56 protein-coding genes (1 of these 56 only partly in view) are annotated in these 44,380 nt (G+C 54.5%); 27 read left to right on the top strand and 29 right to left on the bottom strand.

What is annotated here, in order from left to right:
* The 15 genes from FHW04_RS16750 to FHW04_RS16680 form a co-directional block, all read right to left on the bottom strand.
* Positions 1–238: hypothetical protein (locus tag FHW04_RS16750; protein WP_429274153.1), on the bottom strand; the 238-nt coding region annotated here is incomplete at its 3' end.
* Between the two features lie 41 nt (positions 239–279).
* On the bottom strand, positions 280–1,494 hold the full coding sequence (locus tag FHW04_RS16745) for a phage major capsid protein (RefSeq protein WP_089561485.1): 1,215 nt from the start codon (positions 1,492–1,494) through the stop codon (positions 280–282).
* Between the two features lie 9 nt (positions 1,495–1,503).
* Entirely contained in the window at positions 1,504–2,352 is an 849-nt protein-coding gene (locus FHW04_RS16740) for a head maturation protease, ClpP-related (protein ID WP_069730026.1), read from the bottom strand.
* A gap of 11 nt (positions 2,353–2,363) precedes the next feature.
* Positions 2,364–3,668, bottom strand: a complete 1,305-nt coding sequence (locus FHW04_RS16735; protein ID WP_069730027.1) for a phage portal protein — start codon at positions 3,666–3,668, stop codon at positions 2,364–2,366.
* A complete protein-coding gene (locus tag FHW04_RS16730) occupies positions 3,668–5,413 on the bottom strand; it encodes a terminase large subunit (RefSeq protein ID WP_069730028.1) in 1,746 nt (581 codons plus the stop codon). The genes FHW04_RS16735 and FHW04_RS16730 overlap by 1 nt, the downstream gene beginning before the upstream one ends.
* Positions 5,367–5,831: a phage terminase small subunit P27 family gene (locus FHW04_RS16725; RefSeq protein WP_069730029.1), complete on the bottom strand. Its 465-nt coding sequence runs from the start codon at positions 5,829–5,831 to the stop codon at positions 5,367–5,369. The genes FHW04_RS16730 and FHW04_RS16725 overlap by 47 nt, the downstream gene beginning before the upstream one ends.
* 172 nt (positions 5,832–6,003) lie before the next feature.
* The gene (locus FHW04_RS16720) at positions 6,004–6,342 is read right to left on the bottom strand and encodes an HNH endonuclease (protein WP_089561484.1); all 339 of its coding nucleotides are present in this window, start codon (positions 6,340–6,342) and stop codon (positions 6,004–6,006) included.
* A 158-nt stretch (positions 6,343–6,500) separates the two neighbouring features.
* Entirely contained in the window at positions 6,501–6,710 is a 210-nt protein-coding gene (locus tag FHW04_RS16715) for a hypothetical protein (RefSeq protein ID WP_089561483.1), read from the bottom strand.
* A 110-nt stretch (positions 6,711–6,820) separates the two neighbouring features.
* Positions 6,821–7,036, bottom strand: a complete 216-nt coding sequence (locus FHW04_RS16710; RefSeq protein WP_089561482.1) for a hypothetical protein — start codon at positions 7,034–7,036, stop codon at positions 6,821–6,823.
* 8 nt (positions 7,037–7,044) lie between these two features.
* Complete coding sequence (lysC, locus tag FHW04_RS16705; RefSeq protein WP_429274152.1) at positions 7,045–7,275, bottom strand: Rz1-like lysis system protein LysC; 231 nt, start codon at positions 7,273–7,275, stop codon at positions 7,045–7,047.
* Positions 7,172–7,627: an Rz lytic protein gene (locus FHW04_RS16700; RefSeq protein ID WP_089561481.1), complete on the bottom strand. Its 456-nt coding sequence runs from the start codon at positions 7,625–7,627 to the stop codon at positions 7,172–7,174. The genes lysC and FHW04_RS16700 overlap by 104 nt, the downstream gene beginning before the upstream one ends.
* Positions 7,615–8,247: a glycoside hydrolase family 19 protein gene (locus FHW04_RS16695; protein ID WP_089561480.1), complete on the bottom strand. Its 633-nt coding sequence runs from the start codon at positions 8,245–8,247 to the stop codon at positions 7,615–7,617. The genes FHW04_RS16700 and FHW04_RS16695 overlap by 13 nt, the downstream gene beginning before the upstream one ends.
* Positions 8,231–8,584, bottom strand: a complete 354-nt coding sequence (locus FHW04_RS16690; protein WP_089561479.1) for a phage holin, lambda family — start codon at positions 8,582–8,584, stop codon at positions 8,231–8,233. Before FHW04_RS16690 ends, FHW04_RS16695 begins: the two co-directional genes overlap by 17 nt.
* A 182-nt stretch (positions 8,585–8,766) precedes the next feature.
* Complete coding sequence (locus FHW04_RS16685; protein ID WP_179420097.1) at positions 8,767–8,919, bottom strand: DUF3927 family protein; 153 nt, start codon at positions 8,917–8,919, stop codon at positions 8,767–8,769.
* Positions 8,919–9,350, bottom strand: coding sequence for a tellurite resistance TerB family protein (locus FHW04_RS16680; RefSeq protein ID WP_089561478.1), 432 nt, complete (start codon positions 9,348–9,350; stop codon positions 8,919–8,921). Before FHW04_RS16680 ends, FHW04_RS16685 begins: the two co-directional genes overlap by 1 nt.
* 228 nt (positions 9,351–9,578) lie before the next feature.
* On the opposite strand from FHW04_RS16680, the gene FHW04_RS16675 reads away from it, so the two are divergent.
* The gene (locus FHW04_RS16675) at positions 9,579–10,070 is read left to right on the top strand and encodes a hypothetical protein (RefSeq protein WP_089561477.1); all 492 of its coding nucleotides are present in this window, start codon (positions 9,579–9,581) and stop codon (positions 10,068–10,070) included.
* Between the two features lie 80 nt (positions 10,071–10,150).
* Here the strand turns inward: FHW04_RS16675 and FHW04_RS16670 are convergent, their stop codons facing one another.
* From FHW04_RS16670 to FHW04_RS16650, 5 genes are read right to left on the bottom strand one after another with little or no spacing between them, the layout of a single operon-like run.
* Positions 10,151–10,567, bottom strand: coding sequence for an antiterminator Q family protein (locus FHW04_RS16670; RefSeq protein WP_089561476.1), 417 nt, complete (start codon positions 10,565–10,567; stop codon positions 10,151–10,153).
* The gene (locus FHW04_RS16665; protein ID WP_089561475.1) at positions 10,567–11,940 is read right to left on the bottom strand and encodes a replicative DNA helicase; all 1,374 of its coding nucleotides are present in this window, start codon (positions 11,938–11,940) and stop codon (positions 10,567–10,569) included. Before FHW04_RS16665 ends, FHW04_RS16670 begins: the two co-directional genes overlap by 1 nt.
* Positions 11,937–12,818: an ATP-binding protein gene (locus FHW04_RS16660; RefSeq protein WP_089561474.1), complete on the bottom strand. Its 882-nt coding sequence runs from the start codon at positions 12,816–12,818 to the stop codon at positions 11,937–11,939. Before FHW04_RS16660 ends, FHW04_RS16665 begins: the two co-directional genes overlap by 4 nt.
* The gene (locus FHW04_RS16655; RefSeq protein ID WP_371600763.1) at positions 12,815–13,666 is read right to left on the bottom strand and encodes a helix-turn-helix domain-containing protein; all 852 of its coding nucleotides are present in this window, start codon (positions 13,664–13,666) and stop codon (positions 12,815–12,817) included. Before FHW04_RS16655 ends, FHW04_RS16660 begins: the two co-directional genes overlap by 4 nt.
* Positions 13,667–13,705: 39 nt before the next feature.
* Complete coding sequence (locus FHW04_RS16650) at positions 13,706–13,951, bottom strand: transcriptional regulator (protein ID WP_089561472.1); 246 nt, start codon at positions 13,949–13,951, stop codon at positions 13,706–13,708.
* 105 nt (positions 13,952–14,056) lie between these two features.
* Here FHW04_RS16650 and FHW04_RS16645 point away from each other — a divergent pair, with 105 nt between their 5' ends.
* From FHW04_RS16645 to FHW04_RS16575, 15 genes are all read left to right on the top strand, one after another.
* Entirely contained in the window at positions 14,057–14,722 is a 666-nt protein-coding gene (locus FHW04_RS16645) for a LexA family protein (protein ID WP_089561506.1), read from the top strand.
* Positions 14,723–14,877: 155 nt separating this feature from the next.
* The gene (locus tag FHW04_RS16640; RefSeq protein ID WP_089561471.1) at positions 14,878–15,138 is read left to right on the top strand and encodes a hypothetical protein; all 261 of its coding nucleotides are present in this window, start codon (positions 14,878–14,880) and stop codon (positions 15,136–15,138) included.
* A gap of 68 nt (positions 15,139–15,206) precedes the next feature.
* On the top strand, positions 15,207–15,464 hold the full coding sequence (locus FHW04_RS16635; RefSeq protein ID WP_179420096.1) for a hypothetical protein: 258 nt from the start codon (positions 15,207–15,209) through the stop codon (positions 15,462–15,464).
* Positions 15,465–15,573: 109 nt separating this feature from the next.
* Positions 15,574–15,792, top strand: coding sequence for a hypothetical protein (locus tag FHW04_RS16630; protein ID WP_089561469.1), 219 nt, complete (start codon positions 15,574–15,576; stop codon positions 15,790–15,792).
* Positions 15,776–16,120: a hypothetical protein gene (locus FHW04_RS16625; RefSeq protein ID WP_089561468.1), complete on the top strand. Its 345-nt coding sequence runs from the start codon at positions 15,776–15,778 to the stop codon at positions 16,118–16,120. The genes FHW04_RS16630 and FHW04_RS16625 overlap by 17 nt, the downstream gene beginning before the upstream one ends.
* Positions 16,117–16,338 carry a hypothetical protein gene (locus FHW04_RS16620; protein WP_089561467.1) on the top strand — a complete coding sequence of 74 codons (222 nt, stop codon included), beginning with the start codon at positions 16,117–16,119 and terminating at the stop codon, positions 16,336–16,338. Before FHW04_RS16625 ends, FHW04_RS16620 begins: the two co-directional genes overlap by 4 nt.
* The gene (locus FHW04_RS16615) at positions 16,335–16,727 is read left to right on the top strand and encodes a hypothetical protein (protein ID WP_089561466.1); all 393 of its coding nucleotides are present in this window, start codon (positions 16,335–16,337) and stop codon (positions 16,725–16,727) included. Before FHW04_RS16620 ends, FHW04_RS16615 begins: the two co-directional genes overlap by 4 nt.
* 11 nt (positions 16,728–16,738) lie before the next feature.
* A complete protein-coding gene (locus FHW04_RS16610; protein WP_179420095.1) occupies positions 16,739–17,500 on the top strand; it encodes an ORF6N domain-containing protein in 762 nt (253 codons plus the stop codon).
* Positions 17,500–18,087, top strand: a complete 588-nt coding sequence (locus FHW04_RS16605; protein WP_089561463.1) for a hypothetical protein — start codon at positions 17,500–17,502, stop codon at positions 18,085–18,087. Before FHW04_RS16610 ends, FHW04_RS16605 begins: the two co-directional genes overlap by 1 nt.
* Entirely contained in the window at positions 18,071–18,196 is a 126-nt protein-coding gene (locus tag FHW04_RS16600; protein ID WP_089561462.1) for a sodium:solute symporter, read from the top strand. The genes FHW04_RS16605 and FHW04_RS16600 overlap by 17 nt, the downstream gene beginning before the upstream one ends.
* The gene (locus tag FHW04_RS16595; RefSeq protein ID WP_089561461.1) at positions 18,193–18,414 is read left to right on the top strand and encodes a hypothetical protein; all 222 of its coding nucleotides are present in this window, start codon (positions 18,193–18,195) and stop codon (positions 18,412–18,414) included. Before FHW04_RS16600 ends, FHW04_RS16595 begins: the two co-directional genes overlap by 4 nt.
* Positions 18,411–18,743, top strand: coding sequence for a hypothetical protein (locus FHW04_RS16590; RefSeq protein WP_089561460.1), 333 nt, complete (start codon positions 18,411–18,413; stop codon positions 18,741–18,743). Before FHW04_RS16595 ends, FHW04_RS16590 begins: the two co-directional genes overlap by 4 nt.
* Positions 18,730–18,972 carry a hypothetical protein gene (locus FHW04_RS16585; protein WP_089561459.1) on the top strand — a complete coding sequence of 81 codons (243 nt, stop codon included), beginning with the start codon at positions 18,730–18,732 and terminating at the stop codon, positions 18,970–18,972. Before FHW04_RS16590 ends, FHW04_RS16585 begins: the two co-directional genes overlap by 14 nt.
* Entirely contained in the window at positions 18,972–19,307 is a 336-nt protein-coding gene (locus FHW04_RS16580) for a hypothetical protein (protein ID WP_089561458.1), read from the top strand. The genes FHW04_RS16585 and FHW04_RS16580 overlap by 1 nt, the downstream gene beginning before the upstream one ends.
* Positions 19,304–19,648 (top strand): phage protein NinX family protein, encoded by a 345-nt coding sequence (locus tag FHW04_RS16575; RefSeq protein WP_089561457.1) that lies wholly within the window; start codon positions 19,304–19,306, stop codon positions 19,646–19,648. The genes FHW04_RS16580 and FHW04_RS16575 overlap by 4 nt, the downstream gene beginning before the upstream one ends.
* A 185-nt stretch (positions 19,649–19,833) precedes the next feature.
* Here FHW04_RS16575 and FHW04_RS16570 read toward each other — a convergent pair whose 3' ends face one another.
* Positions 19,834–21,021: a tyrosine-type recombinase/integrase gene (locus FHW04_RS16570; RefSeq protein WP_089561505.1), complete on the bottom strand. Its 1,188-nt coding sequence runs from the start codon at positions 21,019–21,021 to the stop codon at positions 19,834–19,836.
* A gap of 175 nt (positions 21,022–21,196) precedes the next feature.
* On the opposite strand from FHW04_RS16570, the gene sapC reads away from it, so the two are divergent.
* The 5 genes from sapC to FHW04_RS16545 all read left to right on the top strand — a co-directional run bounded on the left by sapC (position 21,197) and on the right by FHW04_RS16545 (position 26,149).
* Entirely contained in the window at positions 21,197–22,087 is an 891-nt protein-coding gene (gene sapC / locus FHW04_RS16565; RefSeq protein ID WP_031377773.1) for a putrescine export ABC transporter permease SapC, read from the top strand.
* Positions 22,088–23,083 (top strand): putrescine export ABC transporter ATP-binding protein SapD, encoded by a 996-nt coding sequence (sapD, locus tag FHW04_RS16560; RefSeq protein WP_031377774.1) that lies wholly within the window; start codon positions 22,088–22,090, stop codon positions 23,081–23,083. It begins immediately after the preceding gene.
* Position 23,084: 1 nt separating this feature from the next.
* Positions 23,085–23,888: a putrescine export ABC transporter ATP-binding protein SapF gene (gene sapF, locus FHW04_RS16555; protein ID WP_031377775.1), complete on the top strand. Its 804-nt coding sequence runs from the start codon at positions 23,085–23,087 to the stop codon at positions 23,886–23,888.
* 142 nt (positions 23,889–24,030) lie between these two features.
* Entirely contained in the window at positions 24,031–24,819 is a 789-nt protein-coding gene (gene fabI, locus FHW04_RS16550) for an enoyl-ACP reductase FabI (protein ID WP_031377776.1), read from the top strand.
* Between the two features lie 217 nt (positions 24,820–25,036).
* Positions 25,037–26,149, top strand: a complete 1,113-nt coding sequence (locus FHW04_RS16545) for a CMD domain-containing protein (protein WP_089561455.1) — start codon at positions 25,037–25,039, stop codon at positions 26,147–26,149.
* 5 nt (positions 26,150–26,154) lie between these two features.
* Here FHW04_RS16545 and FHW04_RS16540 read toward each other — a convergent pair whose 3' ends face one another.
* From FHW04_RS16540 to FHW04_RS16525, 4 genes are all read right to left on the bottom strand, one after another.
* Complete coding sequence (locus FHW04_RS16540; protein ID WP_046288294.1) at positions 26,155–27,051, bottom strand: LysR family transcriptional regulator; 897 nt, start codon at positions 27,049–27,051, stop codon at positions 26,155–26,157.
* Between the two features lie 167 nt (positions 27,052–27,218).
* Positions 27,219–27,947, bottom strand: a complete 729-nt coding sequence (locus FHW04_RS16535) for a YoaK family protein (RefSeq protein ID WP_069728519.1) — start codon at positions 27,945–27,947, stop codon at positions 27,219–27,221.
* Positions 27,948–28,178: 231 nt separating this feature from the next.
* A complete protein-coding gene (locus FHW04_RS16530) occupies positions 28,179–29,723 on the bottom strand; it encodes a methyl-accepting chemotaxis protein (RefSeq protein ID WP_089561454.1) in 1,545 nt (514 codons plus the stop codon).
* Between the two features lie 176 nt (positions 29,724–29,899).
* On the bottom strand, positions 29,900–31,486 hold the full coding sequence (locus tag FHW04_RS16525) for a PTS transporter subunit EIIC (protein ID WP_046288290.1): 1,587 nt from the start codon (positions 31,484–31,486) through the stop codon (positions 29,900–29,902).
* A gap of 262 nt (positions 31,487–31,748) precedes the next feature.
* On the opposite strand from FHW04_RS16525, the gene FHW04_RS16520 reads away from it, so the two are divergent.
* The 5 genes from FHW04_RS16520 to pdeR all read left to right on the top strand — a co-directional run bounded on the left by FHW04_RS16520 (position 31,749) and on the right by pdeR (position 40,785).
* Positions 31,749–34,052 carry an FdhF/YdeP family oxidoreductase gene (locus FHW04_RS16520; protein WP_089561453.1) on the top strand — a complete coding sequence of 768 codons (2,304 nt, stop codon included), beginning with the start codon at positions 31,749–31,751 and terminating at the stop codon, positions 34,050–34,052.
* 114 nt (positions 34,053–34,166) lie between these two features.
* A complete protein-coding gene (locus FHW04_RS16515; protein WP_089561452.1) occupies positions 34,167–36,101 on the top strand; it encodes an exoribonuclease II in 1,935 nt (644 codons plus the stop codon).
* 186 nt (positions 36,102–36,287) lie between these two features.
* Positions 36,288–38,357 carry a carbon starvation CstA family protein gene (locus tag FHW04_RS16510; protein WP_089561451.1) on the top strand — a complete coding sequence of 690 codons (2,070 nt, stop codon included), beginning with the start codon at positions 36,288–36,290 and terminating at the stop codon, positions 38,355–38,357.
* Positions 38,350–38,640 (top strand): YbdD/YjiX family protein, encoded by a 291-nt coding sequence (locus FHW04_RS16505; RefSeq protein WP_089561450.1) that lies wholly within the window; start codon positions 38,350–38,352, stop codon positions 38,638–38,640. Before FHW04_RS16510 ends, FHW04_RS16505 begins: the two co-directional genes overlap by 8 nt.
* A 159-nt stretch (positions 38,641–38,799) precedes the next feature.
* On the top strand, positions 38,800–40,785 hold the full coding sequence (pdeR, locus tag FHW04_RS16500; protein WP_089561449.1) for a cyclic di-GMP phosphodiesterase: 1,986 nt from the start codon (positions 38,800–38,802) through the stop codon (positions 40,783–40,785).
* Positions 40,786–40,797: 12 nt separating this feature from the next.
* Here the strand turns inward: pdeR and FHW04_RS16495 are convergent, their stop codons facing one another.
* The 3 genes from FHW04_RS16495 to araD all read right to left on the bottom strand — a co-directional run bounded on the left by FHW04_RS16495 (position 40,798) and on the right by araD (position 43,708).
* Entirely contained in the window at positions 40,798–41,664 is an 867-nt protein-coding gene (locus FHW04_RS16495; RefSeq protein WP_031374543.1) for a crotonase/enoyl-CoA hydratase family protein, read from the bottom strand.
* Between the two features lie 144 nt (positions 41,665–41,808).
* Entirely contained in the window at positions 41,809–42,792 is a 984-nt protein-coding gene (kdgT, locus tag FHW04_RS16490) for a 2-keto-3-deoxygluconate transporter (RefSeq protein WP_031374544.1), read from the bottom strand.
* Positions 42,793–43,009: 217 nt separating this feature from the next.
* Positions 43,010–43,708 (bottom strand): L-ribulose-5-phosphate 4-epimerase, encoded by a 699-nt coding sequence (araD, locus tag FHW04_RS16485; protein ID WP_031374545.1) that lies wholly within the window; start codon positions 43,706–43,708, stop codon positions 43,010–43,012.
* 349 nt (positions 43,709–44,057) lie between these two features.
* Between araD and osmB the strand changes: the two genes are divergently transcribed.
* Entirely contained in the window at positions 44,058–44,273 is a 216-nt protein-coding gene (gene osmB, locus FHW04_RS16480) for an osmotically-inducible lipoprotein OsmB (RefSeq protein ID WP_031374546.1), read from the top strand.
* A gap of 79 nt (positions 44,274–44,352) precedes the next feature.
* Here osmB and yciH read toward each other — a convergent pair whose 3' ends face one another.
* Positions 44,353–44,380, bottom strand: the 3' portion of a protein-coding gene (gene yciH / locus FHW04_RS16475) for a stress response translation initiation inhibitor YciH (protein ID WP_031374547.1). Its footprint extends 296 nt past the window's final position; only the last 28 of its 324 coding nucleotides appear in the window; the start codon falls outside the window, past its right edge; it ends in the stop codon at positions 44,353–44,355.

Below are 44,380 nucleotides of genomic sequence, written 5' to 3'. Positions count from 1 at the left end.
CTGGCTCTGGCTCTGGCTCTGGCTCTGGCTCTGGCTCTGGCTCTGGCTCTGGCTCTGGCTCTGGCTCTGGCTCTGGCTCTGGCTCTGGCTCTGGCAGAGCAGCAGTACCGTCTTCAACCAGCTCTGCATAGCCTTTTTTAATCAACTCGCGGCCATGCTGCTCGTCGGTCTCAATGGTATTGCCTTCGGACACGACCGTGCCGCCGAAGTAATTCGGTTTAATCAAAAGCAGTTTCATAAGTAACTCCCGGAAAGGCGGCCCGGAGGCCGCCGTTGCTGTTACGCAGCTGCAGCAGGTGCGGTGAAGGAACCGTAAACGAACGCTTCAGGACGCTTAACGGCCAGCGCCAGACGTTCCTCACAGCGGATTGAGATCATGTTTTTCTCAAAGTCGTCGGCGTTTTCAGTGGAGATAACCACGTTGGCATCTTCGCGATCGAAAATCTGCGCACCGGCATTAAATGCGCCGGTCAGGAATTTACCCTGGAACGCAGCCGCTTCGGTCGCGACAACCGGCAGACCCCACAGGGTAGGACCAGTCAGCGCTGCCGGGTTCGCCAGAATGTAACGACCCAGCGAGTCCTTAGTCAGCTCGATCTTCGCCCAATCAATGAAGTGCAGAACATGGCCGGACGCCGGGAAGCGCGCCAGTTGCGCCTGCAGCATAGCCAGTCGCAGATCATCAATACCACTTTGATTCGCCACGCTGAAGGCAGCAGCATATGCAGATGCCTGCGGAACGATACCGTTCAGGTGCGTGCCGGTGCCGTCGCCGAACAGAATCTCCTGCTCTTCAACGTACTTCAGCCCGTAGCGCAGTTCGGCGTCAATCGTCGACTGCAGCTGCGGCATATCATCAAGAATCTGCTTGGCGGCCTTGAACAGGTGCGCGATAGTGCGGACCGGCGTGATTTTTTCCGCAAAAGTGATATCGCTGTACGGCTTCTTAGTGTTCTCAGCGACGGTCGCCGCATTGTTGGTAAATCCAGTCTGCTGAACCCAATAGATGGTATTGGACTCAGTACGGCCCGGTGCAATCAGGTCTCGGATAAACAGTCGCTGTTTTGGCTGCTGATCGATACCTGGCAGGCGGTCAGGTGCAACGATCTGGCCCGGCAAGTTGACCGACAGCAACGCAGCCTTAACCGGAATGCTCAGGCGCTTATTGCCTTCGATGCTGGCTGAAAAAGCTCTCAGCGCTTCGGAGGAAACAACCTGACCCCCAACGGTTTCGATAACGTTTTTCGCATTCGCCAGCGGCATCTGCGCAACGTGCTGTTCCAGGTCACCCAGCGCAGCCTTCAGCGTTTTTTCTGCTTCACGCATGGCGTTAAGCTCACTCGCCATTTTATCCACTGCCGCTTTTGTTTCCGCTGACAGTGAGGCTGATTTTTTCGCCTCGGTCAGCGCTTCTTCGGCCTTCGCGTTAAACTTGCCGCTGGCTTCGTTGATGCTGGCTGTAACCTGCTTCAGAACTTCATTTACTTCAGACATTGTTAATCCTTATTTGCCGAACGCGGCCAGCGCGTTTTTAAGTTGTGCAATATTTTCGGGGTTGATTTCGTCGGTAGCGCCCGGCATACCTTCAGGGATGGCAGCAGCGCCTGGCTTGCCGCCGGTTAAAGCTTTAAGAAGTTTTCGACGCTCGGAGCGCGGTGCGTCGGTTTTTGCCAGCATCGCGTCCAACTTGCGCAGCGCAGCTGCAGGGCTGTCGTCGCCATCTGCAATCTCATCTGCTGACAGCAGGCGATCTGCAAAACCTTTTTCAACCGCATCGCTACCGCCGATGTAGGTTTCGGCATCCATCATCGCGTCGATGGTGGCCGCATCCAGACCGGTTCGTGCGCCATAGATATCGTTCATCGCCTTATCAAAAGGCACCATGTCCGCTGCAATCTGCTGCAGGTCATGACGGTTGCCCATCGCATACACCCAGCAGTTATGGATCATCAGGAAAGCACCGCGACCGATCTGCACCTCATCACCGGCCATCGCGATAATCGACGCAGCAGAAGCAGCGAGGCCCAGCACCTTGACAGTGACCTTCCCTTCGTACTCACGCAGCAGGTTATAAATCGCCAGGCCTTCAAACATATCGCCGCCCGGCGAATTGATATTCACGGTCACATCAGCACCGCCGATTGAGCGGAGCGCGGCAGCAATGCGGCTGGCGGTAACACCATCGCCGTACCAGTCAGCGCCAATGACATCGAACACGGAAATGCTGTTGTCATCACTCTTTGCGGCTTTGATGCCGCCGTTCCAGCGATCCATTGCAGAAGACGGCAGATCGCGATTTTCGCGCGCAAAAGGCCGTCCCTCCGGTGCGGCCGGAAGACTTTTTACTGTCATTGGGGATGCTCCTAAGCCGCATGTTTAAGCGGTGATTGTTCGAAAGGAATGTCCGGGAAAACGGCGTTGTGAACTTCGCGCAACAGTGTGGCCCTTGCGGCGGTGCTGTTTTTGCGCAGGTCTTCAAGCGGTGTAAGGTTCAGCTGTACGGTGTAGATATCACCACCTTCAATCGGTGGCAGATTCTCCAGGCGGCGCACGTCATTACGGGACATCCAGCCGTTCTGCAGCGCGGTGGTGTAATAAGCGGAGCGCCCTGCGCTGTCGGCACGCAGCAGACCTTCAACGGAGAACTCAGCAAACAGGTCTTCATCACCGTTCAGCAGGCAACGTGATATCTCCTGTTCTATATTCACCAGCATCGGGCGAAGCGTATTAGTCAGGAACAGAAGGTTCATGCCTTCAACGCTCGACGCCCAGCTGCTCTGCTTATCAACGTGACCAACCATAAACGGCGGCACGCGGAACCAGCGGCAGATTTCCTCAATACTGAATGACCGTGACTCCAGCATCTGAGCATCTTCAGGGTTAAGGGTGATGCCCTGATAGGACATATCACCCTCAAGCACCATCACCTTGCCCGCGTTTTTTGAACCAACGAACCGGTTAAGGTTTTCGCGGTTTTTCTGTCGCTGCTCTTTGGTCAGCAGATTCTTTGAAAGAAAGAAGCCTGACGTCTGAATACCATTTTCAAAAATTTTTGCGGCTGACTCTTCGACCGCCATCGCTGCGCCAAACACGTCGCGACCAGTGCGCATCGGCATCATCCCGCAAACACCATCGAGACCAAACCCCCGAATGTGCATCATATTTTTAACCGGGATGATGCGCGGCACGCCCTTCTCTGTGTAGGTGTACTGCAGTTCGCCGCTGTCCAGCCGATCCACCTCCATACACTGAGGAAGCAGCGGCACCAGAGAGACCAGCTTGGTGCCAATCATCTTTTTCTCAACGTAGGCATTACCACGCAGGCAGATGCTGGCAACCACCATCAACATAAAGCGCGACGGCGTCATTTCGCTGTTTGGGCGACGGCATAACAACTGATATGCCGGATGATTAAGCGCAAGCTTGCGTGAGCCGTCAGCGGCCCGTTCGTAAACCTTCATCGGCAGGGTTGAAACTGACTCACTCAGCAGGCGAACACAGGCCCAGACGGCGGACAGATGCAGCGATTTCTCTGCTGTAACGACCTTCCCGCTGCTGCTTGTGCCGTACCACTCCTGCCAGAACGCGGCATCATTAAGTCCAATCGACTCACCGAGCCAGTTAACAATCGCGCTCTTGATGCGACCCGGCTGTTTTTTTTCCTTCATCAGATACCTACCATGATCGGGTCATCAAAAAAGTCATCAGGATCACCGCTATCTACCAGCACCGCATCCTCTGCTGCACCGATTGCCATAGCGGAAGCCACCACGCCATCAATACGGCCGGTGCTTTTCTTTTTGGCAAATATGCGGTTGTCCTTCTGGTCAGCCTCGAGCACCGCAGAGGCTGCATTCCAGCGCAAACAGGGATTAGGCCGGATGATGAGCGCCCGGTTATTCAGGTGCTCCTCAAACAGCTCAATAGAGCGCGGCATCCACAACCCGGACTCCTGCGCCTTGTAAAAGCCCTGACCATGCGGAACAAGGTCAACGCTCACAGACTCGCTTTCGAGCTCTGGCTCCAGATACTTGATGCGGTACTGGTCAAACGCGATGCACTTAATATCGTATCTGGCCGCCAGTTCACCGATACGCACCGCCACAAAACCGTAGTTGACCGCCTTACCCGGTGGTGCGTGAATAAAGCCGTTACGCAGCCAGGCATCATAGGGAACGTGGTCAGTTTTAGCGCGCTCAAGCAGAGAATCTTTCGGCGTCCAGAACTCAACTAAAAGCTTTTTGGATTTCGGAAAGTAAAGCGCAAGCGCCGTCAGGTCACGTGAACCGGACAGGTCCAGACCGCCATAACACTCTTCACCCGCTAAATCCTCCGGATTAAATTCCTGTTCGCAGTTCATCCAGGTGTCGCTGTCAATCCACGGATCGGACGCTTCCACCCACTGGCAGAAGTTCAGGCGTCGTACAATGCTCTCTTTTGATGGCATGCCGCGAGCCTGCGTCACCTGCTCCCGCAGGTATTTATCCGTGAAGGTCTGACCCAGAGACGGATTCGCTTTACCCCAGCATGCTTCATCTTTAAACGGGTCGTCGCCCTCATCCAGCGAACAGATGAAGCTGAAAAAGCTGTCATCGACCAAATCACCGGCCGCCACCTTGCGACCGTATTCATGATATTCGAAACAGACACTGGTTTTATCGTGGCCGCTGTTGGTGATGAGGAACATCAGCGCCTGACGGCGGCCCTTTGTACCGGCGCGCATCATCTCAACAACGGCGTTTGTTTTGTGCTCATGCACTTCGTCAATCAGTGCGCCGTGCGGGCGCGGGCCTGACTGACCATCATCGGAGCTGATCGGCTTAAAGAAAGAGCCTGTCTGCAGGAACGCAAGGTTCCACACGTTAAGCCCGGTGCCAGATTTGGTGATGCGCTGTGCCAGCGCGGGCGACTGATCGACCATCGTTACCGCATCGCGGAACAGGATCATTGCCTGGTCTTTTTTTGTGGCCGCCGCGTAGACTTCGGCGCGGGGTTCCTTGTCTGCCATCAGCAGGTAAAGACCGACGCCGCCCGCAAGCGGCGACTTGCCGGAACCCTTGCCGGACTCGATGTAACTCATGCGAAATCGGCGTGTGCCGTCTTCCGCCTTCCAGCCGAACAGGGAGCCAACAATGAAACATTGCCACGGCAGCAGGATGAAAGGCTTACCTTCATGCTCGCCGCCGTTGAGCTTCAGGACCTGAGCAAAGAAGTTAACAACACGCGTAACCGCTTCGACATCCCAGAACAGTCCACGTTTTGGCCCTTCTTCCAAATCCCGGATGTGGCGGGCGCATGCAGCGCGGATATCTGGCCCGGCAAGAACAGCCCCGCTGGTAACGTCCATTGCATACTGCGTCGCCGGATCAACCGAAGAACTGGTTGAGCGGGTCTTCTTCTTTTTTTCCACCATTCACGTTCACCTTTGACCGGGCAGCCGGTGTCAGGCCGAACTCTACCAGGTAGCTTTTGAAGCGCCGGTCTGCATCAGCCAGCATTGAAACAGCCGGGTTGGCCTTGATAAGAAATCCGCCTTCGGTCTGAACCGTGTATGTCCTTCCCTCTTCGGCAATAGTGATTCGCAGCTGAAGAATGTCGGCATAGATATCGCAGAGCCTTTCCAGCGCAAGAACATCGGCGACGGTCAGCACGCCCATTCCATCAAGCAGAACGGTCAGCTTTCCCCACGCAACCTTTCCCCAATCGGTGAGGTGTGACGGCGGGCTGGGGATTTCTCTCGCGGGTGCAGGCTCTTTGTCGTTAAGTTTTCGCTTGCCCGGATTGCCGGTAACGACCTTAAGGTGGGTCGGTTTTGGTCGTCTTCCGGCCATAAAAACCTCCCAGAAAAAAACTTTTCATTTCGCGGTTGTGCATAAAAAGGGGGGCGGGCGGTCAGGAGGTCGTTAGCCCCTGAACTCTGCACCCGCCCTCCCCGATGTTGATGATAATCGTTCTCATCTGTCCGAAACCCCTACCACCCTCAATGAGAAATGATATTCATTATCATTTACGCCAATGTGATGACGGGTCGAGTGGCATGCCGTTCTCATCGCACCCTATGACGTGTCCGCGCTTCTCTTCACGTTGCTTGGTCGAGTCGTGATGCTGCTTGCAGAGAGGCTGCCAGTTGGCCTTGTCCCAGAATAGCTTCTGAGCCTTTGCTATCTCGTCCTGTTTGCCACCGTTGATGGCCTCTTTCAGCCTGTGTGGCTTGATATGGTCAACGACAGCAGCGGCCACTGCTCTGCCCTGCCGGTGGCACATGACGCAGAGAGGGTGCGATTTGAGGAATGAGAGCCTGGCTTTATCCCAGCGGCTGTTATAGATGCGTGGCTCTGACATCAGAATTTCCTGCTGGATAGGTGCGATATATTCCCGGAAATGGTGAGACCACCAGCCGATGATTCGTTATGTTTATGCTGAAAAGTGAACTCAGTAAATGCAGTTTTCAGCATAAAATAAAAAAACCGCCCGAAGGCGGCTCTATTAGAATGATTTGATTATTCACCCCAAATAAAATCATCGGTTCCCAATTTGTGAGAGCCGTAATGGACCGAATAACCATCACCCATTTCTTCGGCTTTAGCGTTAGCATCCTCTTCGGTGCCGTACACCCCTGCTAAATGCCATACATTGCTTCTCACGACCCCCCAGGCTTTAACCATCCCTGGATTATCAGGGTCTTGAGGCAAAAAGTTTTCAACAAACATATATTCATCCTCTTTAAGTAGAAGTCAGCAGACCAGACTACAACTTAGGCTTAATCAGATGAAGTAATTTATGAGAACTGTTCCGTAACGCTTTGCAGCGTGACTTACCGCTATCCTTTGCCAATCTTTAGGTTACCTGAAATAACTTCAGGAGGAATAAAGCCGGTTATCAGCGTGTAACGATTACCCAGATAAATCACCACGTTCACTGATGAGTTGATGCTGGAGCGTTCCGGCCCCGGGTAGCTATTGAGATGAGCATCAATCTCTGCAGCCAGTGCTTCTGATCGCTCATGCCAATCTTTAACTTCTTGGCTGATGGTCATGTAATTACCTATCTGGTTGACTCAATTTTACGGATGGCGGCGCGGTCAATGTTGCACTGCCCCAGCACGCCATAAAGCTCAGCGTTTAACGCCACACTGTCACCGAACGTCATGAGCGCTGGCGGCTGCGGCGCTTCAATCTGGCTGGTCAGTTCTGCCGGCAGGTTTAACCGGGGCTGCTTTACTGTCCGGTACTCCACCAGCGGCTTTTGCTGCGTCCCGCAACCGGTCAGCAGCATCAGGGGGAACAGGAGCAACAGCACACTTGTCCGCCGCAAGGTAACGTTTGATTTCATTCTGTAGCTTCCGGTTCTGCTGTGCCGTCACTGCGCGTTGCTCGGTGACCTGTGTCATCACCGCATTCTGCTGGTTAACTGCTTTGACCAGGTCATTTACGCTGGCGGCCAGGTCATCGTTTTTGGAGCGCAGATCGTTTATCTGGCTGTCTTTGCTGTTTGCCAGCTGCTCCAGCCGGTCATTAGTGGCGCTCAGCTGTGAATTACGGGCGTTAAGCCCCCACAGGCAGACGCAGATAAGGCCGATGATGATGAGATGCGAATAATTTCGGATAAAGCCGATTACGTTGAACATAAAATCCTCTTAGCTTTGATTAAGCGGGATTTCCTGTCGTCCAGACCGTTTATGCCACCGTTGATGATTCTGGTGATGCGGGTAACATCATCAGAATCAGCCAGCTCGTTTAATCCGTGATTCTTCCACCATGCCGCCGCTGACATCGCTGCAAAGCGATACCCCAGCAACAAATCAGGGTCTGCCACTACATCAGCGCCAAGCTGCTTTACCAGTGCCGCATAGTTGGCTTTGCCCGTTATCTGAATCAGACCCCGACCGCGATATCGATAACCATCACCTGAATCAACATTCCCATTACCGTTACGGTTTGAGTAAATAATGCTGGCGATCATCTTCTGATTGGCCGTGTGCATTGCGTTACGCCCGTATGCTCGGGCTTGCTCAGGGGTAATGCGTTTGCCGAACATCGCGGTTAGAGCGTTCTCACTGTAATTCAGCCCCTCTTCAACCTTCAGGAACCCGGCGGATTCATGCCCTGTCTGCGCCAGAAAGTGAGCCTGTCTGAGCGGTGTAGTAATGCTGAACGCTGCCATGCTCGACGCTATATGCGGGAACCATGCGTCGCGAACAGCATTCGAAACACCGGTTGCACGCTGAAAATCACTGGGTGTCAGCATTGCTATCCCCCAAGCGCTTATCAATCAGCCTGCGCAGCTTCGATGAAAGCCAGTCCACACCGAGAAAGCCAAGGAACACCGCAACTACACGCGTGGTGTCGTCGCTGAAGTTCCAGTTAAAGACCGAGCCAATTACCTGCAGTGTCGGCTGGAGAAAAAAGGCAAAGACGCTGCACATCGCTGCATCGAGCAGCCGACGGGGCCATGTGTCTTTGCCGATATAAGTCGCGCGAAGGATCGCCATCACGCCAGCCAGCCCGGCATAACCGGATTCATTTTTGTGGGCATAAAGCCAGGCAAGTAGGCTTGCCCAGAAGCCCGGATCTTTTTCTGGCATGCGTTTCATCCTCACCTCCCAATGGGTCGGTGCCGTTCGTAGTCAAAGAAAAGTGGCGAACCTCCCCACACAGCCACGGGGAAATCACAAAGTTTTTGGGAGGACGCCAAAAGAGAGCCGGGAATTCCGGCTAATTAGAATTCTTTCTGTCAAAGGCACCCGTGGATGCCTTTTGCACAAAGCTATTTGGTGGCTTTAACCAGCGGCCAGAGAAGAGCAGTCACTACACAGATGATTGCGCCGTCAGCCAGCACAGACATCATTCGACTTGTGAAATCGATGGCGACAACCAGAAACAGCAGTACAGCTATCGCCAGCCAGCGCAGTCGGGCCATCAGAGATGATTTTCCAGACGCAGACCGAGAACATTGGCAATTTGCTCAAGAACCTTCTGTTCTTCCGGCTCCAGCTCGCCATCAGCCATTGCGATGGTTACTGCCACATCTAGTACATCTTCACATTCACGCTGATCGCCTTTTACATCTTCGATTTCACGCAAGGCAGCACGACGACCAATACGAATATCTGTGTCCAGCTGAGCAATGATGCGAGTGGAGATATCGTTGATTTCACCGCTGAATGCCGAAAGCGTCGGGTTTGAGCGCAATACCTGCTCAATCTTTGCTTTCTCAGACGGCTCACATTCACCATCGGCATAGGCCACCAGATAAGCAGCATTTACTACAGCCTGTGCGAGATCGCGCTTCTCAAACTTTTTGATATCGCTGACAGCACGACGGGCATTCTTTTTGAACATACCGAACATAGTGACTTTCCTTTTAGGGGGTGAGCCAGCGCTCAGAAATGGTCAGCCCACAGAGATAGTCACACCGACCATCACTCTGGCTCACCTTCTGAAAGGCTCTGTGGTTGAAGTGCGCCGAGCGTGGCGCTGAATTGCCGCCTAAGCGGTTTAAAACAGGTAGTTACTTAAGAAAAACTGTCGTATAAAAGATGTGCAGCAAACAGAATACAATCTAATCAGGAGAGCGTTATGTTTAAGAAGGAAGAGGCATTCATTATCAAGCCAGACGGCAGTCGATTAGGCCCATACAAGGCAACTTTTGCAGGCGGTACCGTTATTATTGATGACAAAATGGCTGACATTGACGATGGCGATCAGGTTATGCGCCTATTACCAAGCGGCAAAGAAGAGATAAAACACATTAACCAATGCAACTTTTATGACACAAGTATTGGCGGATATGGGCCTCATTACCAACTTAAGGTAAAACCGGTTCCGAGCACGGAGTCATATACAGTGAAGCACCAGACCATTAACGTCGGTAGCAATAGCAATGTTCAAATTGGAGACCATAACCGAATGGAATTCCGCGAGAACATTCAGAACTTGATTAACACAATTGAAAAGTCATCAGCTTCTGAACCCGAGAAAGAAGAAGCTAAAGGGCTACTCAAAAAATTCCTTGAGCACCCTCTCGTCACAACCATTGCCGGGTCTGCTGCTGGAGCATTTTTATCATAAAAAAATCCCCGCCATGTGCGGGGATTCATTCTATGTGTCTGTGCGTAGTGACAACTCATAGCAGAATAAAGCCGGTTTTGTCATGACGCAATACGCTTCTGCTTTTCTGGATACATATTTTCTTTAGTGCATTCCCTATCCATTTCCAGACGGATATTCAGGGCGCAAAGACAGCCATCAATAAAGCTTTCGGCCTTCTGAATTCTTACTGAGATGGTGTTGTAAGAAACCCCACACTTTTTCTCCAGCGAGCGCAGCGGAAGCCCGTCAATGTAATACCACTCAATGAGAGAGCAAAGGTGAGCATCATTTTTGCTGAGCCGGATCATGGCCTCATTAATCAGCATGCCATCATCATCGCAACAGGAAGGTCGTCCCTGCCTGCTGGCGGGAAGAAGTCTGGCGAGACCTGCGGCGGTTCGCGGGTATCCAATATTCGTTTCGCCGCTGGCCGCCCAAGCACCCCATCGGGCCATAACCATCTGAATGTCACGCATTATGCTGCCCCTCTTTTGGAATAACGTTTGTTGCTGTTGCTTACTTCTGGCCGTTCGATGCTTCTGGCCCTTGCTTCGTCCTGATCGATGTGGTGGAAATGCCCGTTCCAGAATCTGCGATAAACGGTACCCAATGGCCCATTACGGTTCTTGGTGATGTTGATTTCAGCAATTCCCGCAGCTGGCGACTCCGGGTTATAAACCTCATCCCGGTACAACATCATGATGATGTCAGCATCGGCTTCGATTTCGCCTGAGTCCTTAAGGTCAGCGTTTACCGGACGTTTGTTCGGGCGACTTTCCACGCTGCGTGAAAGCTGGCTTAGTGCCACTACGGGCACCCGGTTAGCCTTCGCCATTGATTTAAGACCCTTGGAAACCTCACCCACTGCCAGATCGTGACGGCTGGCGCTCTGCAGCTTAATCAGGCGCAGATAGTCGATAGCCACCAGCGCGGTCTCAGGATGCTGCTGAATGTGTCGGGTCGCGATATGCTGAATCTGGTCAACGGTCAGGTTATTGGCGTCCACAATCCAGATTTTGCGCCCGGTCATCTGCCCGATCCCGTTACTGATTCGCGCCCAGTCCTCATCCTTCAGTTTGTCTGGTGACTTAAGGCGTGAGGCTGAGATACCGCCCGCAGCGGCAACGTGACGCTCGGCGATCTGGATATCGCTCATTTCCATGCTGAAGAACAGCACCCCGGCACCGGTGGCAGTCAGGTTTTCGGTGATATCCAGAATCATTTCCGTTTTCCCCATCGATGGCCGCGCTGCCAGCAGGATCAGGTCGGTCTGGTCAAAGCCGCCCGTCACCTCATCCAGCTCCTCGATCCCGGTCATAACCGAACGTCCAGCGCTGCCGGATTCCATGCGCTCGTCAATCCTGTTGATGATGGTGGGAAGCAGCTCATCGATTGAAACGGGACGGATGGCATCAGATTCAGTCTGTATCGCCCCCACAGCTGCTTTCACCTCCTCCAGAATGCGAATCCCCGCATCGCTGTTAGGTGCTGCCTGGAGGCTGCTGAGGGCGACAGAGAGGGCATGGAAAGCATCACGAATAGCCGCGTTGCGAACCAGCTGCTGTGAGTAGGACTTTAGTGAAGACCTCGCCCACGCAATCCGTCCTGTCGCGTCGATAAGCGCCTGGTGCTGCGGAAGCTGCTCCCCCACCAGAATCGGGTCGATAACACCTTTGCCACGCGCCTGTGCAGCGACAGCCCGGTAGATTTCCCGGTACTGCTGGAAGTTAAACGCCGTGTCCGGCAGCGAGGAAATGATCTCCATCACCTCAGCCTCAGCGCCGCGCAGGAACATCGCCCCCAGCACGGCCGCCTCCATGTCCTGGTCCCGCCACAGTGCATCACTCATACAGCCGGCGCTCCCTTCTGGCTGCGATAGCTTGGCCAGTCGAACACCAGCGTTGCCCCGCCACCCTCAACCATTCGATCTGTCAGGCGGTCACTGATGACCTGAGAAATCTGAGGCAGCGACAGGTTGCTGATGAGTACTGTTGGCAGCATGCGTTCATAGCGGGTGTTCATGATGTCGAACAGGATGATCATCTCGGACTCAGAACCGTACTGGATGCCAATCTCATCGATAATCAGCAGGTCCACGCCGGTGTAATGGGCAATAACTTCCTCTTCGCTGCGTTCGCTGCCCTTCTCCCAGGTGCGGCGAACGGCGCGGATGATGCGCATCACGGAGGTCAGCAACACTGTTGCCTGATGGTGCTCGATAATGCTTTTCGCCAGCGCCACCGCCAGATGGTTTTTACCGGTGCCTGGCCTGCCTGTCAGAATGAGGCTGGTACCGGCTTCGAGCATCTGCGGCCACGCGCTGGCGTAGTCGCGAAGGATCGACAGATTGTTTTGAGCGGATTTGTTCACGGCCTGATAGTTTTCGAAGCTGCAGGCCGCGAACCGCTCAGGGATGTTCGCACGCTCGGTCAGCATTTCGGTCTGGATAGCACGCAATTTGTTCTGTGCGGCTTCCAGCTCTGAGGCAATGCATTTCGGGCAGCGGGAAAACTTTTCAGCCACGCGACCACTGTATTCAGTCCAGATGCGCTGCTGCTGAAAATTACCGTGCGTCTCACAGATGCCGGCAACAGTTTCCTGTCGGTCAAAGCAGCGGTCCAGCATAGAGACCTTGCCACCAGCAAAGCTCAATTCTTCCTGAAGCGCTGAGATAGTGGTTTTCAGTGACTGAATATTTGCGCCGCGCTGTGTAGGTACATAGCTCATTCTGCTGCTCCTTTTGCCCAGGATGGTTTGGTGGTGGTGCCGTAGTCGCGCTCTGAGAATCCGCTATGGCGGCTCTGTGCTGGCGAATTGCGCTGCGAGCTGGCGGGTGCAACCCAGCTTTCAGCAAAGTGGTGATCAGGACCAAAGAACGTCGCTGCCTGCTTCACGTACTCGCTATTTGCTTTGCCTGTTGCAGTGATGTAGGCCGCATATCGCTGTACGCCTGCCAGCATGTCAGCGGGTTTAACGCCTTCACGGATGCGGGCAGACCAGCTCTTCCATGCTGAAGGCTTAGGATTGCCACCAGCACGCTTCGGATATGCCTGCCAGGCTTCTTCAAATTCAGATGAGTAATCCTGCTTAGCATTACGTGACGGCTCAGCGGCTTTAGCCGATGTGCCAATAGATTTAGATTCATTGACTGGTTCAATGACTGGTTCTAAAGAGTGACTGATTCTGGGGTCAGCTCCTGCCCCACCCCCTAGGTCAGCTCCTGCCCCACCCTCGGTCAGCTCCTGCCCCACCTCAGTCACCTGCTGACCTAGGTCAGCTCCTGCCCCACCCTTTGAAGGCTGCTTGTGTTCTTTTTCATCAAGGCGCAAATGAAATAAATTGGACTGATTCAGCTCGCCCTTGCGACGATATTCCCGGCGTAGCATCCCCATTTCTTCCAGTGCACGAACATGACCTTTAACAGTCGATCTTCCGATTTCACACTGGTCAGCGATGTGCTGATATGACGGCCAGCATTCACCCTGGTCGTTAGCGTTATCGGCCAGTTTCAGAAGAACCAGTTTGCGTAGCGGATTGCCGACTTTCAGCTTCATGGCTTTTACCATCAATTCCATACTCATTCTGAAACCCTCCGAAGAAGCTGATGCAATGATTTACTGGGCTGCACGGTCGGACACCTCAAGCTCAGGCCAAATCTTGCTCCAGTTGGACGGGCGTAGTGACTTTCGGGTTACTTGTCCGCCGCTGTGAACCTCAATCTGCGCACACAGCTCAGGCCCGATCGGCTTTCCGGTGCTCATGACCTTGCGGAGATAATTGATGGTTGTTCCACACTTGATTGCGAATTGCTTTTTTTCTTCTGGCGAAAGCTCAGACATAAAGGCGTTTAAGGTTTTCATGATGCCCCCTGTATAAATATCAGCATTGATATTACCCATAGGTAACAGGATAATCAATACCCACAGGGCATTTACCGACAGGTAACAAAGATTAAAATGGCAGGCATGGACAAATACGAAAAACGTCGTTTACGACTCATCCAGTTGCGGGATGACTTTTGCAATGGCAACGCATCAGAACTCGCTCGTAAAATCGATCGAGAACCTTCTTATGTATCAAGAATGTTATGGCCGGAGGGTAAGTCAGGCAGAAAAAGAATTGCTGACGATATGATGGAAGTTATTGAAAAGTCTTTCAAACTTCCTAGAGGCTGGATGGATGGGATTGCATCAGAGAATTCTAATGTTGAACTAATGCAGCAACCAATTTTAAGGAAGAAATATCCCGTGATTAGTTGGGTTAGCGCAGGAGCATGGGCTGAGGCATTAGAACCATATAGCCTTGATGACGTTGAAGAATGGTGTGAATCAGATGCACATGTAGAGGGTGAAGGCTTTTGGCTCAGGATTAAAGGCGACTCGATGACGTCACCGTCAGGGTTGAGCATTCCCGAAGGTATGATGGTGCTTTTTGATACAGGAAAAGAGTGGTGCCATGGTGCGCTGGTGCTAGCAAAGCTGGTAGATGCCAATGAGGCCACCTTCAAAAAGCTCATAGTTGATGGTGGCGATCATTACCTGAAACCCCTCAATCCATCCTATCCGCTACTCCCGATAGATGGGAACTGTAAGATTATCGGTGTAGCAGTTGAAGCTCGCATGAAACTCTGATTTCCCCCCAAATTATTTAACCCGCCTCGGCGGGTTTTTTTATACCTGCAATCAAAGACATAAAATAAAAACCAAAATATTTGTACCCATAGGTATTGACGAGACTTATTACCCACGGGTATTCTCAACTCATCGGCAAACATGGAGCCATAGAGATGAGTATCTTTTGCATTCACACCAAACTTAAAGAGCAGCAAAGCTCGATTACTTATTTATTCATCGCAAGTGACCGCGAGAGTGACGTTAAAAACAAGCTCATCACTTCATATGATCAAAATGACAATATGGAGCACGCGCTTTATAAGCGAGATGGCCAGTACTTTATCTTGGTTGACTTTTTTAAGGAAATTTCCGAAGCATGCCCGGAAGCCGTGAATATTATTAAGAACTCCCGATTCAGAAATCAATTCTTTTAATTTAATTGCAAATATACACAGCGCCCGCGCTGGATCTAAGCACATCCAGATAATCATTGAGGTGAATTATGAGTCAGGTAATAGCTTTATCAGATAGCAAGATTTCCACTACCAAAGAAGTTGCCGGAATTAGCATTTCTAACTCTTCTGACACCTCAAAGGCGGCGCTGATGTATGCCGAACAGCTACAGCGGGAATACCTGGAGTTGCTGCATAGCCCGCTGGCCCGCGTGGATGCCAGCGTTGCGGGTCGATTCCACTCTCTGATTCATGAATTGGCATTCATGGTCGAACGAACAGAAAAAAACGTAGAGGCGGGCCGCTAATGTCTCCTTCAATTAATAAACAAAAGTTTCGTCAGGCTTTGCTAATGCGAGACAGTGGCCAGTGGCATCTGGCTGTTTTATTCCTCAAGGCTGCTTATGGGGTGGTGTGATGAAGTCTGAAATGATTATTTGCGAAGCGTCTGAATTGTCGGGCCAGCTAACATCGTTGCTTGAGCTTTTATATGAAAAAGGAACCGGAACTGGTCTTCCAGTTAATGACAACGTAATTGGGCTTACTTACAGCATGGCAACAAGAGTCAGAATTTTCTTAATGGAAGAAGAGAAGAAACAGGATGAAGAGGAATTAAAAAATGCCAAGCCTCGTTGAAATTAACCGCACCCGCCTGGTGAATATTTATCTTGCAAATAAAGTCGCCAAAACAGGCGTGATGATGACGACCGCCAAATTACCGGACGGCTCAATCACTACCGTGCAGCTGGATGCCGAAATACTGAATAAGGCGCTTATTAAATTATTCGAAACCGCAGTGCGTAAAGTAACTCCTGCCGCAGCTGCTGACCGGGAAATAGCCGAGACGTATGGCGACTGCGTGAAGATTAAATCCGGGAAGCTCTCGCACATTGGTGAAGGGTTTATGGAGGCACTGGTTTCCAACCTGGTCGAACAGGCATTCAGTCAGCGGGGTGTGAAATGACGCTGACAGCGCTCCGCGCTCCTGAATGGGTGATCGGTCAGGCAACGCGGAGGCTGGCGCAGTACCGAAAGCGTCGCATCTTCCCTTGCCGCATCCATGGCACCGGCTATCTGAGCCTGAAGGTTAACCCGCGCTGGCGTCTGCTTTCGCAGAACGGCGGCAAAGACTGGCAGTTAATGACGCATGAGCGGTACAACGCCGCAAAGGATGGAAAATGAAACTCAGTGTAATTCGTGAAGACGCTCTGGATGAATCGTTCCACGTCGTGCAGTCCCCGGTATTTGTCGTGACACGCCACGGACGTAACCGGCGATTCCTTAGCCGAAGTGCTGCGATCAATAACCTGGTGCATTTCATGGTGACCGGCACCTTCGATAAAGCAGGAATTCCGACGCATAGCGAAACGCGCCAGGCATGGAACGAGAGTCTAGGCGCAATGGTTCACAAGCGGGGTGAACTGACCGAGCAGTACTGGAATGCGCATCACCGCACCTATCGCCGTCTTCAGAAGCTGATGGCCCGCCGCCGTGAAATCGCAAAGTGGCAGAAAAGCTATGACGCCGCCACCAGCAATATCGCTCAACTGCTAAGCCAGAAACCTTATTGAGGAAAGCAACGATGAAAACGGTCACCATTTATAATACTCAGCTTCCGGTAGTAGTCCTTCGCGGTCAGCGTGTCGTTTCAACTGAAACGCTTGCAGAGGGCTACGGTACCGAAGCGACAAACATCCGCACCAATCTTTCTGCACACAAACACCGCTTCGTTGAAGGTGAGCACTACTTCATCATTTCAGGTGAGGAACTCTCAGATTTGCGAGTCAGTAATCCTGACGCACAAATTTCACCCAAAGTTAGGAGCATGGCGTTTTATACAGAGCGTGGGGCTTCCCGCATGTCAAAAATTGTCGACACGGATGAAGCGTGGGATTTTTTCGGCAAGCTGGAGAATGCCTATTTCCACCCTGCTCAGATGCAGCCGAAAACCCAGAATGAAATTATTGCTGCTATGGCGCTCGCCAATGTCGAGCAGGAACGCCGGATCAACCACGTGGAAAGTAAGGTGGATGAGGTTGCTGAGACCGTAGAGAAAATCAAGCGCGGTTCAATTCCTGCTGGCTGGGCCGGATTCTCTGTGCTGCGAGTTAAATGCGGGATGACTGACGCCAAATGCCGGACGCTGGTTAAAAGCTACGACATTCCAACCGACACGATCACCATCATGACACCGGAAGGCCAACCCCGCCCGATGAAGATCGTTCTGGAGGCAGATTTCATGGCGACTTTTCGCGGAATGATGAGCGAAGCGGAACAGCGAAACACCAAATGGTTTCATCCGAATATGGGGCTGTTTCAGGTCATCGGCTGGGAGGCTAAATAATGTTCATTCATACCGATCTGCTCCGTGCCGCGCTGTGCTGCGTGGCTGACCAGAAAGAAGAACGCCGCTACCTGCAGGGCGTGAACATCACCAGCACGCACATTCAGGCAACCAACGGTCACGCCTTTGTATCGATGGAGCACGGTTGCATTGCCGACGCTGAGGGCGTGTTCATTCTCCGCGGAGAAATCCCTGATTCAGCAGAGGGCACACTGTTCCAGCTGGTTAACAGTCAGTGGATCGCCTCGCACGTTGATGAGGAAGAAACACTGGTAGGTCATAACGAAGTGGAATTCATCGAGGTGGATTTCCCTGATGTGTCAAAGCTGCTGGATGGCGAGCCGGAGCCATGCGACGCGATCCCTACTTTCCAAGCTAAATATCTCGCCCTGCCGCACCTGATGTTTGGGCGGTTTGCCAGCTTCGTACCAGTGCAGATCCGGTCATGGGGAAAGGGAAAGCCGTGCCAGATTATCTTCGACAAAACCCTCAACTATATGTACGGCAATCCGCTGCTGATCATCATGCCGATGACTGATGACACCTTTGAGAAGCTGGAGCAGGTATTCGATGAAGAAAGTCGCTGAGTTGGTCATGTTCACCCTTTTCTTTTCCAGCCTCGCGGGGCTGGGATTAACAGCGGGGTTCTATACGTGGATCGGCGTGCTGGTCTGGCTACGGGAGGTCATTGGATGAAATTTGAATTTAAGGATCACGGTGCCGTGGCAACGCTGACCATCACCAGCAGCCTGTTTGAGCTGCGCAGACACACCCGGGCAGTTGATGCTGCTCTTCTTTCCGCTGATGTGGTTGCCAGAACGTCAGGCATCTTCATCCGTAAAACGGTAATCAGCGGACCGGTTAAACGTGGGCTGCGTGCATATCGCGCGGCCACCAGCGAGGCAGCGAAATGACTCAGCAAAATGTATTCGCACTGGCGCAGATTATCAAAGCGGCAGGTACCAACCCCAGCGAGATTACCGATGCTGTATGGGCTGCTGGTTACCGTCGTCCTGCCCGTACAGCAGAAGAAGCCGTAACACTGATGCTAGACATCATCGCCGGTTTTGATGGTAACGATTTGCCATGGGCAGTCTGGCCCAAAAGCTATGACGACATTCTCAAGTGTGAGCTGAATGAAATTATCGAAGAAGCTCTCCACGCATACAAAACGGCACACAGCATCGCCAGCAAGCTTCTGATTGACGGTTACGACAAGGTGGTGACCAATGACGCAGCATGAAATGGCAGATCTTAACGACGCGCTGGTTCAGGCCAGCGTAAGAATCGATGACGGGTGCGACCACTCTCAGCGCATCGTGTGGCAGATGAACCAGAAGCGCTATATGCGTAACGGGCTAAGCCCTGCCCGGCCGCCAGCTCCACAAGTATCGCCAGTGAAAATTGAGCCTAAGAAGAAGCCACGAAAGCGTGCTTACCGGGTGATTGAAAAAGCAATAGGAGCGGTGTAATGGAAAAAATTAACTCATTAGTTGAGCATGCTGAGGGCTCCCAATACTGGACACTGTCAGCTGAAGCTAATGCAGCACTGATAATGCTCGACCGCATTGATACCAATGATTCATCCGATGATGAACGCATTGAGGATATCAAAAGAATCATTCGACACCTGGCTTCAGCGTCTGCCTCAATGCTTCAGACACCTGGTGGCTGGAAGCTGGTCCCGATTGAGCCGACTAGGCAGATGATGTCCCTGGGTCACTTCGCTTTGGGTGGCACAGACAGGGGTAAGTTTCGCCGCATTTACCAGGCGATGATTGAAGCAGCGCCGGAGGTGGGAAAATGAATTACAGCAAAATGACCGATGGTGAAATCAGTGTGCTGGTCTGCAGGCTGGAAAATCCAAAGTACGAGGCTGTAGTTCACCCCCATAATCCAAAGGGTGCTCAGTACACGCGGAGCTTCGGCAGCATCAGCCACAAGTTTGGCTTCTTTCCGGTCAGCAAGGCTGTGGATGGCTTTCAGATTGCAGTGCGGAACCGGATCGCTATTGCGCCGGCATCAAAAACAACGTGGGAAGCAAGACATGAAAGCGGCGCTGCTGCCCGTCACAAAAACCCGCTAAGAGCAGCAATGATCGTGTATCTGATGATTAGAGATTTTGAGGAGGGCAACAATGCAAGCTGATGAAATCATGCTCACACCTGACGTTCTGAAGCGTTACAAGATTTCTCGCAGCACACTTTACTTCTGGAGTACGCCAGAGAGAATGCCAGCATGCTTCAGTCGCCCTTTCCCCAAGCCAACGATCGGGGGAAGCCCTAAGCGCTGGCGAGGAGCGGACCTGCTGAAATGGGAAGAGGAGGTTAATATTATGCCAGCCGGCACGCAATCACCTTCTCCAGGTGCCTGACCCAGACATCTAACCAGATGTGTTGATCATCAAGGTAGTCATGAAGGTTATAACGCGCCATGACTCCTCCCATCTGATGCCCGAGCAATTTCTCAATCACATGTGGCGGCGCGCCGAGTTCAGAAAGGCGCGTTGCTACAGTTCTCCGCAGGTCATGTAGCGACCATTCCTTCATCCCAGTCTTCATGATTATTTGCTGTGAGAAAAAAGCAATATTTGGCTGGGCCGGTGGCTTATCGTCTTCGGGTGATTTGTAACGGGAACGAGTAATTACATGCTTCGTTATGGACTGCTTTTGGTGTTGCTGGAGCATTAGTACTGCCGGCTCTGGAAGCGCCCTTCTTATAGTTTTACCGGTTTTATATTCACTTGATGGGACGGTCCATGTCCTTTCCTTAAAGTTGAACCAATCCCATTTCGCCACCCTGATCTCATTACTACGGCAACCAGTCATCATCAGGAACCGCATGATGATTTGCTGGCGAACCGGCATTTCATTCAGCGTGTTCCAGACAAGCCGGATTTCATCATCAGAAAGGACCCTGTCTTTCATTGCTGCAGCTATTGCTACATCCGATCGCCGCAGGTCAACCAGCGGGTTGACGTCTATCACGCCCCTGTTGTGACAGAAGCGAAATGCCCTTTGCATCAGGCTGAGAATCTGGCCGGTAACGACCCTCCTCCCCATGCCATCGAACAGGCTGAGCCAGTGGCTTTTCGTCGTGTGATTCACGATCATCTGACCTAATACCGGCTTAACATGGTTCTGGAAGTTCTGTCGGTTTTTATGGATCTTAATAAGGCCCTCTGGTTTGCAGTAATGCTCCTCCCAGTAATCAAAAGCCTCTTCTACAGTCATGGCCTCGACTTTTTTTAACCGGTCCAGAGCTACCTGCCGGCGAGGATCTAACCCCTCAGTAATCCACAGCCTAAATTGCTGCCGCCGGTCCCTTGCCTGCGACAGTGATATCGACGGATAATCCCCTATAGTTAGCTGGATGGGCTTGCCCTCCCAGCGATACCGGTAAAAAAATGTCACGCCCCCTGAGATGGTCAGTCTGACATTGAGACCGTGTGAGTCAGAAATGATCTCTATTTTGTCGCGGCGCTTTCCCAGCGCTTTTCTGAGTTTGGTATCTGTAAGCAATGTGTACATCCCCCTTGGCGTATACGCAAGAGTGTACACAAAGTGCATAAATTAAAGCTAATCAGATTAAACCATAGTAAAGCACCATAAAGCACAAACAAGAGATAACTACCTGATATGAATTGTTTTTTTAAATCGAAGTTGCACAAAGTAAACCACATTAAAGCGGATACATATGCCCTCCGATAATATCTACGCCGAGAAACGCCTGCCGAGCGCCTTTCGTCAGAGCTGGCACCATTTTTATGGCGATACCCCGGCGATGGTCGGTCTGTACGGCTTCGGCGCGTTGCTGCTGCTGTGCATTTTTGGCGGGCTGATGGCGCCTTACGGCATTGATCAGCAGTTCCTCGGCTATCAGCTGTTGCCGCCGTCGTGGTCTCGCTATGGCGATGTTTCTTTCTTCCTCGGCACCGACGATTTGGGCCGCGATGTGCTGAGCCGCCTGTTGAGCGGTGCTGGCCCGACGGTCGGTTCGGCGATCCTGGTGACGCTGTTTGCCACATTCTGGGCGCTGGTACTGGGTATTCTGGCCGGCATGACCCACGGCGTGCGATCGGCGGTGATGAACCACGTGCTGGATACGCTGCTCTCGATTCCGTCACTGCTGCTGGCAATCATCGTGGTGGCGTTTCTCGGGCCACGGCTGGAACACGCGCTGCTGGCGGTCTGGCTGGCACTGATGCCGCGACTGGTGCGCGAAATTTACAGCGCGGTGCATGATGAGCTGGAAAAAGAGTATGTAGTCGCGGCGCGGCTGGACGGTGCCAGCAGCCGCAATATCCTGCGCTACGCCATCCTGCCCAACGTTCTGCCATTATTAATCAGTGAGATTACCCGCGCTCTGTCAATGGCGATTCTGGACATTGCCGCGCTGGGCTTTCTCGACCTGGGCGCACAGCTGCCCTCGCCGGAATGGGGTGCAATGCTGGGTGATTCGCTTGAACTGATCTATGTCGCGCCGTGGACGGTAATGCTGCCTGGCGTGGCGCTGATGGTCAGCGTATTAATTGTTAACCTGCTCGGTGACGGCCTCCGTCGCGCCGTCGAAGCGGGAGTGGAATAGATGCCGTTACTTGATATTCGTAATCTCACCATTGAATTTATGACTGCCGACGGGCCGGTCAAAGCGGTCGATCGCGTTAATCTGACCCTGAGCGAAGGTGAAGTTCGCGGCCTGGTGGGTGAGTCAGGTTCAGGCAAAAGCCTGGTGGCAAAAGCGATTTGCGGCGTGACCAAAGATAACTGGCGCGTAACCGCCGACCGGATGGTTTTTGATGATGTCGATCTGCTGCGCCTGTCACCACGCGAGCGCCGCCGCATTATCGGCCATAACGTCTCGATGATTTTTCAGGAGCCGCAGTCCTGTCTCGATCCGTCAGAAAGTATTGGCCGTCAGCTGATGCAGGCGATCCCACGCTGGACCTATAAAGGCCCGTGGCTGAAGCGCTTCTGGTTCTGGCGCAAAACCCGTGCCATTGAACTGCTGCATCGCGTCGGCATCAAAGATCACAAAGATATCATGCGCAGCTTTCCTTATGAGCTGACTGAAGGTGAATGCCAGAAAGTGATGATCGCCATCGCGCTGGCGAATCAGCCGCGCCTGCTGATTGCCGATGAGCCGACCAACGCCATGGAACCTACCACTCAGGCGCAGATTTTCCGTCTGCTGAGTCGTCTCAACCAGAATAACAACACCACGATTCTGCTGATCAGTCACGACCTGCGTACCATGAGCCAATGGGCCAATCGGATTAACGTGATGTACTGCGGACAGACGGTAGAGACCGCCCAGAGTGACGATCTGATGAGCACGCCGCATCACCCTTATACTCAGGCGCTGATCCGCGCCATGCCCGATTTTGGCCGCGCTCTGCCGCATAAAAGCCGGCTGAACACGCTGTCGGGCGCGATCCCGTCGCTGGAGAGTTTGCCGATCGGCTGCCGGCTGGGACCACGCTGCCCCTATGCGCAGCGCAAATGCGTCGAAACGCCACGGCTGGCGGGCGGCAAGTCGCACCTGTATGCCTGCCATTTCCCGCTGAACATGGAGAGCCAGTAAGATGGAAACCCTGCTGGAAGTGCGCAACCTGAGTAAAACCTTCCGCTATCGCACCGGACTGTTTCGTCGTCAGCACGTTGAAGCGGTGAAATCGGTCAGCTTTACCCTGCGCGAACGGCAAACGCTGGCGATTATTGGCGAAAACGGCTCCGGCAAGTCAACGCTGGCAAAAATGCTCAGCGGCATGGTCGCGCCGACCGAAGGTGAGATCCTGATTGACGATCATCCGCTTAGCTTTGGCGATTACGGCTATCGCAGTCAGCGCATCCGGATGATTTTTCAGGACCCTTCGACCTCGCTTAATCCGCGTCAGCGGGTCAGTCAGATCCTCGATTTTCCGCTGCGGCTCAATACCGATCTGACGGCAGAGGCGCGCGAAAAACGCATTATCGCCACGCTGCGTCAGGTCGGGCTGTTACGCGATCACGCTGGCTATTATCCGCATATGCTGGCCCCCGGTCAGAAACAGCGCCTCGGTCTGGCGCGTGCGCTGATCCTGCAACCGAAAGTGATTGTGGCGGATGAGGCGCTGGCCTCGCTCGACATGACCATGCGCTCCCAGCTGGTTAATCTGATGCTCGAGCTGCAGGAGAAACACGGCATTGCCTACATTTATGTTACCCAGCATCTTGGCATGATGAAGCACATCAGCGATCAGGTGCTGGTGATGCATCAGGGTGAAGTGGTGGAGCGTGGCGGCACCGCCGATGTGCTGGCCTCCCCGCTACATGATCTGACCCGACGGCTGATCAGCAGCCACTTTGGTGAGGCGTTAACCGCCGAAGCCTGGCGGCGTGAGCACTGATTATTGCTGCATATCCCGGAAATTGCGGGCTGATTTACCTGATCTCTGACAGACGTGCTAGAATCCGCACGTCGATTAACGTCGGTCGCCTACTTTTTAAACAATGCGGCCGCCAACTACAATGACCATAAGGATTACAGCTATGGGTTTTCTTTCCGGTAAGCGCATTCTGATTACTGGCGTTGCCAGTAAACTTTCCATCGCCTACGGTATTGCACAGGCGATGCACAAACAGGGCGCAGAACTGGCTTTCACCTACCAGAACGACAAATTAAAAGGTCGTGTGGAAGAGTTTGCTAAAGATTTGGGTTCAGAGATCGTTCTGCCATGTGACGTGGCCGAAGATGAGAGCATCAAATCCCTGTTCACTGAACTGGCAAAAACCTGGCCGAAATTTGACGGTTTCGTTCACTCCATCGGTTTCGCCCCTGGCGACCAGCTGGATGGTGATTACGTGAATGCCGTAACCCGCGAAGGCTTCAAAATCGCGCATGACATCAGTGCCTACAGCTTCGTTGCGATGGCCAAAGAGTGCCGTGCGATGCTGAATCCACACTCTGCGCTGCTGACCCTCTCTTACCTGGGTGCTGAGCGCGCGATCCCGAACTATAACGTGATGGGTCTGGCGAAAGCATCGCTGGAAGCTAACGTGCGTTATATGGCCAATGCGATGGGTCCGGAAGGCGTCCGTGTGAACGCCGTTTCTGCCGGTCCAATCCGTACGCTGGCGGCATCAGGCATTAAAGACTTCCGTAAGATGCTGGCACACTGCGAAGCGGTTACCCCGATTCGTCGTACCGTGACCATTGAAGATGTCGGCAACTCAGCCGCCTTCCTTTGCTCCGATCTGGCGGGCGGCATCACCGGTGAAATCGTTCACGTTGATGGCGGCTTCAGCATCGCCGCAATGAATGAACTGGAACTGAAATAAGTTCTCAAGGGCGAGTCTGACTCGCCCTCTTCTTTGCTGCCTCTCGCCCCTTCCTGCCTGATTTTCCTGTCGTTATACCGTAACGCTATTAATTATCACCGATCATTCTTTTGCCCAGGCCTGGCCTTCGGCGACGATACGTCTGCCCTTCGGTTTATGCATTTTTTCAGATTCTGCCGCCTGCATGCCGAACCAGAATTTTGCAAAAGGATTGATCATGGAACAACGCCGCTATCCGGGCCATAACCACTGGTTTTACGAGAGCCAGACCAGTCCACGTACTTCGCAGGCCGCTCCGCTGGTCCCTGAAGCCGCCGATATCGATGACCGTTTTCTGCTGGGATGTGTCAGCGATCAGCTGACGCTGCCGTCACTGTTACGTGCTAATCAGCCCGCCTTGCTGGCGGCGCGCGATCTGGCGCAGCTGCTGTTCCCTGACCGCGTCGTGACGTCGCTGACCCACACGCTGACCCTTTACGATCGCCTGAGTACCGCCCTGACCGTCGCGCAAGTGGCAGGCGTTCAGCGCCTGTGTAATCACTATTCGGCGCGCCTCAATCCCCTGCCGGGGCCAGATTCGTCTCGGGAAAGCAATAACCGTCTGACTCAGATTACCCAGTATGCCCGTCAGCTGGCGATGCAGCCTGAGCTGATTACCGCCAGTGCGATTACCGCGCTTGATGCGGTGGGGCTGACCGAGCCGGACATCGTGACGCTCAATCAGCTGATCGGCTTTGTCAGCTATCAGGCGCGGGTAGTCGCCGGACTGCAGGCGCTGCAGGCCCAGCCGGTACGCTGGCTGCCCGGCACCACGCCGCCGCCGGATGCGGATGCGGCGGGCTTTGGCAAATCAACCGTCTGGCGTCCGGCGCTGAAACCGCTGGAGTTGCGCTACGCCAGTGCCGAACAGCTGGCAGCGGTGACCCGCAATCAGGCGCTGGCCGGCATGCAGGATGCGGTGTGGTTGCTGGCGCATGATGCCCCGGTATTGTATGGCTGGGTAATACTGCGTCAGCAGCTGTCTGCTGGTCAGCCGCTGGCCGAAGCGACCGCTGCGCGTATCCTCGGCAGTCGCTGGGCTTTCCAGCAACTGTCAGGCGTCGACGCGTTAATAGCGGGCGTGGATGAGGCGCAAGCGCCTGAGATTCAGCGGCAAATTATCGCCCTGGCTGCCCAGCTGACTCGTGCGCCGGAGCGGTTCAGCGCCGCGCATCTGCAACCGCTGGCGGAGGCTGGCTGGTCAGCCGATGCCCTGTTTGATCTGATTCAGTCGGTGGCGATCGGTAACTGGAACAGCCGTCTCTGTTATGCGTTGGGCGAGGCGCAGTAAGCGACTTAAACCGGTAACTGGCCGCGCGCTTCGTCGAAAAAGTGCTGCGCCAGAGGGGTTGCGCGTCCCGGTTCGGCAATCACCAGCGCCGCTTCGCGCGCCATCGGCGGCAGCGTAATCGGCCGCTGCTGTAATCCCTGCAGGGAAGCAGGCAGCAAATGGCCGACCGGTGAGACCAGCAATCCCAGCCCAACCTGCGCGCACTGCATCAGCTGCATCACCGAGGCACTTTCGACAATCACCCGCGGTACCAGCGACGCTTCGCGAAACGCCATGTCGAGATAGCGGCGAAAGTAACGCGTCTGTTCGGCCAGACAGAGCGGCTGCTGCGCCAGTTCACTGAGCGTGAGCGGCTCACCAGAGATCAGATCGGGAAAATGATCGGGATGGAAGATCGCCTCAACCCCACGATCGGCCAGCATTGCCGTCTGAAAATGGAGTTCGCGCAGCGTAGCCATCTCAAAAAAGCCAATGCCTACATCCACGGTGTGGCTGTTAAGCGCTTCCAGCAGCTGGTCGGCGCTCAGCACCGCGATCCGGTAATCAAGCTGCGGATAACGCGCCTGCACCGCCTTTAGCAACAGCGGCAACGCCACGCTGCACTGTGGCACCACCCCGACTCGCAGGGTGCCATTGACCCCATGTTTCAGCGACTCCACTTCCAGCTTTAGTCCCTGGTAAACCGAGACGATTTCCCGCGCCCAGGCCAGTACCCGATCGCCTTCCGGCGTAAAACCGGCAAAGTTATTGCTGCGATTAATCAGCGACAGGCCCAGTTCACGCTCCAGATTTTTCAGGCGCATCGAAAGGGTCGGCTGGGTGACAAAACTGGCTTCGGCGGCCCGGCCAAAATGGCGTTCGCGTTCGAGATTACACAGGTAAATTAATTGTTTGATGTCGATGTTAATGACCCGTCAGCAGGTTGAAGTTGAATCAACGATGTTTTTTATGATTGCGGGCTTAAGCCCGTTTATGACGGTTAATTTTAGCGCCATCCGGCGTTTTATTGTTAACCGCAATGTGCATTCAGCATGGCATTTCTCATCAGCACTGGCGAGGAATCCGCCGGTTACACCGCGCCTTTCCGGGCCGCTGCCGGCCTGAATATCGCCTTCAGCGCCAGAGCCATTAATCCGAACCCGACCGGCAGTAAGAAACCATAGCCCAGCCACTTATACAGCCATATGCCTGCCACGCCGCCCGCGAGGAATGAGAGCAGCGTCAAGCCATGCAGCCGCAGACGATCCAGATACAGCGGCGCCTCTTTCGGTGAGACTTTGCGCCGTAACACCTCATACAGCATCGCCAGTTCGATACCGATATCGGTCGCCGTTCCGGAAACGTGCGTGGTGCGCACCCGGGCATTTGAGATCCGCGTTACCACTGCATTTTGCAAACCCATCAAAAAACTCAGGCTCATGATCAGCACTACGCCCGGCGAGAGTGGCGTGAAAAAGCATTCGGCCACGCCGAGAAAAACCAGCGCTAAGCCTTCGGCCAGAATGACAAACGCGTAGATAGTGCGAATATTGCGGCGGCGGCCTGAATTAATTACCAGCGTTGAGACCAGCGAACCGGTAATAAACAGGCAAACGACCGACAGAAAAAACAGCCCCGCGCTGAGGTTGGCTTTTGCCAGATGATCGGACAGTGATGAGACGTTGCCGGTCATGTTGGCGGAGAAAAAGCCGACAATCTCAAACGCGGCGGTATTCAGCGCGCCTGCGGCCGCGGCCAGGGTGCAGGCCAGTCGGCTATCGGCGCTGTGGCTGCGTGCATCCTCGGTGGTAATCAGCATGGAACCTACAAATCCGGGTCAATATTGCGGTTATAATCCGCTGATTTTTCATCGCAAACAAGTTACCGATTCAGACAAAACAGATTTGCCCTGCGCCGCGTCAGCTAACCGCCAGAATCTGTCGTTCGCTTGCCGCCGTCCGATTACCGCCGCCATACAACCGCTGCTAAAGTACCACCGCGATAGTATCGCCGCGCCAGTGCCGTCCTGCATCCGGCACGGCTCTGCCGGTTAGCTGGCTGACAGACGGAAGGTGGAAACCGACTGTGTCAGATAGCGCACCTGCTCTTCAAGCGAGGCCGAGGCGGCGGCAGACTCCTGCACCAGCGCGGCGTTCTGCTGCGTCACGCTGTCCATCTCAGTCACCGCCTGTTCGATCTGTCCGATGCCGCGACTCTGTTCGTCTGATGCGGTGGAGATGTGCTCCATCAGCTGATTAACCCGGCTGACCGAGGAGATGATAGCGTTCATGGCATAACCGGTGCGGCTGACCTGATCGGAACCGGCATGAATAATCGCCACCGATTCAGCGATCAGCGTTTCTATTTCTTTCGCCGCCACGGCGCTGCGCTGGGCCAGATTACGCACCTCACCGGCCACCACCGCAAAACCGCGCCCCTGTTCACCGGCTCTGGCCGCTTCAACCGCCGCATTCAGCGCCAGAATGTTGGTCTGGAAAGCGATGCTGTCGATCACGGTAGTGATCTCTTCAATCTTCTTCGAGCTGGCATTAATCAGCTCCATCGATACCACCACTTCCTGCGACACTTTCTCACCGCTTTCGGCATTTTTGACCGCTTCACTGGTCAGGCGGCAGGCTTCAAACACGTTTTCGGTGTTCTGTTTTACCGTGGCACCCAGCTGCTCCATGCTGGCGGCAGTCTCAGTCAGCGCCGCTGCCTGTTGTTCGGTGCGCGAGGCCAGATCGATATTACCGGCGGCGATCTCCTGTGACGCGCCAGAGACCGAGCGGGTAGAGTCACGGACCTGCAGGATAATCGCGGTCAGGGCGCTACGCATCTGCTCCAGCGAGGCCATCAGCTGCTGGATCTCGCTGCGGGAACTGGCTTTCACCGGCACCGTGCTATCAAGAACACCGGCCGCTATCAGCTTACAGTGCGCCTGCGCATCGTTGAGCGGCGACAGCACATAGCGCTTCATGAACAGATAAATCGCCATGATGATGGCAAAGAACAGGACGCCAAAAATCGCCAGCAGGGTGATCCCGGAGGTGAAATGGCTTTGCGCATCGGTATTGAGCTTCTTCGCATAGGCTTCGTGCTGGGCCAGTACCCGATCAAGGATGATTTCATACTGGCGGTCCAGCCGCACCACGTTGGCGATCTGGTTTTTAAACCGCAGCTGATCGTGCGCTTCGGCGGCGTCAATCAATGGCTGAAGTCCCTGCTGGCGGTAAGCCAGATACGCCTGGCGATAGGCATCGGCCTCTGCGTCTTCACCCGGCAGACGCGGCGCATTCATGTAGGCTTCAAAGGCAGCATCGGCTTTGCCGGCAACGACCCGTACGCTCTCTAAGGTGGCCGGATTATTCGCCTCGCTGCCCTCAATCGCTTTCATGTATTCCATCAGACGCACGCGCAGCGTCCGGCTGTGGTTAATCGGATCGATGACCGACAGCACCACGCGGATCTCTTTATTGACCGCATTTAACGACTGATTGCTCTGAATCAGTAGCCAGGTACTGATGGCTACGCTGGTGAGAAACAGCGCCAGCAGAAAAGAAAAGATCAGCAGGGAGGATTTTTTGAGTGACATAGCAACTTCCGGATAATGAACGAATGAAGAGATATATCGGCCAGAAATTGCCCCCCATTAGGGCGCGGCTTTTTTTAGTTACAATAAGCCAGACGGTAATCGGGTAATTACAAACATAAACAGCGCGTTACAGCCCGATCAGATCGGGCTATAAGCGGTTGATCGGCGTGGGTTCGCTACGCCACGCCGAGCGCCATCTTCACCTGATTGGCGATTTTCTCCACCTGCGGGCCATAAATCACCTGCACGTCGTTGTCGCTGACGCGGTTTACGCCGTTGGCACCGGTGCTCATCAGGGTTTGATCGACCACCTCTTTCATATCTTTTACCCGCACCCGCAGCCGGGTAAAGCAGCAATCGACATCCTCGATATTGGCCTGTCCGCCCAGCCCGCTGATGATCACCTGGGTGCGTTCGTCACCCGACACCTGCTGCGGTTTCTCATCATCCGTTTCCCGTCCCGGCGTTTCAACGTTCATCCGGGTGATCACCAGGCGGAAGGCGTAATAGTAGACAGGCGCATAAATCACTCCCAGCGCCAGCGTCCACCACCAGTGGGTTTTCGCACCGCCCAGCACGCCGAATACCACCAGATCGATGATGCCGCCCTGCACGTTGCCGATCATCAGATGCAGCATCGACATCAGCATAAACGACAGCCCGGTAAGAAACGCGTGCAGCAGATAAAGCACCGGCGAAACGAAGATAAAACAGAACTCCAGCGGTTCGGTGATCCCGGTAGTAAACGAGGTTAACGCCCCGGCCAGCACCAGCGCCTTCACCCGCTGCTTATGCTCAGGCCGCGCAGTGTGATAGATCGCCAGCGCGGCCGCCGGCAGACCAAACATCATCACCGGAATTTTGCCCTGCGCCAGAAACTGGGTGGCGGTGCGCAGCGTATCGTCCGGGATCAGCCCCGGATGGGTCAGTGAACTGTTGAAGATATTCAGCGCGCCAACGATGGTCTGTCCGTCAACAATCGCCATACCGCCAATCGGCGTAAAGCGCACGGTTTCATTGAGGATATGGTGCAGGCCGGTGGGGATCAGGATGCGTTCAAACGCCCCGAGCAGAAAAGCGCCGTACTGGCCGCTTTTGCCGATCATCTGGCCAATCCACGCAATGCCGTTGCCGATGGTCGGCCAGATCATTGCCAGCAGCACTCCAATCAGCGGCAGACAGACCACGGTGACGATTGGCACAAAGCGTCGCCCGCCGAAGAAACTGATCGCGGTCGGCAGCTGCTGGGTATAGAAGCGATTATGCAGCGCTACCGTCGCCAGCCCGGCAATCACCCCGCCCAGCACGCTCATGTTGTAGGTGAAGACGCCCAGCATCTCGATATATTCCGCTGAGGTCATCATGGCAGTGGTCTGGTCCAGGCCGGCCTGCTGTAACGCCTGCGGCGTGGTGGTGGCCGCCGTGATGCCTTTGGCCGCCAGCGTGGCGTTAATGCCGACGTTCATGGCGATATAGCCGATAACGGCGGCAAAGGCGGCGGTCGGCTTTTCCGCTTTAGCCAGTCCGATGGCGCTGGCAACCGCAAAGAACACCGGCAGGTTCGCGAACAACGCCCCCGCCACCTTACGAATAAAGCCGATAATTAACTGTGGCACCTGCATCTGTGCAAAGGCATCGCCGGTGACTGCCGGGTTTTGCATTGCTGCCGCCAGCCCGAGAAAGATCCCCGCCGCGGCGATCACCGAGATTGGCATCATTAACGCTTTGCCGAACGCATGAATCTGGCTGGTCAGCTGTTTCATCGAGTCGCGCCCTCTTCTGTTATGAACAGCAAGTATTAGCGCGTTGTGATAAGAACTCCCGTTATCGGCAGGTTACAAGCGGGTAAAATTTGACCAGTATCACAATTCTGGCCGATGCATGATAAACAGCAGCTATCGCACCATTAAGTCAATCAATTAGACAAGGTTTGATGATAATTGCACACTCCCCTTCACCATCAGGCCATAACCTGATAACAAACTATCTACAATACTTCCTACTATAAAAAAGCCTGCACTCAATATGAAATTTAAACGCCAAATCAAACCCTATCGCGCGGCTGCGGGCGGCTGGGGTTCACTGGAAGCCACCACGCGTTTCGTTCTTGACAGCAAAGCGGCCCTGAAAAATATGCGCAACCTGATGCGCATGAATAAAGCTCGCGGTTTTGACTGTCCGGGCTGCGCCTGGGGTGATGACAATAAAAGCACCTTCAGCTTCTGCGAAAACGGCGCCAAAGCGGTGACCTGGGAAGCGACCCGCCGGGTGGTCGACAGTGAATTCTTTGCCCGTCACAGCGTCACCACGCTCTATACCCAGAGCGACTATTTTCTTGAATATCAGGGTCGTCTGACCCATCCGCTGCGCTACAACGCCGAAACCGACCACTATGAGCCGATTAGCTGGGATGATGCGTTTGCGCTGATCGCCCGTCACATTAAGGCGATGGACAACCCGGACCAGATGGAGCTCTACACTTCCGGTCGCGCCAGTAATGAAGCGTCGTGGCTCTATCAGCTGTTTGGCCGCCTGATGGGCACCAACAACTTCCCTGACTGCTCTAATATGTGCCATGAAGCGAGCGGGACCGGCCTGAAGCGCAGTATCGGCGTGGGCAAAGGCACCATTCGTCTGGATGATTTTGACCATGCGGATGCCATTTTCGTCTTCGGTCAGAACCCCGGCACTAACCATCCGCGCATGCTGCACAGCCTGCGTCATGCCGCCGATCACGGCGCGAAAATTGTCACCTTTAATACCCTGCGTGAGCGCGGTCTGGAACGTTTTGCCGACCCGCAAAAACCGCTGGAAGTGGTGACCTCAATGGCAGGTACCATCAGCTCTTCTTACTACCAGCCTAACCTCGGTGGCGATATGGCCGCGGTGCGCGGCATGGTGAAATGCCTGCTGGAGACCCATCGCGCCCGGCTGGCCGCCGGTGAAAGCGGCCTGTTCGATCAGACCTTTATCAATGCCAAAACCAACGGCATCGAAGCCTATATTGAGGCGGTTGATCACACCGACTGGATGCAGATTGTGGCGCAGTCGGGGCTGACCCAGGCACAAATCCGCGAAGCGGCGGCGATTTATCAGAGTGCCGACCGGGTGATTTGCACCTGGGCGATGGGCATTACCCAGCATAAGCATTCGGTTGATACGGTGCGTGAAATCACTAACCTGCAGCTGCTGTTCGGCCAGCTGGGCAAAAAAGGCGCAGGCCTGTGTCCGGTTCGTGGTCACAGTAACGTGCAGGGCAACCGCACCATGGGGATTGATGAGAAGCCGTCTCAGGCGTTTCTTGATGCGCTGGGTAACCACTTCAACTTTGAACCGCCACGCGCGCATGGCCATAACACCGTTGAAGCGCTGAATGCGATGCTGCGTGATGAAGTAAAAGTGCTGATCGCGCTGGGAGGCAACCTGGCCGCCGCTGCGCCGGACTCGCCGCGTACTGAAGAAGCGCTGTCACGCTGTGGACTGACGGTTCACATCAGCACCAAACTGAACCGTAGCCATCTGGTGCCGGGTCACGAAGGGCTGATCCTGCCGACGCTGGGCCGTACCGAGCGCGACCGTCAGGCCACCGGCAACCAGTTCATCACGGTGGAAGATTCATTCAGTATGGTGCACGCCTCTGAAGGGATTGGTATTCCGCTGGCAGAGACTCAGCGTTCTGAAACTGCGATTGTGGCCGGTATCGCCCATGCGGTGCTGGGTGATGAGAAAGTGAAATGGCTGGAGCTGGCAGGCGATTACAACCTGATCCGCGAACACATCGCGGCCACCATTCCAGGCTTTGCTGACTTTAACGCTAAATGCGATATCCCGGGCGGCTTCTACCTCGGTAATGCGGCAGCGGAACTGCGCTTCAATACCGCCAGTGGCAAAGCCGAGTTCAGCGCCGCGGCTCTGCCGGCCTCGCTGTTCCCGAATCTGGATCAGGAAGTGCCATTCACCCTGCAGACCCTGCGTTCACACGATCAGTACAACACCACCATTTACGGCCTTGATGACCGTTATCGTGGCGTGTTTGGTCAGCGTGAAGTGGTGTTTATCAACCCGGACGACATGGCGGATTTAGGCTTCACGGAAGGCCAGAATGTCGATATTGAAACCCTGTGGAATGATGGCATCACCCGCCGCGTCAGCGGATTCAAACTGGTGCCGTACAATATTCCGCGCGGTAATCTGGCGGCTTACTATCCGGAAACTAACCCGCTGGTGCCGCTGAACAGCTTTGGCGATGGCAGCGGTACGCCGACCTCGAAATCGGTGCCGGTTAAACTTGAACTGTCGTCGGCGCTGGCCGACCAACGCATCGCCTGATCGCGGTCAGGTCTCCACCCCTAAAAAGCCGGCCTGTCCGGCTTTTTGCCTTGCCGCGCGGCGTCGATTCGCGTAAAACTGTCAGCCGCAATCAGGCCACGAAACGTAAAAATTATGTTCCAGGATAACCCGCTGCTCGCGCAGCTGAAAGAGAAGCTCCACTCGCAAACGCCTCGCGCTGAAGGCGTTGTTAAAGGCACCGAAAAAGGCTTCGGCTTCCTGGAAGTCGATGCACAAAAAAGCTACTTCATCCCGCCGCCGCAGATGAAAAAAGTGATGCACGGTGACCGTATCGTCGCCGTGATCAACAGCGATAAAGATCGTGAAAGCGCTGAGCCAGAAACGCTGGTTGAGCCGTTCCTGAGCCGCTTTGTTGGCCGGGTACAGAAAAAAGACGATCGCCTCTCCATCGTGCCGGATCATCCACTGCTGAAGGACGCCATTCAGTGCCGTCCGGTGCGTGGACTGACGCATGAGTTTGAAAATGGCGACTGGGCAGTGGCGGAGATGCGCCGCCACCCGCTGAAAGGCGATCGCGGTTTTTATGCCGAACTGACCGATTTCATTGTCAAAGCTGACGATCACCTCGCGCCATGGTGGGTGACGCTGTCGCGTCATAACCTTGAGCGTGAAGCGCCTGATGTCAGCTTTGGCGAAATGCTGGATGAAAACCTGACGCGTGAAGATCTGACCGCGCTGGATTTCGTCACCATCGACAGCGCCAGCACCGAAGATATGGATGATGCGCTCTACGTTGAAGCGCTGGAAGATGGCGCGCTGCGCCTGACCGTGGCTATCGCCGATCCCACCGCCTACGTGGCGGAAGGCAGCCAGCTGGATAAACTGGCGGCGCAGCGTGCCTTCACCAACTATCTGCCGGGCTTTAATATTCCGATGCTGCCGCGTCAGCTTTCTGATGACGTCTGCTCGCTGCGTCCGCATGCGCGCCGTCCGGCGCTGGCCTGCCGCGTCACGGTCGCTGCGGATGGCAGCCTGACTGATGATCCGCAGTTCTTTGCTGCCTGGATCGAGTCCAAAGCTAAACTGGCCTACGACGACGTTTCTGACTGGCTGGAAAACAGCGGTGAATGGCAGCCGGAAAGCGAGGCGATTGCTGAGCAAATCCGCCTGCTGCACCGTCTCTGTCTGGCACGCAGTGAATGGCGTCAGACCCATGCACTGGTGTTCAAAGATCGTCCTGACTACCGCTTCCTGCTGGGTGAGAAAGGCGAAGTGCTGGAGATCGTGGCTGAACCTCGCCGTATCGCCAACCGTATCGTTGAAGAGTCGATGATTCTGGCTAACGTCTGCGCGGCTAAAGTGCTGCGTGACACGCTCGGGTTTGGTATCTATAACGTTCATGCCGGTTTCGATAGCACTAACGCCGAACAGGCAGCCGCCGTGCTGGCGAACCACGGTATCAGCGTGGATGCGCAGGCGATTACCACGCTGGAAGGTTTCCGCGTGCTGCGCCGCGAGCTGGATGCCCAGCCGACGCAGTTCCTCGACAGCCGCATCCGTCGCTTCCAGACCTTTGCTGAGATCAGCACCGAACCGGGCCCGCATTTTGGCCTCGGCCTTGAAGCCTACGCCACCTGGACCTCACCGATCCGTAAGTTTGGCGATATGATCAACCATCGTCTGCTGAAGGCGATCATTCGCGGCGAGCAGATCGCCCGTCCGGATGAGGCGCTGACCGTCACCATGAGTGAACGTCGTCGCCTTAACCGCATGGCCGAGCGCGATGTTGGTGACTGGCTCTATGCCCGCTATCTGGCACCGTTCGCGGCTACCGACCGTCGTTTCAGCGCCGAGATCATCGACGTGTCGCGCGGCGGCATGCGGGTACGCCTGCTGGAGTTCGGTGCGGTCGCGTTTATCCCGGCCCCGTTCATCCACGCGGTACGTGATGAACTGGTCTGCAGCCAGGAAAATGGCACCGTGCAGATCAAAGGCGAAGTGGTTTACCGCGTCACTGACGTTATCGATGTGACCATCGCGGAAGTCCGGATGGAAACCCGCAGCGTAGTAGCTCGCCCCGCCGTTTAAGTCTGAAATCTGACGGGATAACGCTGGTTATCCCGTCACTTCCCACCGCCTCTGCTTTGCAAAAATGTTAAATTTGTACCCCGCTTCACACTTCTTCCTCGATTAACTTTCACTTACATTCCATTACATTAAGTTTGACTCGTTGTTTTCGATCGCATCTCTCTCGATCCTCACAAGGAGTTAGTCATGAAAAACGTCAAAACCGGCGCGATCTGGTTAGTGGTGGCGTTAATCGGCGCGGGCGCTTTCGCTATGCTGGCACTCAGCCGCGGCGAACACGTCAACGCAGTCTGGCTGGTGATTGCGGCGGTTGCCTGCTACAGCATCGCCTATCGCTTTTACAGCCTGTTTATTGCCCGCAATATTTTTGAACTGGATGACCGCCGTCTGACGCCCGCCGAGCGGCTGAATGACGGTCTCGATTATGTGCCGACCAACAAGTGGGTGCTGTTTGGTCACCACTTCGCGGCCATTGCCGGTGCCGGTCCGCTGGTCGGGCCGATCCTGGCGGCACAAATGGGGTTCCTGCCCGGCACCATCTGGATTCTGGTCGGGGTGATGCTGGCGGGTGCGGTACAGGACTTCCTGATCCTGTTTATTTCTACCCGCCGCGATGGCCGCTCGCTGGGTGAAATGGCCCGTCAGGAACTGGGTGCCTTTGCCGGTGTGGTCACCATGCTTGGCGCGCTCGGCGTGATGATCATCATTCTTTCGGCGCTGGCGCTGGTGGTGGTCAAGGCGTTAGCCAACAGCCCCTGGGGCCTGTTTACCATCGCCGCCACCATTCCTATCGCGCTGTTTATGGGCGTTTATATGCGCTTTATCCGCCCCGGAAAAATCGCTGAAGTGTCGCTGATCGGTTTTGTGCTGATGATGGCGGCGATCATCTATGGCGGTGACGTGGCGCAGCATCCTTACTGGGGACCGTTTTTCACCCTGAAAGGCACTTCGCTCACCTGGGTACTGGTGATTTACGGCTTCATTGCCTCGGTCCTGCCGGTCTGGCTGCTGCTGGCCCCGCGTGATTACCTGTCTACCTTCCTTAAAATTGGCGTCATTGTCGGACTGGCGATTGGCATCGTGTTTGCCATGCCAGAGATGAAAATGCCGGCGGTGACCAAATTTATCGACGGCAGCGGCCCGGTCTTCTCCGGCGCAATGTTCCCGTTCCTGTTTATCACGATTGCCTGTGGTGCCATCTCCGGCTTTCATGCGCTGGTGTCGAGCGGCACCACGCCGAAACTGGTGGAGCGTGAAAGCCATATCCGCTTCATTGGTTACGGAGCGATGCTGATGGAGTCATTCGTGGCGATCATGGCGCTGATTTGCGCCTCGGTGCTGGACCCCGGCGTCTATTTCGCCATGAACTCACCGGCTGCGCTGATTGGCACCACCGTTGAGAGCGCCTCGCAGGTGATCAACGGCTGGGGCTTTGTGGTGACGCCAGAGACGCTGAGCGGCATTGCCCGCGACGTGGGGGAAGGCTCTATCCTCTCACGTGCCGGTGGTGCACCAACCTTTGCCGTCGGGATGGCACACATCATTACCGACATTTTCAACAGCCGGGCGATGATGGCGTTCTGGTACCACTTCGCCATCCTGTTTGAAGCGCTGTTTATCCTGACTGCCGTCGATGCCGGTACCCGCGCCTGCCGTTTTATGGTGCAGGATCTGGTCGGCACCGTGGTGCCTTCACTGGCGAATAACCGCTCCTGGCTCGGTAACATGGCCGGTACCACGGTCGCGGTGGCGGGCTGGGGCTTCTTTGTCTATCAGGGCGTGGTCGATCCGCTGGGCGGCATTAACACCCTGTGGCCGCTGTTTGGTATCGGAAACCAGATGCTGGCCTCAATGGCGCTGATCCTCGGTACCGTGGTGTTGTTCAAAATGAAAAAACAACGCTACGCCTGGGTCACCATCCTGCCAACCCTCTGGCTGTTCATTACCTCAATGACCGCCGGCTGGCAGAAAATCTTCCATGAAAAACCGTCAATCGGCTTTCTGGCGCAGGCCAGTAAGTTCCGAAAAGGGCTGGATGAAGGCGTATTGATTGCCCCGGCGAAAACCGTGGCCGATATGCAGACCATCGTCTTCAGCAATCAGATCAATGCGGCGCTGTGCGGCTTCTTTATGCTGGTGGCGGTGACGATGCTGATTGCCGCCTTCTTTGTTATCCGCAAGGCATTGCGCAGTAACCTGCCGACCACGCATGAATCGACGGTTGCGCTGCGTAATAAGGAGGTGCGTCATGTCTGATGCGATTCATCCGGTGCGTCGTCCGCAGGGCGAGTGGCAGATCCATCGCTGCCAGTTTGTTACGGCCCGCGATGCGGCGCCCTTTCGCTGGCGGAGCCTGTGGCGAGGGCTGCAACAGTGCTTTCGCTTAATGGTCGGGGTGCAGGATTATCAAACATACCTGCAGCATATGCGACTGCATCACCCTGAACAGACGCCGATGAATGAGCGTGATTTCCACCGCTACTGTCTGGATGCCCGCTTCCCCAGCCAGGCCGGTAAGCTCGGAAAATGTCCCTGCTGATGAACGTAATAAGCCCCACGGAAGTGGGGCTTTTTTGTGCCATTCATATCTTGATAGCAAAATATATTTGGTTTGTACCTTGTGCTAACGTCGGATGATGAATACTGTTGCTAAAATAATGAGATAACGCCTGCAGAGCACTCCCCGGAGGAAGTTTCCATGACCGATGAACAAGGGCAAACGTTGTTGTACACCTTGTTTGGTACAACCAGCCCTCATTGGCGTCTGACCGCGGACAGCGATGCGCTGAATTTTGCCGAAGATGAGTCGTCACTAACCAATATAGCCCTGCCGCTAACCCCCGGCCAGGCTGCGATGATACGGGCCATGCCGGTCATCACCTCAAGTATTAATCTGACGCTGCCGTTGCAGGGTGTTGCGGTACCGTTGCATCTGGTCGGCCGCAAAGTTAACCAATCTTCGTGGGCCGGAACCGCCTCTGCCTGGGGCGATACCGCCGCGGTTGCCCGTGATTTGACATTAGGGCTTTCATTCGCCGAACAGGTGGTTTCGGAAGCCAATTCGGTGATCGTCATTCTTGACCAGCGTGGCAACATCCAGCGTTTTAACCGCCTGAGTGAAGAATATACCGGTCTGAACGAACATGAGGTGATTGGCCAGAATGTCTTTCAGCTGTTTATGACCAAACAGGAAGCTGCGGCCTCGCGACGTAACATTACCGGCTTCTTCCGGGATGGTAACTCCTATGAGGTCGAGCGCTGGGTGAAAACCAGAAAAGGCCAGCGACTGTTCTTGTTTCGTAATAAGTTCGTTCACAGCGGCAGTGGCAAAAATGAAATTTTCCTCATCTGTTCAGGCACGGACATAACCGAGGAGCGTCGCGCCCAGGAACGTCTGCGGGTGCTGGCCAACACCGATACGGTGACCGGATTACCCAATCGTAACGCGATTCATCAGCAAATGAGTCAGGCGCTGGAGCAAGCTGGCGGCGATGAGACCGGCGTGGTCTATCTCGATCTCGATAATTTCAAGAAAGTGAATGACGCCTACGGTCATATGTTTGGCGATCAGCTGTTGCAGGCGGTGTCGCTGGCGATCCTGAGCTGCCTCGGCAAAGATCAGACGCTGGGTCGCCTGGGCGGTGATGAATTTGTGGTGCTGGCAGAACACACCAGCCAGGCGGCGCTGGAGGCGATGTCTTCCCGCATCCTCGAGCGTCTGCGTCAGCCGTTCCGCATTGGGCTGATTGAAGTCTACAGCGGCTGCTCGATCGGTATCGCCCTCGCCCCGATGCATGGCGAGGATCGCGAGAGCCTGATCCGCAACGCCGACACCGCGATGTACCATGCTAAAGAGAACGGCCGCGGCAAATTTTGTGTGTTTGCGGCTGAGATGAATCAGCGGGTGTTTGAGTATCTGTGGCTCGACACTAACCTGCGTAAAGCGCTGGAGCTGGATCACCTCATTGTCCACTACCAGCCGAAAATCGACAGTGACGGCAACGTGCGCAGCGCCGAAGCGCTGGTGCGCTGGATTTCACCGGAGCGCGGGATGGTCTCGCCGGGCGATTTTATTCCCTACGCCGAAGAGTCTGGGCTGATTGTGCCGCTGGGTCGCTGGGTGATGCTTAACGTGCTGAAGCAGATTATCGCCTGGCGTCAGGACGGCGTGTATCTGCGGGTGGCAGTCAACGTCTCTGCCCGCCAGCTGATCGATCAAAGTATCTACAGCGATTTGAAACAGGCGCTGACCGAGGCCGGTCTGACCGATTGCCCGATCGATATTGAACTGACCGAAAGTTGCCTGATCGAAAATGAGACCGAAGCGCTGAAGCTGATGAAGCAGTTTCAGGATTTGGGGGCTCAGGTGCATCTCGATGACTTTGGTACCGGCTACTCTTCGCTGTCACAACTGGCGCGGGTCCCGATTAACGCCATTAAGCTCGATCAAAGTTTTATCCGTAATATCAATAAGCAGCCGGTTTCACAATCGCTGGTGCGTGCCATCGTCGCCGTCGCCAAGGCGCTTGACCTGCAGGTGATTGCCGAGGGTATTGAAACCCAGGATGAAGAGAAATTTATCCTTAAAAGTGGTGTTGACGGGCGTCAGGGTTATCTCTACGCAAAACCAATGCCCGCGGAGCAATTTGGGCATTGGCTGGCTAAGCATCCTGCCCGCGTTTAACGCTGTTAATTACTAGCCCGCTTTACGCAGTGATGCGCTGTGGCGGTTTTGTAACTGTACCAGACGCTCCATATAAGCAATGTCTTTGGGTTCAATGGTAAAGGCGTAATCAACCCAATCTTCGGTAATGTCCATCAGCTCAGCGCGTGACAATTGCAGCACGCGCTGACGCGCTTTCAGCATTGCCCGCACGCCGTTGAGTTTCGGACGTAAGGTATCGATAAAGGTTCGGGTGGCGCGATAGCTGTCGCCAGGCTGAAACACTTTATCCACCAGACCGCGTGTTTCGTACCATTCCGCGCTGTGCGACTCCCCTTCACAGATCAGCTCTTCGGCCAGCTTCATGCCGGCACGACGTGCCACCAGCGAATAACCGCCCATTCCCGGGAACAGGTTAAAGGCAATTTCCGGGAAGCCCATCCGCGCGTTGTTCTGCGCCAGAATAAAGTGATGCGCCAGCGCAGCTTCAAAGCCACCGCCCAGCGCACTGCCCTCAATCATCGCCAGCGTGACCGCGCCGGTGTCAAAGCCGCGTGCTGCTGAATGGATACAGTCAACACAGGCCCGGGCATAAGCCCGCAGTGCTTCGCGCCGGTTATTACGGATGCACTCAACAAAGAAGCGCAGATCGCCTCCGGCGTTAAACATCTGTGGAACCAGCGAGCCCGTCACCCAGAAATCGATTGGCAGGCCGGAACGCTGCGCGGCATAGCTCAGGTTCATGATCTCCTCAATCAGTTCGTGGTTGAAGCTGGGACGCGGCTGAGCGCGCAGCATCATCCACATGGTGCGTCGTCCTTCCTCGTAATAGGCGACTAACTGGGTGGTGTTACCGACTTCGGTAAATAATCTGCACGTTGCTTGGTTAATAACTGTCATTGTCTCATCCTCTGTTTATATTTGATGCGCTTAATACGCCACATCAGCGTAATGCAGAGTGAGTCCAGACCAAATGAGAGATTGATTTACAACACAAAATCCAGAGTGATCCCCGACAGAGCTGTCGGGGATTGATTAGGCGGGTTACTTAATGGCAGCGCGTTGATCGATGGCGACATGCATACGCTTAACGCGTTTTGAATAGAGTGCGGTAATGATTGGCACCAGTACCGAAGTGACGATCACCGAGGTCGCCACCAGTGCCGTTGCCGCCGGCGCAACCGCTTTAAACTGCGGCAGCATTTCCGCAATCAGCACCGGTGTCGCTACTGCTGCCCCGGCGGTACTGGACGCGGCCACGCCCGCCGTGCCGTCACCGCCGCCGATCAGTCGATCGGCGAGAATCAGCGGGATACCGGTAATGATGATCACCGCCACGCCCAGCATAATGCCCAGCAGGCCGGTTTCGGCAATCACCGCCAGATTGATGGTATTACCCAGCGCAAACGCGAAGAACGGGATCAGGGTATGCACCGCTTTACCGAAGAATTCACGCAGTTCAGGATCAAGGTTCCCTAATGCAAATCCCACCACAAACGGCAGCACTGCTCCGACAAACACATGCGGCTCGAATGAAGCAATTCCTGCCGTCCCGAGAATCACCATGGTCATCAGCGGACCGGATTCAAGCGACATCAGCACAAAGGCGCCTGATTCCTCTTTCGAACCGTATTGCTGCATGATCGACGCGTAAAGTCCGCCGTTGGTCATATCCATCGCCGCCACCAGCGCCAGGGTGGATAAACCGGCAAACATACCGACTTCAACCCCGTTTTCCGGCATTACCCGTGACGCAATGGCCGCCACTACCCACGCCACAGCAATTTTGGTCAGCACCAGCGTGCCAGACTTGCGTAACACCGTGCCGGTGGCGCTCAGCTTGATCGACGCCCCCATACAGAAAAACCACACCGCCAGAATCGGTACGGTGCCGGTCATTAAGCCGTTGGTGAAAGAGCCAAAGTACTTCCCGGCACCAGGAGAGAAGGTATGACAGAGCGCGCCGATAAACAGCGGAATTAACATCATGCCGCCAGGGATTTTGTCTATTGCACGTTTGATATGCATATTAATGTCACCTTTGCTATGCCAGTGGGAGCTGCGAAAAGTGCCCGAAGGCGATGCAAGCAAAATAGTGACTGGGCGTAACGAAAACAGTGATCGCCACGATAAAATGAAACAGCGTTTTATTTTTATTGATCGATTGTTTTGATAAGTATGATCACGATCGCCATACCAGTTGTGACGGGAACAAAAAAACGGGACGCAGCTGGCGTCCCGACGATTATTTCTGACCGTACCAGGCGTTGTCGCCATGCTTACGTAAGTAGTGCAGGTCCAGCAGGGTTTGCTGGATCGGCGGCAGATTTGCCGTCAGCTGCTGGCTGAACAGCCCCATGTAGGCCACCTCTTCCAGCACCACCGCACTGTGTACCGCCGCATGTGCATCTTTACCCCAGGCAAAGGGTCCGTGCGAATTGACCAGCACCGCCGGTATCGCTGAAGGTGACAGGCCCCGCTGGGCGAAGGTTTCAATAATCACTTCACCGGTATTCCACTCATACTGCTGCTGGATCTCTTCATCGCGCATCGCGCGGGTACAGGGGATCTCGCCGTAGAAGTCATCGGCATGGGTGGTACCCCAGGCGGGAATCGCTCGACCTGCCTGCGCCCAGATGGTCGCATGCCGCGAATGGGTATGGACAATACCGCCGACCTCCGGCCACGCCAGATAGAGAGCACGGTGAGTGGCGGTATCAGATGAGGGACGTTTATCGCCTTCCACCACCTTGCCGCTGGCCAGTTCAACCACCACCATATCGTCGCGTGTCATCTCTTCATAACGCACGCCGGACGGTTTGATCACCAGTAAGCCCTGTTCGCGGTCTACCGCGCTGACATTTCCCCAGGTGAAGGTCACCAGGTTGTATTTAGGTAGATCCAGATTCGCGTCCAGAACCTGTTGTTTTAGCTGTTCCAGCATGCCTTTTCTCCTGCGGACAATTGTCCTTAAATTCTGCGGATTACGGCGCGAAAAGGTTATGGAGCAAATGGCTATAAACGCAGAGGGAAATGGCTGTGAATGCAAAAATGTGTCGTGATTTCAGAATTGTCTATCTTCGTAATTGGCGCAGAATGCATAGAATTCTCTCAGGCAACGCGTGGTCCTGATGGGCTGGCGTTGTCACTCACCCGCTACAGACAGTGTGTCGATGGTGAAGCCTGTTTCGATGCCGACAGGGAAGCGGCAATAATGGGCGCACAAGCGGGTTGAGGAAATATCGGAGCTATACTTAAGGTGTTGCCTCTGTGAGCACATTAAAGGAGAAGTTATGACAATTACAATGAAACGAATCACCGCTGCTGTACTGGCTACCACATTAGTTGTCGCGTTAAGCGGCTGTTCTAACTGGTCTAAACGTGACCGTAACACCGCGATTGGCGCGGGTGCGGGTGCGATTGGTGGTTCAGTACTGACCAACGGAAGCGCGCTCGGCACGGTCGGCGGCGCTGCTGTAGGTGGTATTATCGGTCATCAGGTCCATTAATGACCGTATTAAAATAATAATCGGCTACGCTAAGCATCTACCTGTCAATCGGGCTACAGAAGTAGCCCGATTTTTTTATTCAGCCGCCCGCCAGTTTAACTTTCATT

Source organism: Pantoea sp. AN62 (assembly GCF_050432985.1).
In the GTDB taxonomy this organism is placed as follows: Bacteria; Pseudomonadota; Gammaproteobacteria; order Enterobacterales; family Enterobacteriaceae; genus Pantoea; species Pantoea brenneri.
Note: the sequence above shows the minus strand (reverse complement) of the source record. Positions and strands in the feature narration are given on the sequence as shown.

Coding starts and splice junctions, on each gene's coding strand:
- FHW04_RS16745 (WP_089561485.1), bottom strand. CDS start 1,494: ATGTCTGAAGTAAATGAAGTTCTGAAGCAGGTTACAGCCAGCATCAAC.
- FHW04_RS16740 (WP_069730026.1), bottom strand. CDS start 2,352: ATGACAGTAAAAAGTCTTCCGGCCGCACCGGAGGGACGGCCTTTTGCG.
- FHW04_RS16735 (WP_069730027.1), bottom strand. CDS start 3,668: ATGAAGGAAAAAAAACAGCCGGGTCGCATCAAGAGCGCGATTGTTAAC.
- FHW04_RS16730 (WP_069730028.1), bottom strand. CDS start 5,413: ATGGTGGAAAAAAAGAAGAAGACCCGCTCAACCAGTTCTTCGGTTGAT.
- FHW04_RS16725 (WP_069730029.1), bottom strand. CDS start 5,831: ATGGCCGGAAGACGACCAAAACCGACCCACCTTAAGGTCGTTACCGGC.
- FHW04_RS16720 (WP_089561484.1), bottom strand. CDS start 6,342: ATGTCAGAGCCACGCATCTATAACAGCCGCTGGGATAAAGCCAGGCTC.
- FHW04_RS16715 (WP_089561483.1), bottom strand. CDS start 6,710: ATGTTTGTTGAAAACTTTTTGCCTCAAGACCCTGATAATCCAGGGATG.
- FHW04_RS16710 (WP_089561482.1), bottom strand. CDS start 7,036: ATGACCATCAGCCAAGAAGTTAAAGATTGGCATGAGCGATCAGAAGCA.
- lysC (WP_429274152.1), bottom strand. CDS start 7,275: ATGCTGCTGACCGGTTGCGGGACGCAGCAAAAGCCGCTGGTGGAGTAC.
- FHW04_RS16700 (WP_089561481.1), bottom strand. CDS start 7,627: ATGTTCAACGTAATCGGCTTTATCCGAAATTATTCGCATCTCATCATC.
- FHW04_RS16695 (WP_089561480.1), bottom strand. CDS start 8,247: ATGCTGACACCCAGTGATTTTCAGCGTGCAACCGGTGTTTCGAATGCT.
- FHW04_RS16690 (WP_089561479.1), bottom strand. CDS start 8,584: ATGCCAGAAAAAGATCCGGGCTTCTGGGCAAGCCTACTTGCCTGGCTT.
- FHW04_RS16685 (WP_179420097.1), bottom strand. CDS start 8,919: ATGGCCCGACTGCGCTGGCTGGCGATAGCTGTACTGCTGTTTCTGGTT.
- FHW04_RS16680 (WP_089561478.1), bottom strand. CDS start 9,350: ATGTTCGGTATGTTCAAAAAGAATGCCCGTCGTGCTGTCAGCGATATC.
- FHW04_RS16675 (WP_089561477.1), top strand. CDS start 9,579: ATGTTTAAGAAGGAAGAGGCATTCATTATCAAGCCAGACGGCAGTCGA.
- FHW04_RS16670 (WP_089561476.1), bottom strand. CDS start 10,567: ATGCGTGACATTCAGATGGTTATGGCCCGATGGGGTGCTTGGGCGGCC.
- FHW04_RS16665 (WP_089561475.1), bottom strand. CDS start 11,940: ATGAGTGATGCACTGTGGCGGGACCAGGACATGGAGGCGGCCGTGCTG.
- FHW04_RS16660 (WP_089561474.1), bottom strand. CDS start 12,818: ATGAGCTATGTACCTACACAGCGCGGCGCAAATATTCAGTCACTGAAA.
- FHW04_RS16655 (WP_371600763.1), bottom strand. CDS start 13,666: ATGGAATTGATGGTAAAAGCCATGAAGCTGAAAGTCGGCAATCCGCTA.
- FHW04_RS16650 (WP_089561472.1), bottom strand. CDS start 13,951: ATGAAAACCTTAAACGCCTTTATGTCTGAGCTTTCGCCAGAAGAAAAA.
- FHW04_RS16645 (WP_089561506.1), top strand. CDS start 14,057: ATGGACAAATACGAAAAACGTCGTTTACGACTCATCCAGTTGCGGGAT.
- FHW04_RS16640 (WP_089561471.1), top strand. CDS start 14,878: ATGAGTATCTTTTGCATTCACACCAAACTTAAAGAGCAGCAAAGCTCG.
- FHW04_RS16635 (WP_179420096.1), top strand. CDS start 15,207: ATGAGTCAGGTAATAGCTTTATCAGATAGCAAGATTTCCACTACCAAA.
- FHW04_RS16630 (WP_089561469.1), top strand. CDS start 15,574: ATGAAGTCTGAAATGATTATTTGCGAAGCGTCTGAATTGTCGGGCCAG.
- FHW04_RS16625 (WP_089561468.1), top strand. CDS start 15,776: ATGCCAAGCCTCGTTGAAATTAACCGCACCCGCCTGGTGAATATTTAT.
- FHW04_RS16620 (WP_089561467.1), top strand. CDS start 16,117: ATGACGCTGACAGCGCTCCGCGCTCCTGAATGGGTGATCGGTCAGGCA.
- FHW04_RS16615 (WP_089561466.1), top strand. CDS start 16,335: ATGAAACTCAGTGTAATTCGTGAAGACGCTCTGGATGAATCGTTCCAC.
- FHW04_RS16610 (WP_179420095.1), top strand. CDS start 16,739: ATGAAAACGGTCACCATTTATAATACTCAGCTTCCGGTAGTAGTCCTT.
- FHW04_RS16605 (WP_089561463.1), top strand. CDS start 17,500: ATGTTCATTCATACCGATCTGCTCCGTGCCGCGCTGTGCTGCGTGGCT.
- FHW04_RS16600 (WP_089561462.1), top strand. CDS start 18,071: ATGAAGAAAGTCGCTGAGTTGGTCATGTTCACCCTTTTCTTTTCCAGC.
- FHW04_RS16595 (WP_089561461.1), top strand. CDS start 18,193: ATGAAATTTGAATTTAAGGATCACGGTGCCGTGGCAACGCTGACCATC.
- FHW04_RS16590 (WP_089561460.1), top strand. CDS start 18,411: ATGACTCAGCAAAATGTATTCGCACTGGCGCAGATTATCAAAGCGGCA.
- FHW04_RS16585 (WP_089561459.1), top strand. CDS start 18,730: ATGACGCAGCATGAAATGGCAGATCTTAACGACGCGCTGGTTCAGGCC.
- FHW04_RS16580 (WP_089561458.1), top strand. CDS start 18,972: ATGGAAAAAATTAACTCATTAGTTGAGCATGCTGAGGGCTCCCAATAC.
- FHW04_RS16575 (WP_089561457.1), top strand. CDS start 19,304: ATGAATTACAGCAAAATGACCGATGGTGAAATCAGTGTGCTGGTCTGC.
- sapC (WP_031377773.1), top strand. CDS start 21,197: ATGCCCTCCGATAATATCTACGCCGAGAAACGCCTGCCGAGCGCCTTT.
- sapD (WP_031377774.1), top strand. CDS start 22,088: ATGCCGTTACTTGATATTCGTAATCTCACCATTGAATTTATGACTGCC.
- sapF (WP_031377775.1), top strand. CDS start 23,085: ATGGAAACCCTGCTGGAAGTGCGCAACCTGAGTAAAACCTTCCGCTAT.
- fabI (WP_031377776.1), top strand. CDS start 24,031: ATGGGTTTTCTTTCCGGTAAGCGCATTCTGATTACTGGCGTTGCCAGT.
- FHW04_RS16545 (WP_089561455.1), top strand. CDS start 25,037: ATGGAACAACGCCGCTATCCGGGCCATAACCACTGGTTTTACGAGAGC.
- FHW04_RS16535 (WP_069728519.1), bottom strand. CDS start 27,947: ATGCTGATTACCACCGAGGATGCACGCAGCCACAGCGCCGATAGCCGA.
- FHW04_RS16530 (WP_089561454.1), bottom strand. CDS start 29,723: ATGTCACTCAAAAAATCCTCCCTGCTGATCTTTTCTTTTCTGCTGGCG.
- FHW04_RS16525 (WP_046288290.1), bottom strand. CDS start 31,486: ATGAAACAGCTGACCAGCCAGATTCATGCGTTCGGCAAAGCGTTAATG.
- FHW04_RS16520 (WP_089561453.1), top strand. CDS start 31,749: ATGAAATTTAAACGCCAAATCAAACCCTATCGCGCGGCTGCGGGCGGC.
- FHW04_RS16515 (WP_089561452.1), top strand. CDS start 34,167: ATGTTCCAGGATAACCCGCTGCTCGCGCAGCTGAAAGAGAAGCTCCAC.
- FHW04_RS16510 (WP_089561451.1), top strand. CDS start 36,288: ATGAAAAACGTCAAAACCGGCGCGATCTGGTTAGTGGTGGCGTTAATC.
- FHW04_RS16505 (WP_089561450.1), top strand. CDS start 38,350: ATGTCTGATGCGATTCATCCGGTGCGTCGTCCGCAGGGCGAGTGGCAG.
- pdeR (WP_089561449.1), top strand. CDS start 38,800: ATGACCGATGAACAAGGGCAAACGTTGTTGTACACCTTGTTTGGTACA.
- FHW04_RS16495 (WP_031374543.1), bottom strand. CDS start 41,664: ATGACAGTTATTAACCAAGCAACGTGCAGATTATTTACCGAAGTCGGT.
- kdgT (WP_031374544.1), bottom strand. CDS start 42,792: ATGCATATCAAACGTGCAATAGACAAAATCCCTGGCGGCATGATGTTA.
- araD (WP_031374545.1), bottom strand. CDS start 43,708: ATGCTGGAACAGCTAAAACAACAGGTTCTGGACGCGAATCTGGATCTA.
- osmB (WP_031374546.1), top strand. CDS start 44,058: ATGACAATTACAATGAAACGAATCACCGCTGCTGTACTGGCTACCACA.